The sequence below is a fragment of the Modestobacter caceresii genome (assembly GCF_000761485.1).
Lineage (GTDB): Bacteria > Actinomycetota > Actinomycetes > Mycobacteriales > Geodermatophilaceae > Modestobacter > Modestobacter caceresii.
The window spans coordinates 28,498-73,784 of sequence record NZ_JPMX01000139.1; the positions used below are offsets into that span (position 1 = coordinate 28,498).

The following is a 45,287-nucleotide window of genomic DNA, read 5'->3' on the forward strand; positions in this document are numbered from 1 at the left end:
GGACGTCGTGCGGGGCGTCGTCAGGGGTGTCGGGCAGGCACCAGCCGATCAGCTCGCCGGTCACGTCGTCGACGACGGCGGCCTGCTCGGTCAGCGCCATGCGCGTCGCCCACGGAGTCGAGGCCAACCCGGCCATCCGGCGGGTCACGACACGCTCACGACGTAGTGGTGACCGCAACGGCCGCGCCGCACCGCGCGGTCGGTGTAGTCGAGCCGGTGGTGGCTCAGGCTCGCGCACGTGGGGCAGCCGGCGAGCACCCCCTGGCCGTGGGGCGTCGACCAGGTGTTCAGGGTGTCGGCGTCAGGGGACGGGGGCAACGACGGGGGCTGTGCCCGGCGGCGCTGGTGGGTCATCATGGCTCTGGCTCCAGTAGAGGCTGGGGTCTAGCGGTGGGCGACGGCCGGGGCGGGCACCCCGGCCTCGTCAGTGGTTGAGACCGTCAGGCCGCAGCCGGGTGCTGCTGGGCGGTGGCGGTCGCCAACTGCGCGCGCGCCGCGGCGGTGCTGCGCTGGGCCTTGGCGCGCCGGACCTCGGCAGATTTGAGTGCCATGGCCAGGTAGTGCGCCTTGCGCGCCTGGTCGGCTCGCCAACGGCGTTCGAGCTCGGGCAACGTGCGCTCGGGGTCGATCTGATCTTCGAACCGGCGGTCAGCGGCAGCTCGGGCCGGCGCTGTGCGGGCCGAGCGGTCAGACGTAGCCGCCCACGAGCGGTGGGCGGCGATCCGAGACTGCAGTGCGCGGGATGCGGGGGTGGTCATGAGGCGCCTCGCAAGGTGCTGAGGCCGCCACCGGAGGTAAGCCGGGGCGGAGCGTGGTCGGTACGGCGCCAAGGTAGGCACCCGCATTTGCCCTGGCCAGCGCCGTGCGACACCGGTTCCGACCCGCCCCCGGACACCCGAGACAGCCAGAGACACAACAGGACTGCCGGAGACACACAGCTCGACCTACGGACAGGTTGCAGTGGCCTAGGTCACACCGACAACGCTGAGCGCCGGACCCCAGCAGCCCCGACCGCCACACCGCCGGCGACGAGTGACCCGCCGCCGCCACGACTCAGGCGACCTCAGCCTCGGCGGCCATGGCGGCCTCGATCGCCGCCACCGCAGCGTCCGTCGAGCTGGGCAGCAGCCAGCCGTACGTGTCACTGGTCAGCTGGATCGACTCGTGACCGAGCCGCCGCTGAACCTCGGTGAGCGGCCGGCCCGCGTTGATCAGCCAGCTGGCGTGGGTGTGCCGTAGGTCGTGGAAGCGAACGCCCCGACCATGCGGGAACACACGGGCCACCGCCGGCGCCCACACCCGGTGGCGGTAGTTGGCCGAGCGAATCGGCGCTCCGCCCTGCCGACCGGCGTGGGTGCCGCTGGTGGCAGGCGTGGTGAACACGTAGGCGTCCTCTGGCCGGTCGGCGACCAGCCGGGCCAGGACCTGTGCGACACCGGCGCCGACCGTCACCTCGCGCACCGACCGGTCCGACTTGGGCCGCCCAATCTCGTAGCGGTCGGCCTTGCCGGCACGGGTGTCCTTCCACGCCTGGCGGACCTCGACCCGCGGGCGACCGTCATCGAGCACGACGTGCCGGCACTCCAGAGCGGTCAGCTCACTCCATCGCAGCCCGGTCCCCACCGCCACGGTGGCCAGGTCGCGGTAGACCCCGGCCGGCAACTCGGCCTCCAGCCGGCGCCACTCGTCGTGGGTCAGCGCCCTGATCGTCTCCTGTCGGCTGGCGGTGTGCTCGGGCTTGCCGACCCGCACCCCGACGAACGGGTCACGAACGATCAGCTCGTCGGCCAGGGCAGCGCGCATGACGGCGCCGGCCTCGGTGGCCAGCCGCTTGCGTGTGCGGTAGGCCAAGGGCGGCCTGCCGACCAGCCACGGGTGGGTGCCGGCCTCCAGGCCGCGCAGCCAGCCGCGCACGAGGCTGCGGTTGACGGCCGTCAGCGGCAGGTCGCCGAACACCGGGGTCATGTGCCGTGCAACGTCCCGGCGGTACTGCGCCCGATACCCCTCCTCCACGCCGGTCAGGTTGGCGACGTGCTGCTCGGCGTAGTCGGCGAAGGTCGGTGCCTCTAGGGCTGCCGGAACGCTCTGCTCGACCTCGGCCGGCACGTTGACAGACTCCGACGTGTCAACGCGCCGGGCACCGCGCAGCAGGTGGCGGTGCTCCTCGGGCAGGTGACCCCCGGCGGCGACGATCGCGGCCTCGATGCGCTTGGCCTCGTCCAGCCGGGAGACCGTCACACCGCGCTGCTGGCCGTCCCGCGCGCCGCCCTCGCGCCACGTGACCGTGTATGTCGTGCGCTTCCCATCGGTGCTCTTGCGCCTGCGGATCGCCATGAGGTGAACACCTATCCTGGGAGCCTCGGTCGGTTGGGTCGCGCGTTGACAACGCGTTGACAAGCGACGCAAGCGTGCTGAGGCGATAGTAGGACTGAGCAGTGAAACCGCTGGTCAGCCTACCATCGGGGCGGTAGCTCAGCCGGTCAGAGCACGGGACTCATAATCCCTGGGTCGTGGGTTCGAGCCCCACCCGCCCCACCACGTTGACCAGCACCTTTGCAGGGACCACCGCGCCCGCGCCGGTGGGCGCGCGCGGCAGGTTGCGGTGCACCTGCCGGATGGCCGTCGGCGACAACCCGCAGTCCCACGGCCGCGCCTCAACGACTGGGGCCACCCGCCGGAGGCCATTGGCCACGACGCCGTCCTCTTGGACGTCTCGCCGTCCTCCGGGCAGCACCTGTTCCTGTCGGCCTACCGCCGCACCGCCATCAGCGCGGGCCACCCCGGCTGAGCCCGACATGGCGCCCGGTCCTCGGCACACCGGTGTGGCCCGACACCGAATGGGCCCCCGCACCCGTCACCGTCTCACCCTGACGAGCGCTCCGCTTTCTCCCGGACCCAGCCGATACCTCTATCGCCACCCGTCCGGGCGTGGCTCACCCCCACGCCTGAACAGGACCCCCCATGTCGCTCTCCCCCACCCGCCGAGCTGCCGCCGTCGGCGCGCTCGCACTGGCCACCCTCCTCACCGGCTCCACCGTCGCGAACGCCGCTCGCGAGGACCGTCCGACCGCCGTCACCAGCGCTGAGTCCGACGTCCAGGTCACCACCGAGGGTCCGCGGGGCCAAGCCAACAAGAAGCCCAAGGCCACCGAGTCGCCCGCGCCCACCACCAGCGCACCCGTGGAGGAGCGGCCTCCCGCCACGACGTCTCCGGCGCCCACCGCCGCACCCACCGCGGAACCGGAGCCGACACCGACACCGGCGCCTGAGCCGACACCCACGCCGACACCCGAGCCGACCGCGGAACCGACTGCGGAACCGCAGCCGGTCGCCGCCGGCCGCGGGCCCGCCGGGAACACCGTGCTGTGGTCCGACGACTTCGAGAGCGGACTGGACTGCGGCGTGTGGGTGCACGTCCAGAACCACGAGACCGCGGCGTCGTCCAGCCTGTGCCCCGGGTGGGCGTCGGAGGGCTCGCCCACCCGCACGACGTTCCCCGTCATCGACGGGAACCGGGTCGCCCGCTTCGAGCTGCGCCAGGGCGACCGGTCCGCCGGCGGAGAGCGCTCCGAGCTGTCCCCCTCCTCCGCCGACAGGTCGGCCACCGCCCTCACCGAGGGCTTCGAGGGCTGGTTCCAGCAGCGGCTCATGGTCGACCCGTCCATGGAGCAGGAGCAGAACGGCCGGTTCTACATCCTGACCCAGTGGCACACCGGGATCTCCTCCCCCGCCATCACCCTGGGCCTGTCCGACGACAACGACCTGCTCCTCCGCGTCGGCATGGAGGGCAAGAGCCAGGTGCTGCTGCCCGCCGGTGAGTTCCGGCTCGGCGAGTGGTTCGACGTGAACGTGCACTTCGTGATGTCCAACGACCCGGCCACGGGCGGGGCCGAGGCCTGGGTCGACGGCGTGCAGCGCGCCGGCTGGCAGTACGGCCGCACGATGATGGACTCCGGGTCCTACCTGAAGATCGGCCAGTACCGCGACTCGCAGCCCACCACCGGGATCACCTACGTCGACGACGTCGTGCTCTCCACCAACCGCTGACCACCGCCGCCCCTGCCCACCGACGGGCTCGGCGGGTCAGCTCCCGGACGTGCCCTGCAGGACGTCGGCGCGCGGGGCGGTGTGGTGGCGGCCCATCGGCAGCATCAGCGGCTTGCCCGACGTCGGGTCCACGATCACCTGGCTGTCCAGGCCGAAGACGGCGCGCACGCACTCCTCGGTGAGCACGTCCTCCGGGGTGCCGGCGGCGTGGATCTGCCCACCGGACAACGCGACCAGGTGGTCGGCGTAGCGGGCGGCCAGGTTGAGGTCGTGCAGCACCATCACGATCGTCGTCCCGCGGGTCCGGTTGAGGTCGGTCAGCAGGTCGAGCACCTCGATCTGGTGGGCGACGTCCAGGAACGTGGTGGGCTCGTCGAGCAGCAGCAGGTCGGTCTGCTGGGCCAGCGCCATCGCGATCCACACCCGCTGGCGCTGACCGCCGGAGAGCTCGTCGACGGCCCGGTCGGCCAGTGGCGTCGTCTCCGTCGCGTCGAGGGCGGCCGCCACCGCGGCGTCGTCCTCCTTGCTCCACCGGGAGAACACCCGCTGGTGCGGGTGCCGCCCCCGGCCGACGAGGTCGGCGACCGTGATCCCCTCCGGCGCGATCGGCGACTGCGGCAGCAGGCCCAGCGTGCGGGCCAGCTCCTTGGCCGGCAGCCGGTGCACCGCCTTGCCGTCGAGCAGGACCCGACCGCTGCGCGGGGCCAGCAGCCGCGACATCGACCGCAGCAGCGTCGACTTCCCGCAGGCGTTGGCCCCGACGACCGCGGTGATCCGCCCCGGCGGCACCAGCAGGTCCAGGCCCTCGATGACGGTGCGCTCGCCGTAGGCGAGCGTGAGGTCCTCGGCTGCCAGCGAGTGGGTGGCGGTCACAGGGAGCCTCCGGTGCGGTTGCTGCGGACGATCAGGTAGATGAGGTAGGGCGCCCCGAGCACGCCGGTGATCACGCCGACCGGGTAACGGGTGCCGAACGCGTACTGGCCACACAGGTCGGCCACGAGCACGAGCAGCGCCCCGACCAGCGCGGCGGGCACCAGCAGCGAGCCGTTCGGCCCGACGAGCCGGGCCGCGATCGGGCCCGCCAGGAACGACACGAACGCGATCGGACCACACGCGGCGGTGGCGAAGGCCAGCAGGGCGACCGCGGCGACGATCGCGATGATCCGGGTGCGCTCCACCCGGACGCCCAGCGCGGAGGCGGTGTCGTCGCCCAGCTGCAGCGCGGAGAGGTCCCGCGTCTGCCCGAGCAGGACCGGCCCGAACACCAGCAGCGCCACCAGGGCCGGCACGGTGGCCTCCCAGGTGCTGCCGTTGAGGCTGCCGGTCAGCCAGCGCAGCGCCTCCGCGAAGTCCCACGCCCCGGCCTTCGACAGCACGTAGGAGGTGACGCTCTTGCCCATGGCGGCGACGCCGATGCCGATCAGGATCAGCCGGGTGCCGGCCACGCCGTCCTTGAACGCCAGCATGTAGATCAGCAGCGCCACCCCGAGCGCCGACACGATCGCGGTGACCGACACCGCCGTGCCGGACCAGCCCAGGATCACGATCGCGAAGGCCGCCGCGGCGCTGGCCCCCGAGGTGATGCCGATGACGTCGGGGCTGGCCAGCGGGTTGCGCAGCATCGTCTGGAACGTGACACCGGCCAGGCCGAAGCTGAGCCCGGCCACCACCGCGAGGACGGCGCGCGGCAGCCGCAGCGTCCCGACCGTGAAGGACGCCCCGGGGACGTCGGAGCCCAGGACGACGCGGAGCACGTCCCCGGGCGGGTAGAAGGTGCGCCCCACCATCAACGTCACCGCGAAGGCGACCACGACGGCGAGCGCGAGCAGGGTGATCACCAGCCGCCGGCGCGCAGCACGGCGGACGCGCCCCCGGGCGACGGTGTCGACGGTCGAGGGCAGTGGGGTGACGACGGCGGTCACAGCTCGCGCACCTTCTGCCGGCGGACGATCGCGATGAAGAACGGGGCGCCGATGATCGCGGTGAGGATGCCGACGTCCAGTTCGGTCGGGCGGGCCACGATCCGGCCGAGCACGTCGGCGCCGGTCAGCAGGCACGCGCCGGCGATCGCGGAGAAGGGCAGCAGCCAGCGGTGATCGACGCCCACCAGCAGCCGGCACAGGTGCGGGACGACGAGCCCGACGAACCCGATCGGCCCGGCGACCGCGGTGGCGGCGCCGCACAGCAGGACCGACCCGAGCGCGGCCACGCCCCGGGCGAGGGCGACCCGTTCGCCGAGGCCGGCGGCGAGCTCGTCGCCCAGCGCGAGGGAGTTCAGGCTGCGCGCGGACAGCAGACTGATGACCAGCCCCACGAGGAGGAACGGAGCCACGGTGCCGATGCCGGCGAACGTGGCCCCACCGACACCGCCGATCTCCCAGGACACGACGTTCTCCACGATGTCACCGCGGGGCAGGGCCACCGCGGTGATGAACGACGTGAGCGCGGCCGAGGTGGCCGCGCCGGCCAGGGCGAGCTTGAGCGGGGTCGCCCCACCCCGGCCCAGGGAGCCGACGGCGTAGACGAAGACCGCCGCGACGGCGGCGCCGACGATCGCCGTCCACACGATGCTCGTCGCCGAGAACAGGCCGAACCAGGCGATGCCGGCGACCACCGCGAGCGAGGCGCCCATGTTGATCCCGAGCACCCCCGGGTCGGCCAGCGGGTTGCGGGTGACGCCCTGCATGACCGCGCCGGAGAGGCCCAGCGCAGCGCCGACGACCACCGCCAGGACCGTGCGCGGGATCCGCTTGGTCACCGCCGCCTGTCCGATGTTCTCCGTGGACCCACCGAGCGCGGCGACGATGTCGGACCAGCCGACCCCGCGGGAACCCACGGCGACCGAGAGGGCCATCAGGGCGACCAGCAGCCCGACCACGACCAGCAGCCAGAGGAACCGGACCGGCCCCGGGCGCCGCACGACGGCGGCGTCCGGGGCCGGGGTGGCCAGGACCGAGGTCATGCTGCCTTGTCAGCAGCCTCGGCGAGCATGGCGACGTAGTCCTCGAGCACCCAGGAGATGGCCAGCGGCGTCGGGTTCGCCGCGGTGCCCAGCGGGGTGTCGGGGAGCAGCACGATCGACCCGTTGGCGACCGCCGGGATCTGCGACAGCAGCGGGTCGGCGTTCAGCGCGTCGACCAGCTCCTGGCCGCCGTAGGTCACGATGATGTCGACGTCGTCGAACACGTCGACCTGCTCGGCGCTGACCGTCCCGGAGAACTGCTCGCTGTCGGTGGAGGCCTCGGCCACGCTGGACGGGGTGGACAGCCCGAGGTCGGTGAAGAAGGCGCTGCGGGTGTCGTAGGGCGTGTAGTAGCTGACCTCGCTGAGGTCGGCGGTGTCCACGTGGGTGAGGAACATCGTCGACTTGCCCTCGAGCTCGGGGTGCTCGGCGACGGTGTCGGCGATGTCCTGCTCGATGTCGGCGATGAGCTCGTCACCCTCCCCGGCCATGCCCATGCCGGCGGCGTTGACCTGGATCATCTCCCGCCACGGGGTCGCCCACGGCGCCTCCGGGTAGGCCACGACCGGCGCGATCTCGCTCAGCGTGTCGTAGTCCTCCTGGGTCAGCCCCGAGTAGGCGGCGAGGATGACGTCGGGGTCGGTGTCGGCGACCGCCTCGAAGTCGATGCCGTCGGTCTCGTCGAACAGCACCGGGGTCTCGCCGCCGAGCTCCTCGAGCCGCTCGGAGACCCACGGCAGCATGCCGTCGCCGTCGTCGTCGCCGAAGTTGGCAGCGGCCATGCCGACCGGGACGACGCCCAGGGCCAGCGGCACCTCGTGGTTCGCCCAGTTCACCGTGGCCACCCGCTCGGGCTCGGACTCGATGGTCGTCGTCCCGAAGGCGTGCTCGACGGTGATCGGGGTGAAGTCCGCGGCGGCTTCGGTCTCGACGGCCGACGAGTTCGACGAGCAGGCGGCGAGGCCGCCGGCGAGCAGTGCTGCTGTGGAGACCGTGACCAGTCTCGGGGCGCGGCGCATGGGGTCCTTCCGGGTGGTGGTACAGCGCCCGTGCGGCACGGCGCGGGCCGGCGGGACGAGCAACTGAGGTTTGCCTAACGCAACTCAGGGTGTGCTTGCCCCGTTGTCGATCACGAGCTGGTCACAGTGCGGTCGACCCGGCGCGGACGGCGCGCACCGCCGACGATGGGGTCGTGCCCATCGACTCCGCCAGCAGCTACCCCGCCACCCCGGACGCCGTCCTCGCGCTCCTGACCGACGAGCAGTTCCTGCGCGACCGCGCCGCGGCGCTGGGCGCGCAGGTCCAGGAGGTGACCGTGGCCGACACCAGCACCACCGCCCGGCTCGCCGCCCCCACCGCCGGCATCCCGCCGGTGTTCGCCCGCTTCGTCGGCTCATCCGTCTCGGTCGTGGAACGCAGCGCCTGGAGCCCGGACGGCGCCGGCGGCCACCGCAGCGAGCTCGACGTGCAGGCCGAGGTCTTCGGCCGGGTCGTCCAGGTCACCGGTGAGCGGCGGCTGCTCCCGGACCCCGCCGGCACCCGGTCCACGGTCACCGGCGACGCCACCGTCGACGCCCCGCTGATCGGCCGGCAGGCCGAGGGCGCGGTACGGGAGCTGGTCGCGGTGGTGCTGCGCAAGGAGGACGAGCTGCTCCGCCGCCGACTCGGCTGACCCCGACCAGCGGTCAGGAGTGTCGGTCGGCTCGGCGAGGATGGCGGCCATGGTGGCCTTCTTCCTCCCGCGAGCCAGCGACGACGAGCAGGCCGAACGGCTCTACGAGGCCCTGGCCGAGTTCGCCGGCTGCGAGCCCGCACCGCCCGGGCAGCGGGTGCACTCGATCGCCTTCGGGCAGGACGGCGCCCAGTGGGTCGCCGAGGTGGGCGAGCAGCTGTCCGGCCGCCGTACGACGCAGCAGCTTCGCCGCGGCGAGCTGATCGAGCGCACCGAGGAGCTCTCCTCCCCCACCCGGGTGCTCGCCGTCTACCCGGGGACGCCGTTCGTCGTCGTCACCGACGCCCAGCCGATCACCGGCGCCCCGTCGGAGTGGGCCAACCCGTTCACCGCCGCGCCCGACCAGGTCACCTGGTTCGACGCCCCGGGGGCTCAGCGCCCCTGACGCTCCCGGTAGCGGGCGGCCCGCTTGTCCGCTGCCGCCCGCCGCCTGGCGGTCTGCTCGGCGTCCCGGCCCGCCTGCGCCCGGTCGCGGACCGTCTGGGCGGTGCCGACCGGGTAGCCGGCCTTCTTCACCCGGTTCTCGGTCGTCTCGGTCATGTAGGCGAAGGAGAAGATCAGCCCGAGCAGCAGCCCGCCGAGCGCGGTCATCCCACGGATCCAGAACGGGCCCGGGACGAACAGCAGGACCAGCGCGATCGGCACCGCCATCTGCACCCCCGCCCGGAGCACGTGCCGCCAGCCCCACGTGGCGGTCGTGGTGTCGTGCAGCACCCAGCTGGCGTGCCGCTCGGGCAGTCCGCCGCCCATCGCGTACCAGAGCCAGCGCAGGACGCCGGGCCGGACCGGCTCACCGGCGGGCTTGGGCCCGGCGGACCTGCTCGTGGTCATGCCCTGCACGGTACCGACGGGCAGCCACCCCAGCCGTCGCCGAGCGTCATCGGAAGACCACGCTACGGTGGGTTCGCACCGGTACCGGATCGACCCCGTCCGCGGACGTTGACGCCTGCCCGAGGAGGCGGATCATCGGGAGCATGGTCCCGCTCGTCGTGGGCGACGTCGTCCCCTTCGAGGACTGGAGGGCGGCCGCCCGAGCCTCGCTCGCGTTCCTGCACCGCACCGTCGGCCTGGACGTGTGGATGGTCACCCACCTCGAGGAGCCGGCTCAGGTGGTCCTGTACGCCCACCCCCAGGAGGTCATCCCGCAGGGCACGATCGTGCCCTGGCAGCAGAGCTTCTGCCACACGATGGTCAGCGGGATCGGGCCCCGGGTCGCCACGGTCGCCGCCGCGACCCCCGCCTACCGCGACCTGATGACCGGGCACGCCGAGCGGGTGGCCGCCTACATCGGCGTCCCGCTGGTCACCCGCGAGGGCACGGTGTACGGGACCCTCTGCGGCGTGTCCTCCCGGGCCCAGCCCCGCACGCTGACCCGGCACCTGCCCCTGGTCGAGATGACCGCCCGGATGCTCAGCAGCCTGCTGCCCGCCCCCCCGGCGGAGGACCCGACCGACTGACCCCCGGGCCGCTCAGCGGTGGCCGGCGGCCCGCAGTGCCTGGACGCACCCACGTTCCAGCGCCCGTTGTCGCCGCACCCGCGCGCGCAGGCCCGGCACCGGTTCCAGGGCCCGGTCCTCGGCCGGCTGCACCCCGGTGAGCCGGCCGTCGGCGGCGTGGCCGCTGGTCACGTGCACGGTCCACCGCTCGACGTCGGGCACGGACAGCTCCTGACCGACCAGCACGGCCGGTCCGCGGGCGTCGGGCGGTGCCCCGGTCAACGACAGCGGGTCGGCGTCCCAGTCGGCGACCCGGACGGTGCGCACGTGCAGCCCGTCGTCGTCGACGGCGAGCACCGCGTCGGCCGGGCCGTCGCGGCGCCCCACGGGGACGACGTCCACGGCATCCAGCAGCAGGACCAGCCGCGGCAGGTACCACCAGTGCTCCCGGCGCAGCATCGGTGAATCGGCCAGCGCGCGGGACGGCGGGTGCTTGCGCAGCTCCTGGTCCAGCAGCTGCTCGGTGAACAGGCTGCCGTCGCCGTCCTCGACCAGGGTGAGCCGTCCGGTGGCCACCAGCGGCTCCCAGCCGGGGCCGGTCAGCCGCGGGTCGGAGAGGACCAGCGCCGCTCCGTCACCCGCGGCGGCCGCGCGCGCCGCCTCGACCTGGGCCCAGGGCAGGGCCACCGCCGCCCGGTCCCCCAGCCACAGCGGCACCACGCCCAGTGCGCCGGGTGGCTGGCCATTGCGCCGCCACACCAGCTCGGCGACGCCGGCGGACCGGACCGCCGCGCCCAGGGTCGTGGTGCCGGTCACAGCAACTGTCTACTCTTCGCCCTGCGGTGGCCACTCGGCCACCCAGGACGTGGGGGGTTGTCCGTGCCCGCATTCGCCGTGGCCGCCGTGGTCGGGGTGCTGTTCTTCCTCGGCTACCGGTACTACTCGAGCTACCTGGCCCGCAAGGTCTACGTCCTGGACCCGGCGTTCCGCACGCCCGCGCACGAGTTCAACGACGGCGTCGACTACGTGCCGACGAACAAGCACGTGCTCTTCGGCCACCACTTCACCTCCGTGGCCGGGGCCGCCCCGATCGTCGGCCCGGCCATCGCGGTGTTCTGGGGCTGGGGCCCGGCGCTGGCCTGGATCGTGCTCGGCACCATCTTCGCCGCCGGCGTGCACGACTTCGGGTCGCTGGTGGTGTCGGTGCGGCACAAGGCCAAGAGCATCGGGACGCTGGCCGGCGAGGTGGTCAACGGCCGGGCCCGGATGCTGTTCCTGGCGATCATCTTCTTCCTGCTGACCCTGGTGAACGCCGTCTTCGCGGTGGTCATCGGCAACCTGTTCGTCGCCAACCCGGGCGCGGTCATCCCGATCGTGGTCGAGATCCCGCTGGCCATGCTGATCGGCCAGTACATCTACCGGACCCGCTCCTCGGCGCTGATCCCCTCGATCGCCGGCGTCATCGTGCTGTACGCGCTGATCCTGGTCGGCAACGCCTTCCCGATCGAGCTCGACGGCCTGGCCGAGGCCCTGGGCGTCGAGCAGACCCGCAACGTCTGGGTCGTGCTGCTGTTCGCCTACACCTGGATCGCCTCCCGCATCCCGGTGTGGGTGCTGCTGCAGCCCCGCGACTACATCAACAGCCACCAGCTGTTCATAGCGCTGGCCGTCATCGCGGTCGGCGTCATCGTCGGGATGAACACCATCCAGGCCCCGGTGGTCAACGACGTCCCGGAGGGCTCGCCCAGCTTCTTCCCCTTCCTGTTCATCACCATCGCCTGCGGCGCGATCTCCGGCTTCCACTCCCTGGTCTCCTCGGGGACGACGTCCAAGCAGCTGGACACCGAACCCGACGCCCGCTACGTGGGCTACATGGGCGCGGTCGGCGAGGGCTCGCTGGCCACCGGCGCCGTGCTCGCCGCCACCGCGGGCGTGGCCGCCTCGCAGGCCGACTGGCAGGCGCTCTACCCCGACTTCGCCACCGCCTCCGGGGGCGCCACCGGAAACTTCGTCAACGGCGTCGCGGTGTTCGCCAACAACATCGGCGTCCCGCTGGACCTCGCCACCATCTTCGCCGCCGTGGTGGTCATCAGCTTCGCCGCGACCACGATGGACACCGGCGTGCGGCTGCAGCGCTACGTCGTGCAGGAGATCGGCGAGATCATCAAGGTCCGGGCGCTGGCCCGGAACCTCACCCTCGCCACCACGGTCGCGGTGCTCATCCCGCTGGCGATGGCACTGCTCCCCGGCGGCGGCGAGGCCGGCTACACCTTCGGCGTCCTCTGGCAGCTGTTCGGGACGACGAACCAGCTGACCGCGGGGCTGGCGCTGTCGGTCATCGCGGTGTGGGTGACCCGCCAGGGCCGCAACCCGCTGGCCGTGCTGATCCCGCTGGTGTTCCTGCTGGCGATGACCTCCTGGGCGCTCATCGCCAACCTGCGGAACTTCGTCGAGGCCGACAACTGGGTGCTCGCCCCGCTGGACGCGCTGATCTTCTTCCTGGCGATCTGGCTGATGGTGGAGGCCGCCCTGGCGCTGCGGACGGCGTTCCGCGAGCGTTCCCTGCCCGGCGCCGAGGCGCGGGGCACGTCCGACCCGGCGGTCGCCCGGGCCAACCCGACGTCCCCCACCGACGAGTCGGAGCTGGGCCAGACGTCCCGCGACGACCGGCAGTGAGGCACCGCGTCGTCCTGGTGCGGGGGCCCCGCGCCGCCGCGGGGTCGGGCGGCTGCTGCAGCGGGGCCGCCCGCCCCTTCGACGAGGGCGGCGGCCACCGGCACGCCGTCCCGGCCGACGAGGTCGGCGCGGTCTACCGAGCGCTGCGCACAGCACTCCCCGACGACGTCGCCGTGGAGGTCGTCGCGCCGACGAACTGGCTCTGGCTGGTCCCGGCCCTGGTCACCGACGGGCGCCGCCGCGGCCTGCGCGGCGCGGCGCTGCGGCGCTCGGTGCGGGCCGGCATCGCCGTGGAGTCGCTGATCGTCGACGGGGCGGTGCTGGCCTCGGGCCGGCTGCCCTCCCCCGCTGCCGCGGTCGCCGCGGTGACGGCCGAGCTCACGACCGCTGCAGCAGCTCCCGGTAGAACGCCACCCCGCGGGCCAGCGCCGCCACGGTGAGGTGCTCGTCGGCGGCGTGCAGGGACGCCAGCTGCGCCGAGCTGAGGTCGAAGGGCATGAACCGGTAGACGCTGTCGCTGATCTGGGCGAAGTGCCGCGCGTCGCTGGCCTGCACCATCAGGTACGGGGTCACCGTCGCCGCCGGGTGGGCCGCCCGGATCGCCGCGGTCAGCGTCGCCCAGGCCTCGTTGTCCGTCCGCGACACCGGCGACGGGTCGTCGGCGCGGGTCGCCTCCAGCCGCACGCTCGGGTCGTCGATCACCCCGCGGATGCGCTCGATCGCCGACTCGGCGGTCTCCCCGAGCACCACCCGGACGTTGGCCATCGCCCGGGCCCGGGTCGCGAGCACGTTGGGTGCCCGGCTGCCCTCCAGCTGGGTGATCGCCACCGTCGTCCGCACCAGGGCACTGGCCTCCCGGCCGGCACGGGACAGCAGGCCGGCGAGGGCCGGCCGCAGCAGCGCGGCGTGCGCGTACAGCGCCCGGTGCCCGGCCGGGGCGTGCCGGCCGACGGTGTCGACCAGCGCCAGCACCACGTCGCTGACCCGGGGCGGGAAGGGCTGCTCGTCCAGCCGGACCAGCGCGCGGGCCAGCCGTGCGGTCGCGCCGCCGCGGACCGGCGACGACGCGTGCCCGCCGGCGTCCTCGGTGGTCAGCTCCAGGTCCACGACCCCCTTCTCGGCGATGCCGACGACGGCGATCGGCCCGGGGACACCGGGGAAGACCCCGGTGACCACGGCGCCGCCCTCGTCGACCACCGCCCAAGGCGTGATGCCGCGCGCGGCGAGCGTCTGGGCCGCCGTCCGCGCCCCGGTGCCGGCCACCTCCTCGTCGTTGCCGAAGGAGAGGTAGACGTCCCGGGCCGGGCGGAAGCCCTCGTGCAGCAGCGACTCCACCGCCTCCAGGACGGCGACCAGGGCGCCCTTGTCGTCGATCGCCCCCCGGCCGTGCACCACGCCGTCGACGACCTCGCCCGCGAACGGGTCGCGGGTCCACGCCTGTCCGTCGGCCGGCACGACGTCGTAGTGCGCCATCAGCACCAGGGGCTGCGCGCCGTTGCCGCTGCGCCAGTGGAACAGCATTGCGCCGGTGCCCAGCAGCTCCAGCTCGAGCTCCCGGTGCGTCCGCGGGTAGAGCTCGGCCAGCCGCTCCCGGAAGGCGCCGAAGACGGACTGGTCGACCTGCTCGGGGTCGCGCCGGGACACGGTCGGGATGCGGATCAGCTGTGCCAGGTGATCGGCGGCCCGGGTGGCGTCGATCGCCCCGACGTCCGCGTGCGGCACCTCCGGTCGGGCCGGCGGCCGGAAGCGGCGCACCCGGGTGAGGGCGGCGCCGGCCCCCACGGCGGCTCCGGTGGTCAGCAGCGTCCGGTTCATCCAGCTGTCTCCTCCCGGACCGCGGCGGCGCGGTCCTCGATCTGCTCGGGGTCGGCGAAGGCCAGTCGCGGGACGAACACCAGTGCGACGGCGGCGATCAGCGCCGTGGTGCCGCAGATGGTCCAGACCGTCACGTACCCGGTGAGCGATCCGGCCGTGCCCTCCACCCCGCCGGCCAGCAGCGGGGCTCCGGCGGCGAGGGCGAGGGCGAACACCGACGACGCGAACATGCCGCCGATGACCTTGGTGGTGTTGGTGAGCCCGGTCGCGACGGCGGTGCGGCCGGCCGGAGCGGCGGCGGCCGCCGCAGCGGGCAGGGCCGCGACCAGCGCACCGGAACCGACCCCGGCGATCGTCATGCCGGCCAGCACCTCGCTGAGCTGATCGTGGAAGGGCACCAGCAGCAGGTAGCCGGTGGCGACCAGGGCCGCCGCCCCGATCAGGGTCAGCCGCGGGGTGGTCAGCCGCGAGGCGCGGGCGAACTGGCTGGCCCCGACCAGCATCGAGATCACGTAGGCCCCGATGACCAGGGACACCGAGCTGGTCGACAGCCCGAGGCCGTAGCCGTAGACGTCCGGGTCGGTGCGGGCGAACGTCGACAGCGGCCCCTGCGCGCCCAGCACGCTGACCCCGAACAGCCCCGCGGTCAGCTGGACCGGCCACATCGCCGAGCTGCGCAGCACCCGGAAGTCGACCAGCGGGTCCGGCTGCCGCAGCTCGTACCGCACGAACGGCACCACCAGGAGGAGTCCGGCTGCGACCACCAGCCACGGCCAGGCCTGCTCCGCCCCGTTGAGCCGGACGAACGTCAGCCCCCCGGTCACCACCAGCAGGATCGCGGTCAACAGCGCGGCACCGCCGGAGTCGACCACCCCCTGCATCCGGTCGGTCCCCTCCGGCACCAGCCTCCAGACGACCACGACCACCCCGACGACCAGCACGCCGGGGGCCAGCAGCACCAGCCAGAGCGCGTCGCCCAGGAGGTCGCCGATCACCCCGCCGCTGAGCGCGCCCACGATGGCGCCGAGCTGCAGCGCGGCGACGATGAGGCCGGTGGCGCGCCGGGTGCGGGCCGCGGTGTCCGGCAGCCCGCGGGACCGGCTGTAGATCAGCGCCACCTGCAGTGGCAGCCAGGCCGCGTAGACGCCCTGCACCGCCCAGGCGAGCAGGAAGACCGGGAAGGTCTGGGCGAACGCCAGCACGATGGTGGCCACCGCGACCACGACCGCCGACCAGAGCAGCATCCGGCGGTGCCCGCGCAGGTCACCGAGCTTGGCCAGCACGGGGACGGCGATCGCCGACAGCATCAGCTGGCCGGCCTCGAGCCAGTTGACGTCGGCGTCGTTGATGCCGAGGTGCCGGGCGATGTCGGTGAGCAGCGGGATGTAGTACCCCTGCAGGACCCCGCTGGTGAACTCGACGAACACCAGGTAGCCGACGACGCCGGCCGTCATCCGGGCCTGCCACCGCCCTGCCCGGCTGCCGCTGCGCTGCGTCGCCGACTGCTGCATCGAGCCCGCTCCTCGCTGTGGTGGGTCCGCGGCGGTCAGCATCGACGAGGTGGTCGGCCGACGCAACGGTCGGTTCAGCGGGCGGAGAGCACCTCGCCGGCCTCGATTCGGCGGCGACCGACGTAGTAGAGCGTCGTCCCCTCGGCCACCGGGGTGTCCCAGGCCGGGCTGACCGTCAGGCCGTCGGGCCCGCGCAGCGCCAGCACCGTCGCCCCGAAGGCCTGACCGAAGCGGACCTGGCAGTCGCCGAAGGTGCCCAGCCGGTGCCCGGAGGGCAGCTGGACGGAGTAGGTGTTGCCGTGGCCGTGGCTGCTCATCAGGTCGCCGTAGACCTCGGTGAGCCCGGGGTCCAGCGCCTCCTCGGTGATCAGGAAGGGCATGTGCCACTGCACGCAGGCGATCCGGGGGTCGACGTAGCGCAGGTTGTCCCGGCGGTCCAGGTCGCGCAGCGCGGCGACCTTGTGCACGTCCGGGCCGGCGTGGTGGACCGCCACCGCGATGGCCAGCGTCTCGTTGTCGTCCCGCCCGTCGATCACCACGGAGCGGGCCGCGGCCACGTTGGCCCGGGTCATGACGTCGGCGTGGCTGAGGTCGCCGCGGACGAAGGACACCTCGGTCCGCTCCGGCAACGGGTTCTCCGGCACGTCCTCCCAGGCGCACAGCGCGACCCGGGTGCGCCCCTCGGCCGCGAGCTCGGTGAGCATCCGCTCGGTGCGGCCCGGGAAGTACCCCAGCACGACGACGTGATCGATCAGATCCAGCTCTTCCACACCCTTCAGGCGCCGGCTGCGGACCGACTGCAGGTAGTCGGCCAGCCGCGTGAACAGCAACGTCAGCGTGACGATGCCACCGATGATCACGTAGGCCCCGACGACGTGGCCGCCGGCCGAGGCCGGGAAGAAGTCGCCGTAGCCCACGGTGGCGGCGGTGACGATGAAGTACCACCAGTAGTTGGCCGGCGCGGCGATGTCGCTGTCGGCGCCCTCCACCAGGGCCATCGCCGGCCAGCTGGTCACGAAGACGAAGACCATGACGGCCAGCGGCAGCCGCCAGCCGCGCAGCCGCGCCTGGACCACCCGCGAGAAGCGCGAGAACAAGCCGAACACGGGTCTCCTGCCAGGTCGAGGTCCCGAGCAACCTAGCGTGCGCGTCGGAGTGGGGTCAGGGTGTCGTCATGACGACGCCGACCGACGACGACCTCCCCGAGCCCCGGGACATCGCCCTGGAGCAGGCCACCCCGGAGCAGGTCGAGCAGCTCGAAGAGGCCAGCCAGGACGGCGCGGACCCCGGTGGGGCCACGCCGTCCTGAGCCGTTCGCTCAGCGCCGCCAGCGGGAGCGGCCGCGCTTGAGGGCACGGTCCCGGGCCGCGGTGAGCTCCGCCAGCTGCTCGGCCGGCGCGCCGGCCGCCTGGTACGCCTGCAGGGCGGTGTCGTAGCGAACGGCCTCCGGCGGGCTGAACGACGCGACGGCCCAGAGCGCGTCGGCGACGAGTGCGAGCACGTCCTCACGGTGTCCGACGGCGACGGCTTCCTCCGCCAGGGAGATCGCCTCTGCGGTGCGCCCCAGCGCATGCAGTGCGTCTGCCTCCCGCAGGCCGGTCGCCGCCACGCCCACGGGCTGCCCGGCGTCGGTGTAGGCGTCCCTGGCCGAGGCGTAGAGCGGCAGGGCCTCGCCCGCCCGGCCGGCGACCACCAACCTGTCAGCGTGCTCCTGGCGCACGTCCGCCACCAGGAGCGGGTCCTCGTCCTCCTCCGAGATCGCGGCCAGAGCTGCCTCCCCGGCGGCGAGGGCCTCGGCGACCTGCCCACCTGCGTCGTGCACGTCCGCGAGCGTGCGCTGCACCCGCAGTCGCGCTCCCGCCTCGTCGGTCGGCAGAGCGGTGGCCGCTCGCTGCGCCGCCGCCAGTGCACCCGCCACGTCGCCGTGCTGGAGCAGCAGTCGGGCGAGGTCGAGCGACGCGGCGCCCTCGAGCTCCCGGTCGCCGTCCTCCGCTGCCCGTTCGACCAGCTCGGTGTACAGGTCGTGGGCGCTCAGGTCCTCCTCCAGGTCGCGGAACAGGCGAGCCGCGTCCAGCCGGGCCCAGCCGGCGGAGGACACGTCCCCGGCACCGGCGAACAGGTCGACGGCTGTCCAGGCCGCGGTCAACGCCTCGTCCAGGCGGTCGGCGTCGCGGAGCAGCCGCCCCCGCGCGGCCGCCGCCTCTCCAGCCGCACCAGGGTCGTCCAGCGCCTCCTCGCTGGACTGCACGGCGCTGAGCACGTCGATCGCCCGGTCCACCTCGCCCGCCTCGAGGAGGGCCGGGACGAGCACCTGCGCGACATCGGTGACACCGGCGTCGTCGGTTCGCGCCCGCACCTGTTCCCATGCGGTCTCCGCCGCCTGCAGTGCACCCGCGACGTCCCCGACCACCGATCGGCTCCACGCCTCGCTCGCCCACGCGTCGGTCACCAGGGGCGGGTCAGCCGCCAAGAGGTCGCGCGCGTCCGCGAAGGCCGCGCCGGCTGCCGCCAGTCCCGCAGGGGCCGGCTCCTCGCCCAGCTCCAGCACCGTCCACTCCGCCCGCAGCGCGGCGACCCGCCCCGCCATCAGTTCCGGAGTGCCGGCACGCGCCGCGGCGGTGTCCGCCACGGCACACCACCGCCGGGCCTCGTCGTCCACGGCGCCGGCCGTCCCGGCCGTCAGCCTGGCCAGCGTCAGCGCCGCTCGCACCTGTTCCACCGGGTCCGCCGTCAGCGCCGGCACAGCCCGAGCCAACGCGTCAGCCGCCTCCGGGAGCCGGTCCAGCCGCAGCAGCGCCTCCCCGACGGTGGCCAGGGCACGTGCGGCTCCCCCGGCGTCGCCGGCCGCCTCGTACCGGGCCAGTGCGCGCTCGGCCGCAGCCAGTCGCGGCGCCGCCGGGCCCCGGGGGGTGCGGGCCAGTTCCAGCAACGTGTCGGCGTCCTCGTCGCTGACGGCCGGCACCACGGCGACGGTGACGGTGGTGGGCAGCGTCGGGCTGGTCGTCCGTACGACCGGTGGTGCCACCACCGTCACAGGCCGCACGCCCAGCCACTCCTCTGCGTCTCGGGTCCGGAGGTCGGTGCCGTTGCGCCGGTCGAACGCCGCAGCGATCTCCCTGGCTCCGCCGGCGAACAGGCCGGCGAGCGCTGTGGTGTCGCGCGGGCGAGCCCCGAGCGGACGCGGGGTCTCGGTGACACCTGTCTCGGCCAGCGACGCAGCCACCGCGGCACCGGCACTCAGCACGATGAGCCGGGCATCGACGTCGAACAGGCCGCGGTCGCACACGTCGACGAGTTCGGCCAGCAGGTCGACGGCGTCGTCGAGCCGGCCTGTGCGCACGAGGTGCAGGACATGGCGGGCCTGGGCACCGACCAGGGAGGGGTTGCCCCGAGCCAGCCGCAGCCCCCACTGGTGCAGCCGCTCGGCCTCCTCGTGCTCCCCGAGCTCGGCCAGCGGCGCCAGCAGGTCGGCCAGCACAGCGGCCGGCTGCTCGGCGCAGTCCAACCGACCGGCGACGAGCGGCCGGGCGAGGTCGACCGCTCGCGCCGGGTCACCGGCGGCGATGGCCAGGTCGACCTCGGCGGCGACGTCACATGCCCGGCAATCGCCCATCGGCGTGCGCGGCACCACGCGCCACCGTCGATGCGCCTCGACGGCCTCGGCCACCCGCCCCGTGCGGAGCGGCACCGTCCAGGCCAACTTGGCGACCGCGTCCTCGCCGATCCCCTCGGCGGCGTACCGGCGGCGTTGCTCGGCCAGCACCCGTTCGACGTCGGTCAGCGGCACCTGCGGCAGGTCGAGCAGCGTGCCCGGCAACCACTTGAGCGCCCAGTAGGTGTCCTCGATGGCGAAGCGCCCCGGATGGGCATCGATCTGACCCAGGCACCAGGTGGTCGCCACCATCGCCTTCTGCGCCTCACCACCGTGCTGCGCGGCCGAGGCCAGCGCCACGCGGGCCTCGAAGGACGCGTCGAGGTCGTTGGCCGCGTCGGCGAGCCGGACTGCCTCCTCAGCGGTCGCCGTCCGGGCGTAGCCCGGCGGCATCTCCGCGACCTCCCGCAACAGCGACCGCACCGACCTACTCCGTGCCACCGAGACTCCCTTCGACGAGGCGCCCGAGGGCGCCGGACAACAACGTGGTCTCCTGCCCGCGCAACGGGTGACGGCCCATGAGGAGCGCCTGGAGGTACAGCACCTCGACCGCGGTGCGCAGCGCACCGTCACCCACGGGACCCGCGAGCTGACGCACGACCGGGTGCCGCCAGTTGAGCACCAGCTGCGCCTCCCTCCGCCCAGGTCCGGGCGTCTGCAGGTGACTGAGCAGCGGACCCCAGAACGCCCCCGCCACCTGGGCGGTCTCGCCGACCTCGCGGGTGAACCGCGCTGCGTCGCCTGCGGTGTACAGGCAGGGCAGCGACTCAGGGCTGAAGGAACGCACGTCGACATCGCAGTCGAAGGACAGCAGCACCGGCCGGGCGCGCCCGGCCAGTGCTGCAGCTGCGACCTGGTCGCCCCCGGCCACCGGAGCGAGCACCGCGGCCAGGTCCTCGGGCTCCACGTGCTCGACCTCGACGCCGGGCACCAGGTCCGGCAGCCGCAGCAGGAGGTCCTCGTCGTAGGTGTAGCCGGCGTTGACCAGGCAGATCCCCTCAGCCGTGGCGACCTGCGCCATCTGGCTGAAGTCCTCCTTCGTCGCCGCGTAGCGGACCCGCCCACGCCGGGTCAGCTCGGTCAGCGTCATCCGGCCCTGGTTCGTCTCGACCGGCAGCCACGGTGAGAAGAGCCGCAGCAGCTCGTCGTCGTGCACGGCCAGTGACTTCAACGCGAGCGCGTGCACGCGGACGAGGGCCTGCAGCCTCGTCGGCTCGTGCTCGGCCACGGTGGTCAGCCAGCTGCGCAGGGCCGCCCCCAGCCCGTCACGGACGGCAGCGAGGGTCGCGTCCTCGTAGAGGCCCTCCCGGGAGGCGAGCGGCTGCAACGCGCTGGTGTCCACGACGGCGCGGACGAAGAACGCCCACTCGGGGAGCAACCCGTCCACCGCATCGGACAGCAGCATCCGTTTGAGGTGCACCCGGTGCCGCTGCCGTGACGCCGGGCTGGGGCTCTCCGGGTGCACGAACGCGACCCCGGTCAGCCCCGCTGCCGGCAACTCGAGCGGGACGGCGTCCAGGAATCGCTCCCCGAACTCCTGGTGTCCCCACTCGAGCAGGCCGTCACGGTCCTGCCCGAGCCACGGCAGCACTCGCCCGGCCATCCGCTCCGAGCCCTCGGCGGTACGGAGCACGATGGGCTGAGCCAGCAGACCGGCATAGCGCTGGACCAGCGCGCGGACGGTGTCCGGGCGGAGGTGGTCCTCCAGCCCCGGTCGGGCGGTCAGCCAGACCGTGGTCCCTGGGGTGCGCCGCCCCTCGCCGTCCGGCAGTTCGCGGAGCTCGTAGGTGCCGTCGCTGCGGCCCTGCCAGGAGACGCCCGCACCACCCCGCACCGACCGGGTCACCACCCGGATCTCGTCGCTCACGAGGAAGCAGGCCAGGAGGCCGATCCCGAAGCGGCCGAGGTAGTCGATCCCGGGGGCAAAGAGCGCGTCCCGCTTGGAGGAGGAACCGATGGTGGCGAGCAGCTCGTGCACCTCGGCCACCGTCAGACCCACGCCGTCGTCCTCGACGGACAGGACCGGGGCGGCGCCCGGCCGCTCGTGGCACTCGATGACGACGGCGGCCCCGACGCCGTCGGAGCCGCGGGCCGAGATGGCGTCGACGGAGTTCTGGACCAGTTCCCGCAGGTAGACGTCGGGTGAGCTGTAGAGGTGGGAGGAGAGGAGGTCGACGACGCCACGCAGGTCGACCTGGAAGGAGTGGCGCACCGCGGCAGGCTAGGCGGCACGGACGAGGACGAACCACGAACGAGCCCGGGCACGCCGAACGTCGCCCGACAGCGGGACAGGTGTGACACGCGAGGTCGGTTGGCCGGCAGCTGCCCTGGGGTAGGGCGGCGATCATGGAGAGCCGGGACCTGTTGCTGACCGCGTTCGACAACGTCGAGGAGGCCGTCCGCGGGGCGGTCGAGGGGATCGACCCGCAGCTGCTGAACGCCCGCGTCGACCCGGAGGCGAACACCATCGCCTGGCTGGTCTGGCACCTGACCCGGGTCCAGGACGACCACGTCTCCGAGGTCGCCGGGGTCGAGCAGGCCTACACGGCCAACGGCTGGGCCGACCGGTTCGAGCTGCCGTTCGACCCCAGTGCCATCGGCTACGGCTTCAGCAGCACCGACGTCGGACGGACGCAGGTCAGCGACCCGCAGCTGCTGATCGACCACCACGCCGACGTGCACCGACGCACCGCGGAGTTCGTGGGCACGCTCAGCGCCGGGGACCTCGACCGGGTCGTCGACGAGCGCTGGGACCCGCCGGTGACCCTGGGTGTCCGGCTGCTCAGCGTCGTCGGTGACGACCTCCAGCACGCTGGGCAGGCAGCCCTCCTGCGCGGCTCCCTGGAGCGGCGCTGAGCACACGGCACCCAGTGCCACCCGCGAGTAGCTTCGGACCGGTGAGCAACGACGCTTCCCCTGACTTCTACGCCCTCGACGACCTCCTGGAGCCGGAGGAGATCGAGCTGCGGGACCGGGTGCGCGACTTCTGCACGCGCGAGGTCACGCCGATCATCAACGACTACTGGGAGCGGGCGGAGTTCCCGTTCGAGCTGGTCCCGAAGATCGCTGAGCTGGGCGTGGCCGGCGGCACGGTCGCCGGGTACGGCTCGGCCGGGATGAGCGCGGTCGCCGCCGGGCTGGTCGCCGCCGAGTGGGCCCGCGCCGACGGCAGCCTGGGGACCTTCTACGGCGTCCACAGCTTCCTGGCCATGCAGTCGATCGCCCTGCTGGGCGATGAGGAGCAGCGCGAGCGCTGGCTGCCGGCGATGGCCCGGATGGAGCTGATCGGCGCGTTCGGCCTGACCGAGCCCGCGCACGGCTCGGACGCCGTCGCCCTGGAGACCAGCGCCCGCCGGGACGGCGACGAGTGGGTGCTCAACGGCGCCAAGAAGTGGATCGGCAACGGCACGATCGCCGACCTGGTGCTCATCTGGGCCCGCGACGAGGAGGGTGCGGTCGGCGGCTACGTCGTCCCCAAGGGGTCGATCGGCTGGACCGCGACCCGGATGACCGGCAAGACCGCGCTGCGGGCGGTGTGGCAGGCCGAGATCACCCTGGACGAGGTGCGGGTGCCGGCGGAGAACAAGCTGGCCAACTGCCGCTCGTTCAAGGACGTCTCGGTGGTGCTGGACCGCACCCGGTACACCGTGGCCTGGCGGGCCCTGGGCATCGCCGAGGCCGCCTACGACCTGGCCTTGAAGCACACGATGCAGCGGGAGCAGTTCGGCCAGCCGATCGCCGGCTACCAGCTGGTGCAGGAGAAGCTGGCCCGGATGCTGGCCGAGATCACCAGCATGCGGCTGCTGAGCTGGCGGTTGAGCAAGCTGGCCGACGAGGGCCGGATGACCGCGGCGATGGCCTCCATGGCGAAGATGAACAACTGCAAGAAGGCCCGGCAGATCGTCGCCGACGCCCGCGACCTCTTCGGCGGTGACGGCATCCTGCTGGAGCACCACATCGCCCGCCACCACGCTGACATCGAGGCGATCTACACGTTCGAGGGCACCGACCACGTGCAGGCGCTCATCGTGGGCCGGGACATCACCGGCATCTCGGCCATCACCGGCCGGCGGACGCCTCGGGCCGAGCAGAAGCCGGCCGAGCCGCCGCAGTCGATCTAGCCGACCTGTCGCAGTGCCGGCGCCGTGCGGCGCCGGCACTCGGCGCAGGTGTCGCGGCCACTGCTCATCCGCCCCCACCGTTGCGCACCCCAGATCTGCACGATCGCCCCGCACACGGCGAGCTCCACCTCCCCGTCGAGCTCGTCGGCTGGCCGGTGCGCCTCGACGGCGTGCCAGGACTTGGGCTGGTCGACCGGCTGGGCCCAGGATCGGCGATCCGGCCGGGCGAATCCGACGGCGTAGCTGTCCACGTCATCTCTGTGCCCCACGCCACAAGAAGCCAATCATGAGCCGTTCCACCGCCCCGACGTCCGGCGCTCCGTCGCTGAGCCGGCACGTCCTCGAGCACGGCCCCCTGCCATTCCCGGGTCGTCGTCTGCTGCGCCTGCACCCGAACCCGGCACACCGGTCCGCTGCGGGCTCCACTGGCGTAGCGTCCCGGCCGTGGGGACTGCGCGGTCCGCCGAGGAACCGGACGAACCCCGCGCCGCACACTGACATCGCCGCGCTCATCCCGATGGTGCGCCGCGTGATCGCCGCCCGCGTCGCCGACGCCGCGACGGTCGACGACCTGGTCCAGGAGACCCTGGTGCGGGTGCTCGCCGCCGCCGGACGGGTCGAGCCGGGCATGCTGGAGCCGTACGCGATCGTCACGGCCCGGAACGTGGTGACCTCTCAGTGGCGCGAGCGTGACCGGCACCAGCGGAACCAGCACCGGGTGGTCGACCTGCGCCCTTCCGCCGCGGTGGACGAGGACCTCCTCGCGCGCGAGGAGCGCGATGCGGTCGCCCAGGCGCTCACCCGGCTCTCGGCGCAGGAGCGCGACCTGCTGCTCGCCCACGAGGTGTCGGGGCGGGACACCCGGTCGCTGGCCGGGGAGCTCGGTTCGACCGCCGGGGCCGTCGCGGCCCAGCTGAACCGGACCCGAGCCCGGTTGCGAGTGGAGTACCTGCTCTCCGTCGAGGGCGTCGAGCCGCCCACCGATCGCTGCCGCCCGGTCCTGCTCGCGCTCTCCGGCGGCGACCGCCGGCGGCAGCGGGAGGTGGACGCCGGCCGCCACCTCCTGGAGTGCGGGTCGTGCGCACGCCTGAGCCAGCCCCTGATGGAGCGCGGTCAGCCCAGGGAGGACGAGGTCCGGGTCCGGGTCGAGTCCGACGCCGACATCGTGGCGGCGCGTCAGGCCGCCCGCGAACTGGCGTCCCGGCTCGGCTTCTCCCGGACCGACCTGACCTTGATCGCGACGGCCGTCTCGGAGATCGCACGCAACATCGTGCGCTTCGCCGGCTCCGGCGAGGTCCTCGTCGAACTGCTCGAGCACCCGCACCAGGGGGTGCGCGTCGTCGCGCGGGACACCGGACCGGGGATCGCCGACGTCGAACGGGCACTCACGGACGGCTACAGCACCTACGACGGGCTGGGACTGGGACTGCCCGGTGCCCGGCGACTGATGGACGAGTTCGCGGTGGTGTCGGAGATGGGCCGCGGAACGACGGTGACGATGACGAAATGGCGGACTGGACGATGACGGACCACGAGCACCACACCGCGCCGGCGGGGACGGCCCCGGTCTCACCTGAGTACCTGTACGAGCGGGACGACGAGCACCAACTGCTCCCTCAGCTGGTCGCCCACCTCCGCGAGCACCGGACGAGGTTGCGCCAGGAGTGGGCGGGGCGCATCCAGCAGTCCGGTCTGCTGCGGGCGATGACCCCGCAGGAGATGACGGTCGAGACCACCTCGGTCTACGACAACTACGTGGAGGTCCTGGAGACCGGCAGCGTGGAGGCGCTGCAGCGGTACGCCCGCGACCTGTCGGAGCGGATCATCCCCCGCGGGGTCGAGACGCACGAGGTGGTCGGGATCGTGCTGCTGCTGCGTGACGTCCTGGCCCGCTCCCTCTTCGAGAAGTACCAGCTCGACTTCGCCCTGCTCAACCGGGTGCTCGACGCCTACGAACCCGCCGCCAACCGCATCGCGATCACCGTCGCGGGGAGCTTCGTCGACGAGCGGGAACGGGTCATCCGCCAACAGCAGGACTCGATACGTGAGCTGTCCACGCCGGTGCTTCCCGTGCGGGAACGGCTGCTGATCCTGCCGATCATCGGCGTGCTGCACAGCGAGCGGGCACGTCAGCTCACCGAGCAGCTGCTGGCCGGCATCCGCACCCACCGCGCCAAGGTCGTCGTCGTCGACATCACCGGCGTGCCGGACGTCGACGAGGCGGTGGCCAACCACCTCGTCCAGACCGTCGACGCCTCCCGGTTGATGGGCGCCAGCGTGATCATCACCGGGCTCTCCCCGGAGATCGCGCAGACCCTGGTCACCATCGGGGTGGACCTCAGCAAGATGGACACCATCGGTGACCTGCAGGGCGGCCTGGAGGAGGCCGAGCGGCTGCTCGGCTACACCGTCACCCGGGACAGCGGCATGGCGAGCCCCTGATGTCCGGGCCGAAGCTGGTCTCCATCCTGCGCCAGGGCCCTCACCTCATCGCGTCCATCCACACGGCCCTCGACGACACGGAGATGGAGCGGTTCCGGGAGGACCTGGTCGAGCAGATCGGGCGGCACCGGTCCCGCGGGGTGGTGATCGACGTCGCCGCGCTCGACGTGCTCGACTCCTTCGGCGCACGCACGCTGCGCACCATCGGGGAGATGGCCCGGCTGCGCGGGGCGGTGACCGTGATCGTCGGCATCCAGCCCGACGTGGCGTTCGCGATGGTGTCGCTCGGCATGGACACCGGGACCGTGGCGACCGCGCTCGACCTGGAAGAGGGGCTGGCCTTCCTCGAGGGCAGCGGCGCCCGCCGGTCAGGGGCCGGGCGGATCGGTGCACCCGCCGCCCGGGCGGTGCCCCGGTGAGCCCGCTCGAGCGCCTCGCGCGCGACTACCGGATGGCCCTCCTCAGCTACCTGCCGCGCCGCGAGGAGGCAGCACTGAACCGGGGGTACGAGCTGGGACGCTCGGCCGTCATCGAGCAGGTGGGGCTGCTGGAACTGGCCCGGGTCCACCACGACGTCTTCCTGGCCGTGTTGGAGGAGACCCAGGCCGACGACGTCCTGCCGGTGGCGGCCGCTGCCTCGGAGTTCCTGATGGAGGTGCTCGCCACGTTCGACATGACGCAGCGCAGCCTGCACGAGAGCCGGCCGGCCGCGCGGGGCCCTCGACCGGGAGGCGGGGTCACGGCCTCCCGGTCGAGGGCGGAGCACGCGGGACGGACCCGCGCGCGACGGGACTAGTTCTGCACGAGGCGGACTGGTCCCTGGTCGGTCTCGCAGACCGTCTGGGTGTCACCGCTGCGGTCCACGGCCTGACCGAGGACGGCGACCGGGCCGACCTTCACACCGCAGATGGTGGCGGCGACCTGGGCGGCGACGCCGATGTTGACGTCCTGGAGGACGGTGACGTCGCCGATCGCGACGTTGACCAGACCGTCCTGGTCGTTCACGGGCTGCGCGCTCGCCGGTGTGGCGACGCCCGCTGCGATGGCGGTCCCGACGAAGACCGTGGCGACGGTCCTGCGTGTCCAGCTGGCCATGAGATGCCCCTCTCGTGCACGTGCTCGACGCCTGGGACGACGGAGGTCCTCCCCGGCCTGCACGGATGAAGACCCCTTCGCACGGCGGCGATGACGACCCGGCTGCACGGGCTCTCCGCCGCTCGAGCGCCCTGGAGCCCGGTCGAGCAGCACCGACGTCCGCCTTCGGCCGCCGAGGTCGGCACCGTCGTCGCGTCATGCGCGGGCATCGAGAGCGTCCACCGCCACGCAGAGACGGGAACCGGGACCAGGGGCGCGAAAGGCCGCTGCCGTTGGCGAGATCCGCCAGAGACCACGCCGGCCGTTCGTGACGCGCACCACACAGTTCGCCGGCTCGACTGCCGATGTTGTCCACATGTCACGTCGGCTCGCAACGATGCGGACCTCGACCGAGCAGCAGGTCGCGGCCCAGCGGTCCCCGTCGCCCTGGTGGCGGTCAGCCGTGGTCTACCAGGTCTACCTGCGCTCCTTCGCCGACAGCAACGGGGACGGGATCGGTGACCTGGCCGGGCTGCGCTCGCGGTTGCCCTACCTGTCCTGGCTGGGCGTCGACGCCCTCTGGATCAACCCGCACTACCCCTCCGGCGGGGCCGACGGCGGCTACGACATCTGTGACTACCGGGCGGTCGACCCGGACTACGGCGACGTCGCCGACCTGGAGGCCCTGGTCGCCGACGCCCGCCAGCTCGGACTGCGCGTCGTCCTGGACGTCGTCCCGAACCACACCTCCGACCAGCACCCCTGGTTCCAGGCCGCGCTGGCCGACCCGGACTCCCCCGAGGCCGCCCGCTACCACTTCGCCCCGCCGTCGGAGGAGCCGCCGAACAACTGGCGCTCGCTGTTCGGCGGCCCGGCCTGGTCGCGCACGCCGGACGGCCGGTGGTACCTGCACCTGTTCGCCCCCGAGCAGCCCGACCTGAACTGGCGGGACCCGGCGGTCGCCGCCGACTTCGAGAAGACGCTGCGGTTCTGGCTGGACCGCGGGGTCAGCGGGTTCCGGGTCGACGTCGCCTACGGCCTGTTCAAGGACGCCGACCTGCGGGACAACCCGGGCGCCTACTCCCCCACCCTGTTCGGCCACGGGCCGGAGCAGGCGATGACCTGGAACCAGCCCGAGGTGCACGACGTGTGGCGCCAGTGGCGGTCGGTCTGCGACGAGTACCCCGACACCATGCTGGTCGGCGAGGTCTGCCTGGCCGACCTGGACGAGGTCGCGCTCTACTCGCGGCCCGACGAGATGCACCAGTCGTTCTCCTTCCGGCTGCTCAAGTCGCCGTGGGAGACCGCGGCGTTCGCCGACGGCGTGCAGACGGCGCTCGACGCCTTCGGTCGGGTGGGCGCCCCGGTGTCCTGGGTGCTGGGCAACCACGACAAGGACCGGCAGGTCACCCGCTTCGGCGGGGGCGCCCTCGGCACCGCCCGCGCGCGGGCCGCCGCCCTGCTGATGCTGGCGCTGCCCGGGTCTGCGTACCTGTACGCCGGGGACGAGCTGGGGCTGCCCCAGGCCGTGGTGCCGGACGAGGCGAAGACCGACCCGATCTTCTTCCGCAGCGGCGGCGAGCGCGCCGGCCGGGACGGCTGCCGGGTCCCGATGCCGTGGAACGACTCCGCCGGTGTCGGCTTCTCCCCGGACGGCGCGGCCGAGCCGTGGCTGCCGATCCCGGCCGAGTGGAGCGGCTACGCCGTCTCCAGTCAGACCCGGGACGGCGGCTCGATGCTGACCCTCTACCGGCGGGCACTCGCCCTCCGCGCGGCGCACCCGGCCCTGGGCTCCGGGGACGCCACGGTCCGCACGGACGGCGACGTCCTCACCGTCCGCTGCGTCGGGGACGAGGAGACCGTGCGCTGCGTGGTGAACATGGGCTCGGCCACGGTGCTGGCCCGCGCCCGCGGTGAGGTGCTGCTCGCCTCGACGTCGCGGGTGCATGCCTCGGCCGGCAGCATCGCGCTGCCACCGAACACCGCCGTCTGGCTCACCGAGGACTGATCCACCGGCCCCGTCGCAGCCGGCTGCTGGCTCCGGTGGCGTCGGGCCGGCCGCGGGTCAGCGCAGCACGGAGGACAGCAGCAAGCTGGTCTCGCTGTTCACGACGCCGTCGATCGAGCGGATGCGGCCGAGCAGCCGGTCGAACTCCATCAGGTCACGGGTGCGGACCTCCGCCACGAGGTCCCAGCCCCCGTTGGTGGAGTGCAGCGCATCGATCTCGGTGAAGCCCCGCAGCCGGCGGATCACCGCATCCGTCGAGCGACCCTCCACCTCGATCAGCGTCACCGCCCGCACCTCACCGGCGACCGCGTCCTCCCGGGCCCGCACGGTGAAGCCGACGATGACGCCCTGCGCGACCAGGCGGTCCATCCGGCTGGTGACCGTGGCCCGGGAGATCCCGAGCCGGCGGGCGATCTCAGCGACGGGTGCACGGCCGTCCTCGCGGAGGACGGCGAGCAGTCGACGATCGAGCTCGGTCAACGCGGTCATGCAGAAAGCCTAATCACGACGCGAAATCTGCTCAGCTGGCCGCCGGAGATCGAGCTGGATGTTCGTTGCGCTTGCACATCGCCCGTTCCTAGCCTTGAGATCAACCCTGACAGGAAGGCTCGGATGACCTCGCTCGTCGACGTCCGCACCACGACCAGCTGGGTCGCCGCCCGCCGGATCACCGTCGACCGGGTCGGAGCCTGATGGCCGTACCCGTGCAGGCGCCGGGAGCCGTCGTGCTCATCCGCCCGCACCGGTTCCGCCCCAACGAGCTGACCCGGGTCGACAACGCCTTCCAGTCGCTGCCCGCCGGGCCGGACCCCGCCGCCGTCGCCGCGCAGGCCCGCGACGAGGTGACCCGGCTGGCCGAGGCGCTGGAGTCGGCGGGGGTGGTCGTGCACCTCTTCGAGGACCACGCGCACGATCGCCCGGACGCCGTCTTCCCGAACAACTGGCTGTCGACGCACCCCGACGGCCGGGTGGCGCTCTACCCGATGTTCGCGGTCAACCGGCGCAGCGAGCGGCGAGCCGACGTCGTCCAGCTGCTCCAGGAGCGGTACCGCGTGGACCAGGTCGTGGACTTCTCCGGCATGGAGCGGGACGGACTGTTCCTCGAGTCGACCGGGGCGATGGTGCTCGACCACCAGGAGCGGGTCGCCTACGTCTCCCGCTCCCACCGGGCACACCCCGAGGCGCTGGCGCGGTTCTGCGCGACGTTCGGCTACGAGGCGGTGCTGTTCGACACGGCCGACGCCGAGGGCCGGGCGGTCTACCACACGAACGTGCTGATGACGGTGGGCAGCGCGGTGGCGCTGGTCGGGCTCAGGCTGATCAGCGCGGCCGCTGATCGAGCCCGGGTGACCGACCGGCTGGCTGCGACCGGCCGGGACGTCGTCGATCTCTCCGAGCACCAGGTCCGCCAGTTCGCCGGCAACGCCATCGAGCTGACCGGCCGCGACGGACCGGTGCTGGCGCTCTCCGCGCGGGCCGCCGCCAGCCTCACCGCAGACCAGCGCCGGCGGATCGAGGCGACGACCCAGCTGCTGGCGGTAGCCGTGCCGACCGTCGAGCTGGCGGGCGGATCGGTGCGGTGCATGATCGCCGGGGTGCACCTCACGCCACGACCGGCGGCCCTCCCGCGCGGGCCGCTGTTCGGAGCGCAGCCAGGAGCGGTGCGGGTGCCCGTCGCCCCCTGACCCAGCACGCCACCTCCGCCGACCTGCTGTCGCACCGCCGTTCGCCACCGCCACGCCGACCACGGGGCCGAGCCCGACCGGGCGCTCGTCCGCGTGCCGGCGTCAGCGCGCCAGCAGCGTCTCGAAGGTCCGTCCGCCGTCCGATGACTCCAGCACGGCGGCGGTGGTGACCACGACGACGCGCACCTCCTCGCCGTCCGACGTCGCCGTCACGGCCTCGGGCGCCGAACCCAGCTCCGCCACCTCGTCCCAGGTCAGGCCCCGGTCAGCGGTGACCCAGACGACGCCGTCCGGTGTGGCGCCGACGGCCTGGCGCTCGTCGGCCCAGGTGGCCACCTGCAGCAGGGGCGCCCCCTCGACGAACGACCAGGAGGACGCCGCGTCGGTGGAGCGGAGCAGGCCCTGCTCCGTGGTCGCCAGCACCTGGGTCCCGTCCGGGGACGCCGCGAGCGTGTGCGGCTCCGCGGGGATGGGAAGCGGCTCCCAGGCGCGGCCGTCCTCGCTGAACAGCAACGAGCCGTCGAAGCCGAGGACCCCGGCGTCGCTGACCGTCAGGCCGTGGAAGTCGGACTCCTCCTGCCGGGACAGCGGCGACCAGGTACGGCCGGCGTCGGTGGTCTCGATCAGACCGACCGGGTTCGGCAGTTCGGAGTGCAGGCCCGGATGACCGGAGGCCAGGTAGTGGTCCGGGCCGACGACGGTGAAGCCCATCAGGTCGATCGTCGGCCCGACCGGGGTCACGGCCCCGTCGGCGACCTCGACCAGGCCCTCGTGGGTCGCCACCAGCACCGAGCCGCTGCCCGGGTCGATGCCGACGCCGTGCACGTGGCTGGTCGGCAGCTGCCCGGTCGCGGTGGCGACCGCGGCGTCCGCTGCTCGGTCGGAACCGGACGACGAACACCCGGTCAGGACGGCGACGAGGAGCACCGGAACGGAGGCGGCGGGCGACCACCACTGGGCAGGGCGGCGGCGGGCAGGGCAGGGCGGCGGCGGGCAGGGCAGGGCGGAACGGACATCAGGTCTCCTGGGGATCACGGGAACAGCGGGCCGGGCGCGGACGAAGGGCGGGGACGGCGGACCCAGCCGCCGCCCCCGCCCCGGCGCTCAGCCGCCGAGCTCGTCGAGCAGGCGCTGCATCTCGTCGATCTCCTGGGTCTGGGTCTCGGCGATCGACCGGGCCAGGTCGACCGCCTCGTCGTCCTGCCCCTCGTCGATCTCCGTCCCGGCCATGACGACGGCACCGTCGTGGTGCTCGATCATCGACTGCAGCCACATCCGGTCGAAGTCGGCGCCGGCCGGGGGCATGTCCGCCATGTCCATGCCGTCCATCTCCATGTCCATGCCGCCGTGGTCCATGCCGTCCATGGAGTCCGGCTCGACCGGCTGGCCCCACTCCTCCAGCCACCCGGTCATGAGGTCGATCTCCGGTTCCTGCCCGGCTTCGACGCGCTCGGCCAGGTCGCGGACGCGCGGGTCCTCGGCACGCTCGACGGCCATCTCGGCCATCGTGAGCGCGCCCTCGTGGTGCGGGATCATGCCCTGCGCGAACGCGATGTCCGCGTCGTTGAACTCTTCGGCCTGGGCAGTGGCGCTGCCTGCGTCGGCGGCGGAGCCGTCCTCGCCGGCGCAGCCGGTGAGGACGACGGCGCCGGCGATGAGCCCACCGGTCAGGCGGGCGAGTCGTGCGGTGGTGCGGGTCATCGAGAGATCTCCTGTCTACCTGCGGATGAGGGCATGCCGGTGCTCCCCGTGCCAGCAGAGGTGCTGACGGGGTGGGGGCACTCGGCCTAGATCCGCAGGAGGCAGAGCAACGCGAGATCCGGCGCGGGGGCGGGCCGGTGGAGGTGCCGGAGCACGCGCAGCGACGGCGGCGGGCCTCGCAGCTGGAGGGTGAGCCGCCCGCGCCGGAGCGCCGCGACGCCCACGCAGGTCAGTACTGCGAACAGCACCGCCAGGCAGAGCGTCCAGATGTCCGCCCCATGAGCCGGCATGCCATCGGGGGCCGGGTCGAGGGGCATGGCTGCGGGCGCGGCAACGGGGTGCATCCCGTCGGCCGACCCCACGACGGCGCCATGGTGGGAGTCGAGCGAGGCTGACGCGGCCAGCGGGGTGTGGGGCGAGTCGACCCCGCCCATGCACTGCACGCCGTGCATGGCCAGGACGGCGGCCACTGCGAACAGCGCCCAGATCAGCCGCCCTCGCATGACACCCCCCGATCGTCCCCGCCTGCGTGGACCTGCCCAACGGTCCGCCGACTCCTCGACGCTACCTGCGTGGAACCGAGATGGTCCGCACAACCGTTGAGGCCGTCTGGCAGATACCCCCCAGGGGTACTATCGTCGGGGCGTGGGCACGAGCTCGACAGGAGCAGTGACACTCAGCAGAGAGGGCCCGGAAGTGGCTGTTGAGAGCATCGAGATCACGCGTCGCGGAACGCCTCCCGTGACATCGGGCGGCTGTGGCTGCTGCAGCCCGGCTGCTCCGCAGCAGGCGACCACGCCCCCGGCCGGGATGCAGGCGACAGCGGCGTACGGGGTGGATGGCATGACCTGCGGACACTGCGCCGGCGTCGTGACCTCCGCGCTCCAGGGGCTCCCCGGCGTCACCGACGTCCTGGTGGACCTGACCCCGGGCGGCGTGTCCACCGTGACCGTCACCTCGACCGCACCCGTGTCCGCCGAGGACGTCGACGCCGCTGTGCGCCAGGCCGGCTACCGCCTGGCCTGAGCAACGCCGTCATCGGGCACCCACCCCGACGGGCAGGTACCCGACCGCCGTCGGAGCCGCTGTTCCGGAGCCGTCCGGACGACCGCGGGGACCCTGGCCACCGTGCTGGCCGACGGCCCAGGCGACTGGCTCGTCCGAGCCTGCGGTGCGGCCGAGCCGCACCGCAGGCTCCTGCTCCTAGACCTGACTGAGATCGCGCCCGAGGACGGCGCCGAGCGCCGCGGCGAGCCAGTCGGCGGCCTGCTGCTCCGACGGCGGTGCGGACGGGTACCGGGCGGCGACGTACCCGTCCGGCCGGACGAGCAGGACGCCGCCGTCCTCGATCTCCCGCAGGTCGGCCCAGGTGCCGTACGGGTCCTCGACGGGCTGGCCCGGCCCGATCGAGACGGTGGTGATCGACAGCCCGGCCTGCTCGCCGAGGGTGCGGGAGGCTGCGAGCCACGCCTCCCCGCCGATGCCGGTCAGCACGCTGAACCGGCCACGGCCGACCAGGTCGAGGGTGGAGGTCTGTACCCCGCCCCGGGTGACCCAGGTGTGCGGCAGCTTGGCGCCGGGCCAGGTGGTGGGCTGGGCGTACAGCTCGGGGTCCCGCCGGTACTCCGGCATCGGCGTCCCGTCGGGGACCACCGCGGAGCTGGCGTACCGCTGGTTGTGCTCGACGCCGTGGGCGTCGAACTCGTAGGCCTTGTAGGCGATGGCCTCCCGGACGGCGGCCCGGATCTTCTCCCCCTCCGCGCCCGGCGCCTTCCACAGCGCGAGCTGGCGTTCGAGCGCGTCGGCCTCGGTGTGCTCGAGGTCGAGGGCGCTGAGGATCTTCCCGGTGTCGGCGATGCTCTGGTTGGCCCGCTCGACGACCTGCCGGGCGATCGGTGCGCGCTCGGCGTCGTAGGAGTCCAGCAGCGACGGGTCCGCCGTCCCGGCCACCACGTGCGCGAGCTTCCAGGCCAGGTTGTAGGAGTCCTGGATCGAGGTGTTGGAGCCCAGCCCGTTGGTCGGGGGGTGCCGGTGGATGGCGTCGCCGGCGCAGAAGACCCGCCCCCGGGCGATCGTGGTGGCGAAGTGGTGGTTCACCGTCCACGGGGAACGGGACTTCACCCGCATCTCGAAGTCGTCACTGCCGACGAGTGCGACCGCGAGCTCCCGGACCACCTCGTCGCTGAGGTCCGGCGGGCCGCCGGCCACCTCGTAGCCCCACATGAGCATCCACTCGGTCCACGGCTTGATCATCCGGAGCACGCCGAGGCCGACACCCTCCTTCTCCGCGCCGGGCTGCAGCATCCAGTAGAGGACCGACGGGCGGTGCGCGACGAAGCGCGAGAGGTCGGCCTCGAAGACGATGCTCAGCGCACCACCGACTGCGCCGGGGCCCTCGTAGGGCAGGTCGAGGTCGGCGGCCACCTGGCTGCGTGCGCCGTCGGCCCCGATCAGGTACTTGGAGCGGACGGTGTACGTCGTGCCGGTCAGCCGGTCCTGCAGCGTGGTGGTGACGCCGTCGTCGTCCTGGACGTGGGAGACGTAGCTGGTGTCGAACCGGACCCGCGCCCCGCGATCCTGCGCGGCCTGCACCATGATCGGCTCGGTGATGGTCTGGGGCGCGTCGAGCATCGCGCACGGGCTCTGCAGCTCGTAGTCGGCGTGCCGCACCGTGTCGGTGCCCCAGGACGGGACCCGGCCGAGCTCCTCGCCGGCGAGGCTGGTACAGAAGGTCGTGTTGCCCATGAACTCCCAGGGCGTCGCCTCCCGCATGAGCCGCTCCTCCAGACCCACGTCGCGCAGCACCTCCATCGTGCGCTGGTTCGTGATGTGCGCACGCGGGGTGTCGGACAGCCGGCCGTACTTGGTGACCAGCAGCGTCGAGGTCCCGTAGCTGGCGAGGAGCAGGGCTGCCGACGCCCCGGCCGGGCCGGAGCCCACCACCAGGACGTCGGTGGTCACGGCGGACTGAGCGGGGATCGAACCATCCGGCGTGGACTGGGTCATCGAGTACCTCTCTCGGATGCGAGCGGACGACGGTCCGCACGTGGTCGGGTCATCTCAGGGTCCAACGGTGCGCCGACCGGCCAGCTGTCAGCCCTCGACGGCCGGCGGGGCCAGGTGGCCCATCCGGTCACGCTTGGTCCGTAGGTACCGGACGTTGTGCGGGGTCACCACCGCAGGGAGCGCCACCCGCCCCACGATCGTCAGACCGTAACCGTCGAGGCCCCCGTACTTGGCCGGGTTGTTCGTGATCAACCTCAGCCGGCTGACCCCGAGATCACCCAGGATCTGCGCACCGACGCCGTAGCTTCGGGCGTCTGCGGGGAGGCCCTGGGCGGTGTTGGCGTCCACCGTGTCCAGCCCCTCCTCCTGGAGGGCGTAGGCACGGATCTTGTGGCCCAGGCCGATCCCCCGCCCTTCGTGACCGCGCAGGTAGACCACGGCTCCGACGCCCTCCTCTGCGACCGCGCGCAGCGCCTGCTCCAGCTGCCCTCCGCAGTCGCAGCGCAGCGAACCGAGGATGTCGCCGGTCAGGCACTCCGAGTGCACCCGGACGAGTGCGCCGGCCTCCGCGGCCCCGGCGGCGGCCACGTCGCCCATCACCAGGGCCAGGTGCTCGGTGCCGTCGACCGTGCTGCGGTAGGCCATCGCCCGGAAGTCGCCGAACTCGGTCGGCATCGTGGAGCTGGCGACCAGTTCGACGAGCTGCTCGGTGGCCCGCCGGTACCGGACGAGGTCGGCGATGGCCAGGACGGGCAGCCCGTGCTCTGCCGCGAACCGGGTCAGCGACTCGCCCCGGCGCATCGAGCCGTCGTCGTCGACGATCTCCCCGATCACCCCGACCCCGGACAACCCGGACATCGTGGTGAGGTCCACGGCCGCCTCGGTGTGCCCGGCGCGCACCAGGACGCCCCCAGCGCGTGCGCGCAGCGGGAAGACGTGCCCGGGCCGCCGGAGCTCTGCCGGCCCGGTGGCCCCGTCGGCGAGGGCTCGGACGGTGCGGGCGCGATCGGCGGCCGACACCCCCGTCCCGGTGCTGACGTGGTCGACGCTCACCGTGAAGGCCGTCCCGTGGGAGTCGCCGTTCTCGGCCACCATCTGCGGCAGCCGCAGCTCCTCCGTGCGGGCGGCCGGCATCGGGGCGCAGATGATCCCGGTCGTGTGCCGCACCAGGAAGGCCATCTGCTCCTCGGTGACGAGCTCGGCGGCGGCGACGAGGTCGCCTTCGTCCTCCCGGTCCTCGTCGTCCACGACGACGACCAGCTGGCCCGCGGCGAGGGCGGCCAGCGCCCGCTGGACCGACTCCGCGGGCGTGCGGCGGGGACTCACTCGGTCTCCAGCGCGGCGTGGGTCCCGAAGACGCGGCCGTGGTAGGTCAACGGCCGCCCCTCGGTCGTGTCGGCCGCGGTCACCAGGCCCAGGGCGACGACGTGGTCCCCGCCGTCGACCAGCGCCTCGACCTCGCACGCCAGCCAGCCGGGAGCCCCCGGGAGCCGCGGCAGGTCGTTGTCGACCTCCCAGCGGACCCCGTTGAACTTCCCGGTGCCGCCCTTGCGCGCGAAGGCCAGGGCCGTTGCGGCCTGGTGGGAGCCGAGCACGTTGACGCCGAAGCGCCGGGTCTCGCGCACCATGACCAGCAGGTCCGAGCCGCGGTCGAGGGAGACCAGCACCATCGGCGGGGTCATCGACAGGGAGGCGAAGGCGCTCACGGTCGTGCCGTGCGGCAGCCCGTCGCCCAGGCAGGTGATCACCGAGACCGGCGTGGGCACGCCTGCCATCACCTCGCGGAACCGGGTCTGCAGGTTAGGGTCGACGGAAGCGGTCATCGGGGTGTCTCCTCCTGGAGGGCCGGCCCGGAGCCGGGGACGCTGGTGGGTGGAAGTGGAGCCGCGAACGGCCGGATCGGGTCGGCGCCGTCCCAGTCGAGGGAGGCGCGCCAGAAGGCGGTGAACGCGGCGTCCATGCCCGGCCCGTACTCGATCAGCTCGACCATGCCGGGGCGGGCGTGACCACCGTCCAGGTAGGCGACCTCGCCGCCCGTGGGCACACCGGCCCGGTACGCGAGCACGTGTCCACGGGCCTCGAGTTCGGCGATCCCGGCGGCGATGTCGTCGGTGACGACGCCGAAGTGGTGGAAGCCGTGGCCCCGCTGCTCGATCACCTCGCGGTAGACCGACGGGTGCTCGTCCTTCGGCTGGATGAGCTCGATCTGCATGTGCCCGGCGAAGGCCATGGCGATCGCGACGTCGGCGCGGCTGGGCTGCCCCCGGTAGACCGGGTCGACCCCGGTGAAGGAGTCCAGCAGGAACCACGGGCCGACCCGGAGCTCGCTGGTCCACTGCTCGATGGCCGCCTGGACGTCCGCCACGACGTAGGCCATCTGGATGATGCCGTCACGCGGCTGGCCGAAGCCGAGCTCTCTCACGTTCTCTCCTTCCACAGCACGGGGAGCGGTGGCACCCGCGGTCAGTTCCGCCGCAGGTAGCGGGAGATGGCGACGGCCAGGACGAGCGCCCCGCCGTAGAAGAGCTGCTGGGCGTAGTCCTGTGCGCCGAGCAGCTGCAGCCCGGCGGTGCCGGTGGCCAGGAACAGCACGGCCACCCCGGTGCCCAGGGCGTTGAACCGGCCGGGCTGGATCGTCGTGGCGCCGAGGAAGACGGCCGCGTAGGCCGGGAGCAGGAAGGTCTCCACCGAGGTGGGGCCGGCCGAGCCCGTGGTGCCGACGTAGAGGACGCCGGCCAGCGCGGCGATGACCCCGGCGAGCGTGAAGGCGCCGAAGCGGATCCGGTCTGCGTTGATGCCGCTGAGCACGGCCACCTCGCGCGACTGCCCGACGAAGAGGTTCCGCACACCGAGAGGCGTGTGGTTCATGACGTACCAGATCACGAGCATGACCAGCAGGCAGTAGAAGAACTGCACCGGCACGCCGCCGATCTGGCGCAGGTAGGTCCACATCGACAGGCTGCGATCGACCCCCACGATGGTGGTGGAGTTGGCGATCCAGAAGACCAGACCACCGAACAGCGTGCCCGTCCCCAGGGTCATGATGAAGGGCTCGGTCTTGAACTTGACGACGAACAGCCCGTTGAAGGCACCGCAGAGCCCGCCGACGCCGACGGCGACCAGGCAGGCCACCGGGACGGACACCCCGTGGTTGACGTTGAGGACCGCGACGATGATCGCCGACAGGCCCCCGATGCTGCCCAGCGACAGGTCCAGGTCCCCCGAGCGCGTCGGCAGCAGCGCAGCCAGCGCGAGCATGAACAGGATCGACTGGGACCCGAGGATGTTGGACAGGTTCCCCATGGAGAGGAACGTCTCCGGTGCCAGGGCGGCGAAGACGATGAACAGCACCAGCCAGGCGACCGGGAGGGCTGCCTTCTCCCCCCACCGGCCGCGGACCGATCCGCTCCCCTGGGCCACGCTCGGGGCGGGCTGCGGGTCCGTGGTCTCGACGGTCTCCGTCGCGCTCATGGTGCCACCTGTTCGACGATGCGGGTGTTCGGAGTCGCGCCCGGGTCAGCCCCGTAGACGCTTGCGGTGATCGCGGCGGGCGAGATGCCCTGCCCGACGATCTCGGTGACGGCGACCCCGCCGCTCACCACGACGACGCGGTCGCAGACGGTGGCCAGCTCGTCGAAGTCGCTGGAGACCCAGACGACGGCCATGCCGGTCTCCGTGGCCCGCTTGATGACCCGGTAGATCTCGGCACGGGCCGCGATGTCCACGCCCTGGGTGGGCTCGTGCAGCAGGAGGACCTCCGGACCGATCTCCAGCCACTTGCCGACGACGACCTTCTGCGCGTTCCCGCCGCTGAGGGTGCCCAGCGGCAGGTCGGTGCGCCGCGGGCGGACGTCGAGTGCACCAGCCCGCTCGTCGGCGGTGCTGCGCAGCAGCGCGTTGCGCAGCCGCCCACCCCGGGAGAACCGGCGCACCACCAGCAGCATCATGTTCTCGGCCACCGAGACCGCCGGGGCGATGGCGTCCCGACGGCGGTCGGCCGGGATCAGCGCGAGGCCCATGCCGACCGCCTGGCCGGGGTGCTGCTTGGTCAACGGCACGCTCCGGCCGCGCAGGGTGAGCTCACCGCCGGAGGCCTGCTTCGCACCGAAGAGGAGGTAGGGGACCTCCTCGGCACCGGATCCCAGCAGTCCGGCGAGGCCGACGATCTCCCCCGGGGCCACGTGCAGCTCAAGCCCGCTGGTCTGCCCACCGCGGAGGCCGGTGACGTGCAGCCCCGCCTCGGGTGCGCGGTCGAAGGACCGCGGCTCCTCCGCGTCCGGCCGGTGCCCGCCGTGGGCCTGGCCGTGCTTCGGGCTGCTGAGGCCGGCGGCCGCAGGGCCGACGATCATCTCCACGACCTCCGCGTCCGTGACGTCGCTCATCCGCGCGGTCGCGGCGAGCTTCCCGTCCCGCAGCACGGTGACCCGGTCGGCGATGGCGCGGATGGCCGGCAGGTCGTGGGAGATGAACACCACGCTGGCACCGGAGGCGACGATGGTCCGGATCAGGTCGAAGAGGAACCGCACCTCCTCCTCGGGCAGGAAGACCGTCGGTTCGTCCAGGACGAGCACCGAGGACGAGGCACCGGTGCGTTCCCGGTGCTGCTTGAGCTCCTCCGCCGCCCGGGCGATGGCGACCAGCGCCTGCTCCACCGGCGGCAGCTGGTTGACCACCGCCAGGGGGTCGACGTCGACCCCGTAGGAACGCAGCATCTCCCCGGCCTTGCGGGCCTCGGCCCGCCAGTGGATGCGGGTGCGGGACCCAGACCGCTCGGCGACACCGCCGAGCAGGTTCTCCAGGACGGTGAGCGGGCGGGCCAGCCCCAGGTCCTGGTGGACGAAGCTGAGGCCCAGGTGCCGGGCGGCGTCCCCGTGCAGCGGCAGCGGGACGTCCTCGCCGTCGACGACCATCCGGCCGCCGGACTCGGGGTCGTAGACGCCGGCCATGACCTTGACCAGGGTCGACTTCCCGCAGCCGTTCTCGCCGAGGAGCGCGAGCACCTCCCCGCGCTGGACGGTCAGGGAGACGTCCTGCAGGGCCTTGGTGGCGCCGAAGGTCTTCGAGATGTGGTGGAGCTCCAGAGCGGTGGTCGCCATCCGACGGTTCCCCTAGCTGGGCCGGAGCGGGGTGGCCGGACGCCGTACCCCTGCTGGTCTGGGTGGAACGAGGCTGCGGGGGCCTCCGGAGATCCGGAGGCCCCCCGGCCCATCAGGCGGCGGGCGCGTCCTGCCAGAGACCGCGGTAGCCCTCCACGTAGGCGTCACCGAAGCCGTAGTCCGGCGGCTGCAGCTCCTCGGCGTTCTCCGGGGCCCACAACCGGTAGGGCGAGAAGGCCTCTTCCGACGGGATCGGCTCCTGGTTGCTGAGCACCCGGAACAGCTGGTCAGCGCCGGTGTAGGCCATCCAGTCGAAGTTCGGGCCCATGTCGGTCCCCATCGGGTTCGCCGGGTCCTTCATCAGCTCGATGAAGGTCCGGTCGGCGCCGAAGGCGTAGGTCTTCGCGTCGACGCCGGAGGACTGGATGGCCGGCAGCACGAACGGCGTCTGCGCGTCGAAGACGGTGAAGACGGCGCGGATGTCGGGGTTGGCCACCAGCGCCGAGGAGACCGCGCTGGTCAGCTCGGTGGCGTAGTCGGTGATCGGGATGTTGATCGCCTGCACCTCGCACTCGTCCCCGCAGAGCTCCTCGAACTCGTCCCGGACGGCCTGTTCCATCCCGATCGACGGCGGGTTCTCGTTCGACGTGATAACGAGGGCGTCGATGGGCCGGCCCTCGGACTCGAGGAGCGCCGCGTCCACCCCCAGCTCCATCGACCGGTTGAACTGGCCGTTCGTCTGGGCGGCGATGAGGTCGCTCGCCGGGTCCTCCACGTCGGCCAGGTGCATGTCCACCACCTCGATGCCCGCCTCGCGGGCGGCTTCCATCTGCGGGGCCAGCGCTGCCGGGTCGATGCCGCAGACGAGCGCGACGCCGTCGTACCCCTGGTTGATCGCCAGGTTCATGCCCTGGACCCAGGCCTGCGGGCCACCGTCGTTCTGGAAGTAGGTGCTGTCGGTCATGCCGACGCTCTTGGCGATGTCGACGACGGTGCGCGCCATCCGGTCGCAGCCCTCGAGCTGGCTGCTCACCGGCATCGACAGGATCTTTTTGCCCGCCAGCCCCGCGACGGAGAAGGCCGGTCCGGGCGACTCCCACTCGGGAACGGCCATGGCCTCCTGGACGTCGGTCTCCAGATCGGCGAGCACGTCCTCCGACACGACTGCTTCGGCTTCTGCACCAGCCGGCGATCCCGTGTCGGTCTCGCTGGGTGCGCACCCGGCGATCGCCAGCCCGGCGACCGCGAGCGCTGCCAGGGGTGCGAAGCGCGGGGCTCGTCCGGCGCGGGGAAGTCGATGAGACATCTGTCGTCCTCTTCGTCATTGGATGGGACGGCACGTGTCGGCAGAGCGGCCATGTGTGACCTGCGCAACGTGACGCAGGGAACACTGGCAGCGCCGTGCAACCGTTGTCAACCGTCAGGCGTACGGATGTCCGCTGCCGTGGGTCCGACGTCCCACGCCTCCCCAGGACCCGCCCGCGGATGGCGCCAGAGGGACGGCGGCGCCCCTGCCGGCCGGAAGTCCGTTGACAGCCACCGTGGCATGGGTCACGGTGAGCCGAGATGGCGGACAAGTGTCCGAAGGCCTCGAGTCAGGAGTTCAGCGTGAGTGATCCAGGTGCCGGCCCGACCCCGACCCGAGTGCCCATGGGGTCCGGTGAGGTCAACTTCTTCCGACAGGGGTCCGGGCGTCCGGTCCTGGTCCTGCACGCCGCCGGCGGGGCGGGGGCCTGGAACCCCTACCTGGAGCAGCTGTCCCAGCACTTCGACGTGATCGCGCCGAACCACCCCGGGTTCGGGCTCAGCGACGAGCTCCCCGAGGTCGCCACCGTCCAGGACATCGCCGCCCACTACGTGCGACTGCTGGACCAGCTCGGCATCGACCGGCTCGACGTCGTCGGCGCCTCGTTCGGCGGCTGGATCGCCGCGGAGCTCGCCACGACCATCCCCGACCGGGTCGAGCACCTCGTCCTGATGGCCCCCGCCGGGCTGCACGTCCCCGACGCCCCGCCGGCGAACCTGTTCGAGATGGGCCCGGAACAGCTGGTCCGGGCACTGTTCTACGACGACGCCGTCGTGACGGCCGCGCTCTCGGCACCGCCGACGCCCGAGGCCATCGCGCAGAACGAACGGGACATGACCGCGTTCGGCCGGTTCGCCCGCGACCCCTTCCTGCACGACCCGGAGCTGCCCGACCGGCTGCCGAAGATCACGGCACCGACGCTGGTGCTGACCGCCGAGGTGGACGAGATCATCCCCCGACCGCACAGTGAGGCCTACGCGGAGGCGATCAGCGGTTCCACGCTGCGCGAGGTGCCCCGTACGGCACACGGGCTCTACCACGAGCGTCCCGATGCAGTCGCCGACGAGGTCATCGGCTTCCTGACCGCCTCGGGGCCCAGCACCCGATGAGGGCAGCGGTCACGGAGGGTCCCGGCACCATCCGGTTGCACGACCGGCCGGAACCGGGCCCTCCGGGGCCGGGCCGCACGTTGCTGCGGGTGGAGACGGTCGGGATCTGCGGCTCCGACCTCCACCTCTTCCGGGCCGACCTGGGACCCTCGCACGACGGGCTGCTCCCCCGCGTGCAGGGCCACGAGTTCTCCGCGGTCGTGGCCGCCGCCGACCCCACCGGCGACGGCCCGGCCGCCGGCACCCGGGTCGCCGTCTGGCCGGTCCGTCCCTGTGGCGCCTGCCGGCCCTGCCGGGCCGGCCGGGAGAACGTGTGCCGCCACCTCCAGCTGCTCGGGGTCCACCGGGACGGAGCACTACAGGAGCACCTGGAGACCGAGACCTCCGCGCTGGTGCCGACGCCCGGCCTCACTGCGACCCAGACCACCCTGGTCGAGCCGGTGTCCATCGCCGTCCACTCGGTGAACCGCGGGCGGGTGGCGCCCGGGGAGTCGGTCGTCGTCCTCGGTGGCGGCCCCATCGGCGTGTCCACCGCACTGGCCGCCCGGGACCGAGGCGCCACGGTGCTGGCGCTGGACCCCGTCCCCTCCCGCCGGGACCTGCTGACCGCACTCGGCTTCAGCACCGCCGCGCCGGACGCAGCCGACCTCCCTGCGCTGCTGGCCGTGCACACCGGGCCGGACGGCGCCGACGTGGTCGTCGACACGACCGGCCGGGCCGCCGTCCTCGCGACCGCACTGGAGATGGCCGGTCACGGCGGCCGCGTGGTCGTGGTCGGGATGACCTCGCAGTCGGCGCCGACCAGCCCGGGCCCGCTGCCCGTCAAGGAGCTCGACGTCCTGGGGGTCAGCTGCTGCACGTCGGCGGAGTTCGCCGCGGCCGCGGACCTCGTGGCCCGCAACACCGCTGCAGCCGACGCCATGGTCAGCCACCTGCTCCCACTGGCCGAGGCCGCTGCCGCGGTCCAGCTGCTCGAGGAACGTCCCGACGAGGCCTTCAAGGTGCTCATCGACCTCCGCCCCTCCCCCGCACCCGACGATCCAGGAGACCCCGCATGACCGGATCCACCGGCGACACCCGGTCCCTGCCCGAACGACTGCGGATGGACGACCGGCACGTCCTCGTCACCGGCGCCGCGAGCGGGCTGGGCCTCGGGATCGTGGAGGGCCTCCTGCAGTGCGGGGCCTCGGTCACGATGCTCGACGTCGACGCCGACCAGCTGGCGCGGAGCGCAGCCACCGTGGACCCCGCGGGCGGAACGGTGACGACGCGGGTGTGCGACGTCTCCCGGGCCGACGAGGTGCACGCCGTCGTCACGGCCGCCGCCGCGGAGCGCCCGCTGGACGCGGTGTTCGCCAACGCCGGCATCGCCGGCGGCCCGGGTGTCAACACCCCCGAGGGCCGGGTCTACGACCTGGACTGGGCAGCGTTCGACGCAGCCCTGGCTGTCAACCTGGTGGGCACCCTGGCCACCGTCCGCGCGGCCGCGTCGGCCATGCGCCCGGTCGGCCGGGGCAGCATCGTGGTCACGGTGTCGACCGCGGGGCTGCGTGCGGACTCGATGGTCGGCTACGGCTACAGCGCCTCCAAGGGCGCGCTGGCCAACCTGGTCCGCCAGGCCGCCGTCGACCTCGCTCCGGACGGGATCCGCGTCAACGGCATCGCCCCGGGTCCCTTCCACACCAACATCGGCGGCCGTGGCCCGATCGACCCGGCCGTCGAGCAGGCCTGGGCTGACACGGTGCTGCTCGGGCGGATGGCCGTCCGGCAGGAGCTGCAGGGGATGGCCCTCCTGCTGGCATCGGACGCGTCGTCCTTCATGACCGGCACCGTCTACCCGGTCGACGGGGGTGCGCTCGCCGGGGCGTTCTGACCCGTCGGTCACGCCGAAGAGGCGGGGGGGGGCGG

General features: G+C 73.0%; 45 protein-coding genes and 1 tRNA gene. 20 read left to right on the forward strand and 26 right to left on the reverse strand.

Annotated features, from left to right (window positions below; genetic code table 11):
• Positions 1 to 440 precede the first annotated feature (440 nt).
• Together IN07_RS26085 and IN07_RS23385 are read right to left on the reverse strand one after the other, a co-directional pair.
• Positions 441 to 611, reverse strand: a complete 171-nt coding sequence (locus IN07_RS26085) for a hypothetical protein (protein ID WP_197058621.1) — start codon at positions 609 to 611, stop codon at positions 441 to 443.
• A 442-nt stretch (positions 612 to 1,053) separates the two neighbouring features.
• Positions 1,054 to 2,334, reverse strand: coding sequence for a tyrosine-type recombinase/integrase (locus tag IN07_RS23385; RefSeq protein ID WP_156119363.1), 1,281 nt, complete (start codon positions 2,332 to 2,334; stop codon positions 1,054 to 1,056).
• A 127-nt stretch (positions 2,335 to 2,461) separates the two neighbouring features.
• Here IN07_RS23385 and IN07_RS23390 point away from each other — a divergent pair.
• Both IN07_RS23390 and IN07_RS23395 read left to right on the forward strand, forming a co-directional pair.
• Positions 2,462 to 2,538, forward strand: a tRNA-Ile gene (locus tag IN07_RS23390).
• A gap of 423 nt (positions 2,539 to 2,961) precedes the next feature.
• Positions 2,962 to 4,047 (forward strand): heparin lyase I family protein, encoded by a 1,086-nt coding sequence (locus tag IN07_RS23395; RefSeq protein WP_036341471.1) that lies wholly within the window; start codon positions 2,962 to 2,964, stop codon positions 4,045 to 4,047.
• A 36-nt stretch (positions 4,048 to 4,083) separates the two neighbouring features.
• Here IN07_RS23395 and IN07_RS23400 read toward each other — a convergent pair whose 3' ends face one another.
• The 4 genes from IN07_RS23400 to IN07_RS23415 are packed head-to-tail and all read right to left on the reverse strand — an operon-like array spanning position 4,084 to position 8,028.
• The gene (locus IN07_RS23400; protein ID WP_036341474.1) at positions 4,084 to 4,920 is read right to left on the reverse strand and encodes an ABC transporter ATP-binding protein; all 837 of its coding nucleotides are present in this window, start codon (positions 4,918 to 4,920) and stop codon (positions 4,084 to 4,086) included.
• The gene (locus IN07_RS23405; protein ID WP_036341477.1) at positions 4,917 to 5,969 is read right to left on the reverse strand and encodes a FecCD family ABC transporter permease; all 1,053 of its coding nucleotides are present in this window, start codon (positions 5,967 to 5,969) and stop codon (positions 4,917 to 4,919) included. The genes IN07_RS23400 and IN07_RS23405 overlap by 4 nt, the downstream gene beginning before the upstream one ends.
• Positions 5,966 to 7,009, reverse strand: a complete 1,044-nt coding sequence (locus IN07_RS23410) for a FecCD family ABC transporter permease (RefSeq protein ID WP_036341479.1) — start codon at positions 7,007 to 7,009, stop codon at positions 5,966 to 5,968. Before IN07_RS23410 ends, IN07_RS23405 begins: the two co-directional genes overlap by 4 nt.
• On the reverse strand, positions 7,006 to 8,028 hold the full coding sequence (locus IN07_RS23415) for an iron-siderophore ABC transporter substrate-binding protein (protein ID WP_036341482.1): 1,023 nt from the start codon (positions 8,026 to 8,028) through the stop codon (positions 7,006 to 7,008). Before IN07_RS23415 ends, IN07_RS23410 begins: the two co-directional genes overlap by 4 nt.
• 173 nt (positions 8,029 to 8,201) lie before the next feature.
• On the opposite strand from IN07_RS23415, the gene IN07_RS23420 reads away from it, so the two are divergent.
• The gene (locus IN07_RS23420) at positions 8,202 to 8,681 is read left to right on the forward strand and encodes a DUF2505 domain-containing protein (protein ID WP_036341484.1); all 480 of its coding nucleotides are present in this window, start codon (positions 8,202 to 8,204) and stop codon (positions 8,679 to 8,681) included.
• A 40-nt stretch (positions 8,682 to 8,721) separates the two neighbouring features.
• Positions 8,722 to 9,126, forward strand: coding sequence for a hypothetical protein (locus IN07_RS23425; RefSeq protein ID WP_231558551.1), 405 nt, complete (start codon positions 8,722 to 8,724; stop codon positions 9,124 to 9,126).
• Here the strand turns inward: IN07_RS23425 and IN07_RS23430 are convergent.
• A complete protein-coding gene (locus tag IN07_RS23430; RefSeq protein WP_036341490.1) occupies positions 9,114 to 9,572 on the reverse strand; it encodes a DUF5313 family protein in 459 nt (152 codons plus the stop codon). The genes IN07_RS23425 and IN07_RS23430 overlap by 13 nt on opposite strands.
• A gap of 143 nt (positions 9,573 to 9,715) precedes the next feature.
• Here IN07_RS23430 and IN07_RS23435 point away from each other — a divergent pair, with 143 nt between their 5' ends.
• On the forward strand, positions 9,716 to 10,198 hold the full coding sequence (locus tag IN07_RS23435; RefSeq protein WP_036341493.1) for a GAF domain-containing protein: 483 nt from the start codon (positions 9,716 to 9,718) through the stop codon (positions 10,196 to 10,198).
• Positions 10,199 to 10,210: 12 nt separating this feature from the next.
• Here IN07_RS23435 and IN07_RS23440 read toward each other — a convergent pair whose 3' ends face one another.
• On the reverse strand, positions 10,211 to 10,993 hold the full coding sequence (locus IN07_RS23440) for a hypothetical protein (RefSeq protein ID WP_036341496.1): 783 nt from the start codon (positions 10,991 to 10,993) through the stop codon (positions 10,211 to 10,213).
• Positions 10,994 to 11,056: 63 nt separating this feature from the next.
• Between IN07_RS23440 and IN07_RS23445 the strand changes: the two genes are divergently transcribed.
• Positions 11,057 to 12,853: a carbon starvation CstA family protein gene (locus IN07_RS23445; RefSeq protein ID WP_036341499.1), complete on the forward strand. Its 1,797-nt coding sequence runs from the start codon at positions 11,057 to 11,059 to the stop codon at positions 12,851 to 12,853.
• Positions 12,850 to 13,293 (forward strand): hypothetical protein, encoded by a 444-nt coding sequence (locus IN07_RS23450; protein ID WP_052091707.1) that lies wholly within the window; start codon positions 12,850 to 12,852, stop codon positions 13,291 to 13,293. Before IN07_RS23445 ends, IN07_RS23450 begins: the two co-directional genes overlap by 4 nt.
• On the opposite strand, the gene IN07_RS23455 is transcribed toward IN07_RS23450, so the two are convergent.
• From IN07_RS23455 to IN07_RS23465, 3 genes are all read right to left on the reverse strand, one after another.
• Complete coding sequence (locus tag IN07_RS23455) at positions 13,232 to 14,668, reverse strand: M20/M25/M40 family metallo-hydrolase (protein WP_081975659.1); 1,437 nt, start codon at positions 14,666 to 14,668, stop codon at positions 13,232 to 13,234. The two genes, IN07_RS23450 and IN07_RS23455, sit on opposite strands and share 62 nt — an antisense overlap.
• Entirely contained in the window at positions 14,665 to 16,179 is a 1,515-nt protein-coding gene (locus tag IN07_RS23460; protein WP_231558552.1) for an MFS transporter, read from the reverse strand. Before IN07_RS23460 ends, IN07_RS23455 begins: the two co-directional genes overlap by 4 nt.
• Positions 16,180 to 16,253: 74 nt before the next feature.
• Positions 16,254 to 17,285 carry an ion channel gene (locus tag IN07_RS23465; protein WP_052091708.1) on the reverse strand — a complete coding sequence of 344 codons (1,032 nt, stop codon included), beginning with the start codon at positions 17,283 to 17,285 and terminating at the stop codon, positions 16,254 to 16,256.
• A 68-nt stretch (positions 17,286 to 17,353) separates the two neighbouring features.
• On the opposite strand from IN07_RS23465, the gene IN07_RS26825 reads away from it, so the two are divergent.
• Positions 17,354 to 17,488 (forward strand): hypothetical protein, encoded by a 135-nt coding sequence (locus IN07_RS26825; protein ID WP_269429986.1) that lies wholly within the window; start codon positions 17,354 to 17,356, stop codon positions 17,486 to 17,488.
• Between the two features lie 9 nt (positions 17,489 to 17,497).
• Here the strand turns inward: IN07_RS26825 and IN07_RS23470 are convergent, their stop codons facing one another.
• Together IN07_RS23470 and IN07_RS23475 are read right to left on the reverse strand one after the other, a co-directional pair.
• Complete coding sequence (locus IN07_RS23470) at positions 17,498 to 20,272, reverse strand: hypothetical protein (RefSeq protein WP_156119364.1); 2,775 nt, start codon at positions 20,270 to 20,272, stop codon at positions 17,498 to 17,500.
• On the reverse strand, positions 20,259 to 22,043 hold the full coding sequence (locus IN07_RS23475) for an HSP90 family protein (RefSeq protein ID WP_036341504.1): 1,785 nt from the start codon (positions 22,041 to 22,043) through the stop codon (positions 20,259 to 20,261). The genes IN07_RS23470 and IN07_RS23475 overlap by 14 nt, the downstream gene beginning before the upstream one ends.
• Before the next feature lie 134 nt (positions 22,044 to 22,177).
• Between IN07_RS23475 and IN07_RS23480 the strand changes: the two genes are divergently transcribed.
• Both IN07_RS23480 and IN07_RS23485 read left to right on the forward strand, forming a co-directional pair.
• Positions 22,178 to 22,687: a mycothiol transferase gene (locus tag IN07_RS23480; RefSeq protein WP_036341505.1), complete on the forward strand. Its 510-nt coding sequence runs from the start codon at positions 22,178 to 22,180 to the stop codon at positions 22,685 to 22,687.
• Positions 22,688 to 22,728: 41 nt separating this feature from the next.
• Complete coding sequence (locus IN07_RS23485) at positions 22,729 to 23,952, forward strand: acyl-CoA dehydrogenase family protein (protein WP_036341508.1); 1,224 nt, start codon at positions 22,729 to 22,731, stop codon at positions 23,950 to 23,952.
• On the opposite strand, the gene IN07_RS23490 is transcribed toward IN07_RS23485, so the two are convergent.
• Entirely contained in the window at positions 23,949 to 24,203 is a 255-nt protein-coding gene (locus IN07_RS23490; protein WP_036341512.1) for a hypothetical protein, read from the reverse strand. The genes IN07_RS23485 and IN07_RS23490 overlap by 4 nt on opposite strands.
• 248 nt (positions 24,204 to 24,451) lie before the next feature.
• Here IN07_RS23490 and IN07_RS25005 point away from each other — a divergent pair, with 248 nt between their 5' ends.
• The 4 genes from IN07_RS25005 to IN07_RS23510 are packed head-to-tail and all read left to right on the forward strand — an operon-like array spanning position 24,452 to position 27,190.
• Positions 24,452 to 25,477, forward strand: coding sequence for a sigma-70 family RNA polymerase sigma factor (locus tag IN07_RS25005; RefSeq protein WP_269429987.1), 1,026 nt, complete (start codon positions 24,452 to 24,454; stop codon positions 25,475 to 25,477).
• Positions 25,459 to 26,394, forward strand: coding sequence for an STAS domain-containing protein (locus IN07_RS23500; protein ID WP_231558554.1), 936 nt, complete (start codon positions 25,459 to 25,461; stop codon positions 26,392 to 26,394). The genes IN07_RS25005 and IN07_RS23500 overlap by 19 nt, the downstream gene beginning before the upstream one ends.
• Positions 26,394 to 26,813: an STAS domain-containing protein gene (locus IN07_RS23505; RefSeq protein WP_036341515.1), complete on the forward strand. Its 420-nt coding sequence runs from the start codon at positions 26,394 to 26,396 to the stop codon at positions 26,811 to 26,813. Before IN07_RS23500 ends, IN07_RS23505 begins: the two co-directional genes overlap by 1 nt.
• Positions 26,810 to 27,190: a phosphatase RsbU N-terminal domain-containing protein gene (locus IN07_RS23510; RefSeq protein WP_036341518.1), complete on the forward strand. Its 381-nt coding sequence runs from the start codon at positions 26,810 to 26,812 to the stop codon at positions 27,188 to 27,190. Before IN07_RS23505 ends, IN07_RS23510 begins: the two co-directional genes overlap by 4 nt.
• On the opposite strand, the gene IN07_RS23515 is transcribed toward IN07_RS23510, so the two are convergent.
• On the reverse strand, positions 27,187 to 27,489 hold the full coding sequence (locus IN07_RS23515) for a hypothetical protein (RefSeq protein WP_036341521.1): 303 nt from the start codon (positions 27,487 to 27,489) through the stop codon (positions 27,187 to 27,189). The two genes, IN07_RS23510 and IN07_RS23515, sit on opposite strands and share 4 nt — an antisense overlap.
• A gap of 376 nt (positions 27,490 to 27,865) precedes the next feature.
• Between IN07_RS23515 and IN07_RS23520 the strand changes: the two genes are divergently transcribed.
• On the forward strand, positions 27,866 to 29,476 hold the full coding sequence (locus tag IN07_RS23520; protein ID WP_036341524.1) for a glycoside hydrolase family 13 protein: 1,611 nt from the start codon (positions 27,866 to 27,868) through the stop codon (positions 29,474 to 29,476).
• A gap of 57 nt (positions 29,477 to 29,533) precedes the next feature.
• Here the strand turns inward: IN07_RS23520 and IN07_RS23525 are convergent, their stop codons facing one another.
• Positions 29,534 to 29,965 (reverse strand): Lrp/AsnC family transcriptional regulator, encoded by a 432-nt coding sequence (locus tag IN07_RS23525; RefSeq protein WP_036341527.1) that lies wholly within the window; start codon positions 29,963 to 29,965, stop codon positions 29,534 to 29,536.
• 203 nt (positions 29,966 to 30,168) lie between these two features.
• Between IN07_RS23525 and ctlX the strand changes: the two genes are divergently transcribed.
• Positions 30,169 to 31,161: a citrulline utilization hydrolase CtlX gene (gene ctlX / locus IN07_RS23530; protein ID WP_052091710.1), complete on the forward strand. Its 993-nt coding sequence runs from the start codon at positions 30,169 to 30,171 to the stop codon at positions 31,159 to 31,161.
• Positions 31,162 to 31,263: 102 nt separating this feature from the next.
• Here ctlX and IN07_RS23535 read toward each other — a convergent pair whose 3' ends face one another.
• From IN07_RS23535 to IN07_RS23545, 3 genes are all read right to left on the reverse strand, one after another.
• Positions 31,264 to 32,088 (reverse strand): F510_1955 family glycosylhydrolase, encoded by an 825-nt coding sequence (locus IN07_RS23535; protein ID WP_064972479.1) that lies wholly within the window; start codon positions 32,086 to 32,088, stop codon positions 31,264 to 31,266.
• Positions 32,089 to 32,265: 177 nt separating this feature from the next.
• A complete protein-coding gene (locus IN07_RS23540; RefSeq protein WP_036341528.1) occupies positions 32,266 to 32,862 on the reverse strand; it encodes a DUF305 domain-containing protein in 597 nt (198 codons plus the stop codon).
• Between the two features lie 86 nt (positions 32,863 to 32,948).
• A complete protein-coding gene (locus IN07_RS23545; protein WP_036341530.1) occupies positions 32,949 to 33,365 on the reverse strand; it encodes a hypothetical protein in 417 nt (138 codons plus the stop codon).
• A 340-nt stretch (positions 33,366 to 33,705) separates the two neighbouring features.
• Here IN07_RS23545 and IN07_RS23550 point away from each other — a divergent pair, with 340 nt between their 5' ends.
• A complete protein-coding gene (locus IN07_RS23550) occupies positions 33,706 to 33,888 on the forward strand; it encodes a heavy-metal-associated domain-containing protein (protein WP_231558555.1) in 183 nt (60 codons plus the stop codon).
• Between the two features lie 177 nt (positions 33,889 to 34,065).
• Here IN07_RS23550 and IN07_RS23555 read toward each other — a convergent pair whose 3' ends face one another.
• The 7 genes from IN07_RS23555 to IN07_RS23585 form a co-directional block, all read right to left on the reverse strand.
• The gene (locus IN07_RS23555; protein WP_052091711.1) at positions 34,066 to 35,868 is read right to left on the reverse strand and encodes an FAD-dependent oxidoreductase; all 1,803 of its coding nucleotides are present in this window, start codon (positions 35,866 to 35,868) and stop codon (positions 34,066 to 34,068) included.
• 87 nt (positions 35,869 to 35,955) lie between these two features.
• Positions 35,956 to 37,194, reverse strand: coding sequence for a bifunctional 3,4-dihydroxy-2-butanone-4-phosphate synthase/GTP cyclohydrolase II (locus IN07_RS23560; protein ID WP_036341537.1), 1,239 nt, complete (start codon positions 37,192 to 37,194; stop codon positions 35,956 to 35,958).
• The gene (locus IN07_RS23565) at positions 37,191 to 37,691 is read right to left on the reverse strand and encodes a flavin reductase family protein (protein WP_036341540.1); all 501 of its coding nucleotides are present in this window, start codon (positions 37,689 to 37,691) and stop codon (positions 37,191 to 37,193) included. Before IN07_RS23565 ends, IN07_RS23560 begins: the two co-directional genes overlap by 4 nt.
• Positions 37,688 to 38,290 carry a VOC family protein gene (locus IN07_RS23570; protein ID WP_197058622.1) on the reverse strand — a complete coding sequence of 201 codons (603 nt, stop codon included), beginning with the start codon at positions 38,288 to 38,290 and terminating at the stop codon, positions 37,688 to 37,690. The genes IN07_RS23565 and IN07_RS23570 overlap by 4 nt, the downstream gene beginning before the upstream one ends.
• Positions 38,291 to 38,331: 41 nt before the next feature.
• Positions 38,332 to 39,339, reverse strand: coding sequence for an ABC transporter permease (locus tag IN07_RS23575; RefSeq protein ID WP_036341542.1), 1,008 nt, complete (start codon positions 39,337 to 39,339; stop codon positions 38,332 to 38,334).
• Positions 39,336 to 40,964 carry a sugar ABC transporter ATP-binding protein gene (locus tag IN07_RS23580; protein WP_052091712.1) on the reverse strand — a complete coding sequence of 543 codons (1,629 nt, stop codon included), beginning with the start codon at positions 40,962 to 40,964 and terminating at the stop codon, positions 39,336 to 39,338. Before IN07_RS23580 ends, IN07_RS23575 begins: the two co-directional genes overlap by 4 nt.
• Before the next feature lie 112 nt (positions 40,965 to 41,076).
• The gene (locus IN07_RS23585) at positions 41,077 to 42,126 is read right to left on the reverse strand and encodes a sugar ABC transporter substrate-binding protein (protein ID WP_036341545.1); all 1,050 of its coding nucleotides are present in this window, start codon (positions 42,124 to 42,126) and stop codon (positions 41,077 to 41,079) included.
• A gap of 446 nt (positions 42,127 to 42,572) precedes the next feature.
• Between IN07_RS23585 and IN07_RS23590 the strand changes: the two genes are divergently transcribed.
• The 3 genes from IN07_RS23590 to IN07_RS23600 are packed head-to-tail and all read left to right on the forward strand — an operon-like array spanning position 42,573 to position 45,252.
• Complete coding sequence (locus IN07_RS23590; RefSeq protein ID WP_197058623.1) at positions 42,573 to 43,379, forward strand: alpha/beta fold hydrolase; 807 nt, start codon at positions 42,573 to 42,575, stop codon at positions 43,377 to 43,379.
• The gene (locus IN07_RS23595; protein WP_052091714.1) at positions 43,376 to 44,437 is read left to right on the forward strand and encodes a zinc-binding dehydrogenase; all 1,062 of its coding nucleotides are present in this window, start codon (positions 43,376 to 43,378) and stop codon (positions 44,435 to 44,437) included. The genes IN07_RS23590 and IN07_RS23595 overlap by 4 nt, the downstream gene beginning before the upstream one ends.
• Positions 44,434 to 45,252, forward strand: coding sequence for an SDR family NAD(P)-dependent oxidoreductase (locus tag IN07_RS23600; RefSeq protein WP_052091715.1), 819 nt, complete (start codon positions 44,434 to 44,436; stop codon positions 45,250 to 45,252). Before IN07_RS23595 ends, IN07_RS23600 begins: the two co-directional genes overlap by 4 nt.
• Positions 45,253 to 45,287 lie beyond the last annotated feature (35 nt).

What these genes read in the sequence shown, in the direction of transcription:
- IN07_RS23430 (WP_036341490.1), bottom strand. Translation starts at nt 9,572, where the DNA reads ATGACCACGAGCAGGTCCGCCGGGCCCAAGCCCGCCGGTGAGCCGGTC.
- IN07_RS23545 (WP_036341530.1), bottom strand. Translation starts at nt 33,365, where the DNA reads ATGCGAGGGCGGCTGATCTGGGCGCTGTTCGCAGTGGCCGCCGTCCTG.
- IN07_RS23540 (WP_036341528.1), bottom strand. Translation starts at nt 32,862, where the DNA reads ATGACCCGCACCACCGCACGACTCGCCCGCCTGACCGGTGGGCTCATC.
- IN07_RS23575 (WP_036341542.1), bottom strand. Translation starts at nt 39,339, where the DNA reads ATGAGCGCGACGGAGACCGTCGAGACCACGGACCCGCAGCCCGCCCCG.
- IN07_RS23595 (WP_052091714.1), top strand. Translation starts at nt 43,376, where the DNA reads ATGAGGGCAGCGGTCACGGAGGGTCCCGGCACCATCCGGTTGCACGAC.
- IN07_RS23500 (WP_231558554.1), top strand. Translation starts at nt 25,459, where the DNA reads ATGGCGGACTGGACGATGACGGACCACGAGCACCACACCGCGCCGGCG.
- IN07_RS23435 (WP_036341493.1), top strand. Translation starts at nt 9,716, where the DNA reads ATGGTCCCGCTCGTCGTGGGCGACGTCGTCCCCTTCGAGGACTGGAGG.
- IN07_RS23395 (WP_036341471.1), top strand. Translation starts at nt 2,962, where the DNA reads ATGTCGCTCTCCCCCACCCGCCGAGCTGCCGCCGTCGGCGCGCTCGCA.
- IN07_RS23550 (WP_231558555.1), top strand. Translation starts at nt 33,706, where the DNA reads ATGACCTGCGGACACTGCGCCGGCGTCGTGACCTCCGCGCTCCAGGGG.
- IN07_RS23520 (WP_036341524.1), top strand. Translation starts at nt 27,866, where the DNA reads ATGCGGACCTCGACCGAGCAGCAGGTCGCGGCCCAGCGGTCCCCGTCG.
- IN07_RS23505 (WP_036341515.1), top strand. Translation starts at nt 26,394, where the DNA reads ATGTCCGGGCCGAAGCTGGTCTCCATCCTGCGCCAGGGCCCTCACCTC.
- ctlX (WP_052091710.1), top strand. Translation starts at nt 30,169, where the DNA reads ATGGCCGTACCCGTGCAGGCGCCGGGAGCCGTCGTGCTCATCCGCCCG.
- IN07_RS23460 (WP_231558552.1), bottom strand. Translation starts at nt 16,179, where the DNA reads ATGCAGCAGTCGGCGACGCAGCGCAGCGGCAGCCGGGCAGGGCGGTGG.
- IN07_RS23580 (WP_052091712.1), bottom strand. Translation starts at nt 40,964, where the DNA reads ATGGCGACCACCGCTCTGGAGCTCCACCACATCTCGAAGACCTTCGGC.
- IN07_RS23555 (WP_052091711.1), bottom strand. Translation starts at nt 35,868, where the DNA reads ATGACCCAGTCCACGCCGGATGGTTCGATCCCCGCTCAGTCCGCCGTG.
- IN07_RS23410 (WP_036341479.1), bottom strand. Translation starts at nt 7,009, where the DNA reads ATGACCTCGGTCCTGGCCACCCCGGCCCCGGACGCCGCCGTCGTGCGG.
- IN07_RS23525 (WP_036341527.1), bottom strand. Translation starts at nt 29,965, where the DNA reads ATGACCGCGTTGACCGAGCTCGATCGTCGACTGCTCGCCGTCCTCCGC.
- IN07_RS26825 (WP_269429986.1), top strand. Translation starts at nt 17,354, where the DNA reads ATGACGACGCCGACCGACGACGACCTCCCCGAGCCCCGGGACATCGCC.
- IN07_RS23455 (WP_081975659.1), bottom strand. Translation starts at nt 14,668, where the DNA reads ATGAACCGGACGCTGCTGACCACCGGAGCCGCCGTGGGGGCCGGCGCC.
- IN07_RS23600 (WP_052091715.1), top strand. Translation starts at nt 44,434, where the DNA reads ATGACCGGATCCACCGGCGACACCCGGTCCCTGCCCGAACGACTGCGG.
- IN07_RS23480 (WP_036341505.1), top strand. Translation starts at nt 22,178, where the DNA reads ATGGAGAGCCGGGACCTGTTGCTGACCGCGTTCGACAACGTCGAGGAG.
- IN07_RS23425 (WP_231558551.1), top strand. Translation starts at nt 8,722, where the DNA reads ATGGCGGCCATGGTGGCCTTCTTCCTCCCGCGAGCCAGCGACGACGAG.
- IN07_RS23565 (WP_036341540.1), bottom strand. Translation starts at nt 37,691, where the DNA reads ATGACCGCTTCCGTCGACCCTAACCTGCAGACCCGGTTCCGCGAGGTG.
- IN07_RS23515 (WP_036341521.1), bottom strand. Translation starts at nt 27,489, where the DNA reads ATGGCCAGCTGGACACGCAGGACCGTCGCCACGGTCTTCGTCGGGACC.
- IN07_RS23385 (WP_156119363.1), bottom strand. Translation starts at nt 2,334, where the DNA reads ATGGCGATCCGCAGGCGCAAGAGCACCGATGGGAAGCGCACGACATAC.
- IN07_RS23415 (WP_036341482.1), bottom strand. Translation starts at nt 8,028, where the DNA reads ATGCGCCGCGCCCCGAGACTGGTCACGGTCTCCACAGCAGCACTGCTC.